Origin of the sequence: Nocardia sp. NPDC052566 (assembly GCF_044547285.1) — a bacterium.
Lineage (GTDB): Bacteria > Actinomycetota > Actinomycetes > Mycobacteriales > Mycobacteriaceae > Nocardia.
In genome coordinates this window covers 284,279-340,615 of sequence record NZ_JBIUAF010000009.1, presented here as the reverse complement: position 1 = coordinate 340,615, position 56,337 = coordinate 284,279, and the positions used below count along the sequence as shown (strand labels likewise).

Here is a 56,337-nt window from a genome sequence, read left to right as displayed (position 1 = left end):
ATGTCCAACCTCTACACACGGGGGTATGAGAGGCTAGAACCAATAAATAATTGGCACTGACATTCATCGACACACTATTGAGTTCTCAAAGAACAGGCGCACACGCAGCATCCCCAGTGTCTTACCGGATTGTCTGTGAGGCAACTTTTCCAGCCTAACCGGCCTCTCGGGCGAAGTCAAGTCCGCTCGATCGTCCTGGGTCATGCTGGGTGGCCAGGCGCTCCTCGTCCTACCTCGTTTCCCTGGCCTCTCGGCTCCGGGTCGGTGTCCGTGTCGCTCTGACCTGGAATAAGTTACGTGCCGGGAAACGCTACGTCAAATCGCCTGGACAGCGTGGCGTTTCCCGAGGTAGAGGGATCGGCGGCGGCCGCTCGGCGGGCTCGGATCACCGGAATGTGACCCGAGCCACCAAGATCTTTTATTCGCCCGCCCTGCGCACGCCGGCGAAATTGCGCTTACCGCGACGAAGCACCAGCCAGCTGCCGTGCAGGAAGTCGGCGTCGGCGGGCGTCCATTCCAGATCGGAGATCCGCTCGTTGTTCACCGACGCACCGCCCTCGTTCACCGCGCGCCGCGCCGCGGCCCGGCTTTCCGACAGCCCGGTCGCGACGAGCAGATCGACGATCGTGCTCTGCTCCCCCGGGCCGATCTGCGCGACCGCGCCGTCGACGGCGGCTTCGCGCAGCGCGGCGCCGAGCGTCGGCTCGTCCAGATCGCGCAGTTCACCGCGACCGAACAGCGCCTGACTGGCCAGCTGCACCGCGGCGGTGTTGGCCTCGCCGTGCACCAGGGTGGTCATCTCGGCGGCCAGGCGGCGCTGCGCCTCCCGCGCGTGCGGGCGCTCAACCGTCGCCTTTTCCAGCTCGTCGAGTTCCTCGCGGGTCAGGAAGGTGAACCAGCGCAGGTAGCGGACGACATCGGCGTCGGCGGTGTTCACGAAGTACTGGTACCAGGCGTAGGGGCTGGTCATCTCCGGGTCGAGCCACAGACTGCCGCCGCCGGTGGACTTGCCGAACTTCTTGCCGTCGGCCGAGGTCACCAGCGGAACGGTCAGTGCGTGCACCGATTCGCCGTCCACGCGCCGGTTGAGCTCGACGCCCGCGATGATGTTGCCCCACTGATCGGACCCGCCGACCTGCAGGCGGCAGCCGTAGTTGCGGCGCAGCTGCAGGTAGTCGTTGGCCTGCAGCAGCATGTAGCTGAACTCGGTGTAGGAGATGCCCTCACCGTCGAGGCGCCGCTTGATGGTGTCGCGGGCCAGCATGACGTTCACCGAGAAGTGCTTGCCGATATCGCGCAGGAAGTCCACGGTGGACAGCTGCCCGGTCCAGTCCATGTTGTTGGCGATCACCGCACCGGTGGGCGAATCGTCGAGATCGACGAACCGCTCCAGCTGTCCACGGATGCGCTGGGCCCACTCGGCGACAGTGTCGGTGGAATTCATCGAACGCTCGCCGACATCGCGCGGATCGCCGATGAGACCGGTCGCGCCGCCCGCGAGCACAACCGGCCGGTGGCCCGCGCGCTGGAAACGCCGCAGCGCGAGCAGCGGAACGAGGTGGCCCGCGTGCAGGCTCGCCGCGGTGGGATCGAATCCGGCATACAACGTCAGCGGCCCCTCGGCCACCGCGGCACGCAGGGCTTCCAGGTCGGTGGACTGCGCGATCAGTCCGCGCCAGGTCAGTTCGTCGATAATGTCGCCGGTCACGCTGCCTATCTTTCCGCACTGATGTTGATGGACGATGCGCGGCTCAGTGTGGCCGCCGCACCCGGCCGTGGTCGAGCGGTTTTCGGCGCCCGCACACCGAAACGACAGCGCGCCCGAAACGGGGTGCACGCCTTGAACGCCTGGTGCGCGAACCGACCGCGGCTACCGGCAACACCTCGGCGATCGACGGACCGCAGGCCGCCGATCGCCGAGGGACTATCGAGTTGTTTCAGCGAAGACGCAGCGAGGTGATGGTGTCGCGACGCTCGTAGGCGATCCAGGCGAAGACGACGGCCAGCGCCAGCGGGAACAAGGCTCCCACCGCCGCGGTATCGAGCAGGAACACCACCGTGGCGGCGGCAAGCACCATGGTGATCGCGAGCCCGGCTGCGGCCAGTCCGCTCAACCGCGGCACCATCAGGCCGATGCCGCCCGCGGTTTCCACCACGCCGGTGAAGTAGCGGAACCAGTCGCCCCAGCCGATCTCGTCGAAGATCCGCACGGCGTCTTCCTGACCGAACAGCTTCGGCAGGCCGGAGAAGATGATGAAGAACAGTCCGAGCAGGATCTGCAGGGTCCACAGCGCGATGTTGAGCTTCTTGCCGGGGCGGGCGGGGGTGGTGGCGGTCATGATGTCTTTCCTTCAGGGGCGGTGGCGCCGTCGGTAGCGCCTTCACCTGATAAGACGGTGCCGCCCCTGGTAACTCATCGCCGACGGCGAGAGGAGTTCGCTATCGATCCAGATCAGGCGGCCGGGCGCGGCGCACGCGGGCTGCGTTTGTAGGCCGAGACCGCGGGCGAGTCAGGCAGCCAGAACCGCCACGGCACCTCGACGGCGGTGCTGATCCCGACGCGCGGGCCGTGCGCGATCGCGCCGGCGGGCGCGGCGCCGTTCAGCTCCAGCCGGATCGGCGCGGACGGATCGAACAGCTCGGTTCCGTAGTCCGCCAACGTGATTCCCAGCGCGCTGCCGAGATTGCCCGGCCCCCTTGCCAAGTCGGCGTCGCTGCGCGCGGCGGGCCGCCGTGACCGCGCCACGTCCAGCCCGGCCACCACCTCACCGGAGCGGATCAGCACCGCACTCGCCGTACCGTCCGGCCCACTGGTCACGTTGACGCAGGTGTGCATGCCGTAGCTGAGGTACACGTACAGCACCCCGGCGGGCCCGAACATCACCGCGTTGCGCTTGGTCGGCCCGCGGCCGGAATGCGAGGCCGGGTCCGGCCACGGCCCGCTCGGATCGCCGCCGTAGGCCTCTACCTCGACGATCCGGACCGCCACCGGTCCGGACCACAGTGTCGCGCCGAGCAGGCGGCGGGCGGCGGCGGGCGGTTCTATCGCGAGTTCGTCGACGGGCACACGGCCATTGTTCCCGAGCCCGCTACTTCGTCCGCCGCGGCCGGATCAGCTGCGGCTGCGGCAGGTAGGCGCTGCGCTCGTCGGCGCGCAGCGCGGTGAGGTCGTCGATGATGACCGCCGCGTAGGCGAGCGCGACGAGCGCGGCGAGCTGACCCCACGCGACCCAGTACACCCCGATCGGGATGGTCGCGCTCACCGCGACGGCGGCGATCAGCCGCGACCACGGCCGCGGCAGCCGCAACGCGCGCCGGAAGAAGAACTGGCCGAGGAAATACAGGCTGACACCGCCGGACAGCGCCGCCGCCGTGGCGACCGAGGCCGCTTCGCTGCCGTGCGCGATGCTCATCTTGATGCCCGCCGCGGTCACGATGATGCCGATCAGCAGCGGATACAGCGCATAGTCGTAGCCGAGCACGGCGGGCGTCGACCGTTGCGGCCCAGGCAGCGCCGCGAGCGCGTGCTCGCCGCGCTCGTCGTCCATCCCGAAGTACGCCCACCACAGCACATAGGCCAGGGCGAGCCCGAGCGCGACATGGGCGACCAGCGGCACGGTGATCTTCTCCCCCGCCAGGCCGACGCCGATGGCCACGATGGATTCACCGAGCGCGACGATGATGACCAGACCGTGCCGCTCGCAGAAATGGCTGGCCCTGACGACGAATCCACCGGTGTCGATCAGATACGGGCTGATGATCTGCATCGCGAAAGCGCCACCCCAGCACACGTATTGGACCCATCCGTGGGTGAAGCCGCCCGCGAGCACCAGCGCGGCCGAGACCGCGTTGAACGGCGCGAGCCGTTTGACCGCCCGCGTCGCCGACTCCCCGCCGCTGACCGCGAACAACACCATGTGCACGATGTTCACCAGTACATACGCGAGACCGAAGGCCAGTCCGGTGCCGTGGAACGCGTCCGGGATGGCCAGTGCGAGCACGAAGAATCCGAACATGCCGATCAGCAGCAGGGTGCGCCTGCCCGAGCTGGTCGGCGCGACCTCGTTGGTCAGCCAGACATACCCGCTGTACATCCACCAGATCACCCCGAACAGCAGTGCGACCTGCCCGAACGACTCCCAGCCCGGATGGTGGGTGAAGACGTGCGTGAGCTGGGTGATGGTGAAGACGAAGACGAGGTCGAAGAACAGCTCCAGTGTCGAAGCCCGTACCTGTCCGCCGTCGGCGGAGGGTTCCGCGTTCTGCTTGGCCACGGCAGGAGCCTAGAGGCAGGAACCCGCACCACCCGCATACCGCCCAGTACTTTTCACCCGATCGAGTCGGTACCGATATACAAACCCCTGAGCTTGTTCGGGTTGACCTGAAAGCGCAGGTTCTGGATGCGGCCGTCGACGATGTCGTAGGTGAACGCGGCGCCGGGATTGCCGCCGATGAGCGCCAGCGCGCCGAGCTCGCCGTTGATGTACGCGGGTTCCAGGGTGAAGCCCGCCGAAACGGGTTTGGCCAGCACACCGAGGATCCACCGGGCGACATGGTCAGGGCTGTGCAGCGGGCGCCGGGCCGCGGTGACCACGCCGCCACCGTCGGACCAACAGGTGACGTCGGGTGCGAGCAGACCCATCAGCGCGTTGAGGTCACCGCCGGAGCACGCGGCCATGAATTGCGCGGTGACGTGCTCGCGTTCGGTCTTGTCGGTGTCGAAGCGCGGGCGCCGCGCCTGCACGTGCTGCTTGGCGCGGTGCGCGATCTGGCGGACGGTCGGCTCCGATTTGCCCAGGGTGTCGGCGATTTCGGCGTGGGTGTAGCCGAATACCTCGCGCAGCAGGAAGACCGCGCGTTCGACGGGGTTCAGTGTTTCCAGCACGACGAGCATCGCGGTGGAGACGGTGTCGGCCAACTCGGTCTCCTCGGCGATCGCGGGTGAGGTCAGCAGCGGCTCGGGAAGCCAAGGGCCGATATAGGTTTCGCGGGTCACCTTGGCGGAGGTGAGCCGGTTCAGCGAGAGGTTGGTGACGGTGCGCACTAGATAGGCCTTGGGATGCTCGACCTTGGTCTGGTCGGTGTCGTGCCACTTCAGCCAGGCGTCCTGGAGGATATCCTCGGCATCGGTGACGGTGCCCAGCATCCGATAGGCGGTCGCGAAGAGCAGCCGCCGGTGTTCCAGAAACGGATCTTGCGTGGGCTTTTCGTCGAGCATGGACACATGCTCCTCAATCGGGGAACGGATGGGAAATCAATTACCCACCCGCCCCTCCGGTCATTTCTCACCGAGGGGCGGGCGGGTGATCCGGCCCGGTCCTCACGCGGTGACGCGGGTCGCGCGGCCGCCCTTGGACAGCTGGGCCGAAACCGTCATCTTCTTGCTGAGCTTCATGCTCGGCACCGGGCTGCTGCTGACGGCCTGCTTGTACATGACCGCCGCGCGCCCGGTCAGGTAGAACCGGCCAGGGGTGTCGTCGGCCTTGGTGAACTGGATGACCGCATCCTTGCGGCCCAGGCTCACCGGCTGGTGGAAGTAGCCGAACCGGAACGGCTCGACCGCCTTGCCGCGCAGCTGCCGCGCGAGCGCGTCTGCGGTGTAGGCGGCGGTCGGCATGCCCGATTGGCAGGTGCCGTGGATCTGTCCCCAGGCCTGGCGCACCGCGGCGGCGTCGCCGATGGCGCGAATGCTGGGGTGCGACACCGACTTCAGCGTCGGGTCGACCACGATCAGCCCGCGCGCGTCGGTCTCGATGCCCGCCTGCGTGGCCAGCGGCGAGACGCGCACGCCGGTGGTCCACAGGGTCAGGTCGGCGGGCACTCGCTCGCCGGTGGCCAGTTCGACCGCGTCCGGCAGCACCTTGGTGATGGTCGCGCCGACCGTGCGGACGATGCCGAGCCGGTCCATCGCCTTGTTCAGGTAGGCGCGCGCCTTGTCGCCCATCATCGAACCGGGTTCGCCGCTGCTGATCAGGGTGACCGTCAATCCCGGGTGGCTCTCGGCGATCTCGGTCGCGGCCTCGATCCCGGTGAGGCCGCCGCCACAGACCGCGACGTTGCCGCCCTCGGCCGCGACCACCGCGAGCCGCTCGGCGAAGCGGTGTGCCTTGCGCGGGTCGTTGAGTGTCCAGGCGTGGTCGGCGGCGCCGGGCACGATGCTGGTGTCGGTGCCGCTGCCGAGCGCGTAGATCAGTTCGTCGTAGGCCAGCGCGGCGCCGCCGTCGAGGGTGACGATCCGCGCCTCCGGGTCGATGGCGGTGGCCGTGCCCTGGACGAATTCGACGCCCGAGCCGTCGAGGATTTCCGGGATCCGGTGGTCGGCCAGTTCCTGGCCCGCCGCGATCTGGTGCATGCGCAGCCGCTCGGTGAACCGGGCCGACGGGTTGACCAGCGTGATGTGGACGTCGAGCTTGCGGGTCCGCCGAGCGAGCCGGACCGCGGCGAGCATGCCGGTGTAGCCGGCGCCGAGGACGACGATGCGGGTGGTGTCCATGATCTTCTCCGATGGTCGGTATCACCGGGGTTGGTGATGTCCATGGGACAGACAGGCGCCACAGGACGTGACAGTCATGCGACGTGACGCCGATCACACCCCGGAACCTCGGTGATCGCGAGGACCGGCACCCTGAGACCGTCGGCGACTCGGCCAAGGGTGCCTATGACAACGAAAACATCCATGCCGACGGCGAATTCGACCGGTAACGGGCAACGTAGCCGCACTGGCGGCCGTTTTCCCTCGGGACGAACAACCGCGGACGTCGAACCCCCTGGGTGAACGACGCCGCGGAACCAGGGACCGAATGGGGATGCTCCCTGATGTGCCCAGGCAGCGGGCATTTCTACGGTCATGGCATGTCTTCGGTTTCCCGGCCGCACAAGTGGCGGCGGCGCCTGCTCATCGCGGTGCCCACATTTCTGGTCGTACTGATTCTCCTCATCGGCGGCTTGTTCACCTGGGCGTATGTCGGAGCGACCGTATCCACGGTCGGCAGTACGGAATTCACGAACCCGCTGGCCATCCCACCGCTGGCGGATTCGCAGGTGCGCCCGGACGGCACGCGGGTGTTCGAGCTCGATATGCGGGTGGGGCGCAAAGAGTTCCGGCCGGGACAGCAGACCGATACCTGGGGCTTCAACGGCGACTATCTCGGGCCGACGCTGCGCGCCAAACGCGGCGAGAAGGTGGAAGTCCTTGTGCGCAACGGCCTTCCGGAGGCATCGACGGTGCACTGGCACGGCATGCACCTGCCCGCGTCGCAGGACGGCGGGCCACATCAGATGGTCGCGGCGGGCGCGAGCTGGACGCCGCGGTGGACCATCGATCAACCCGCCGCCTCGCTCTGGTATCACCCGCATCCGCACGGGGTGACCGAGCAGCACGTGCGGCGCGGGCTGGCCGGTATGTTCCTGCTCGACGACGACGTGTCCGAATCACTGCCGCTACCGAAGAATTACGGCGTCGACGATCTACCGGTGATCGTGCAGGACGTGAAGTTCCGCGGCGGCCAGCTGGACAGCTCGCACGGAATCTTCCGTGACGTCGGCTTTCTCGGCGATCAGACGATGGTCAACGGTACGCTGTCGCCGTATCGCGAGGTCGGCGACGAACTGATCCGGCTGCGGTTGCTCAACGCCTCCACCGCGCGCACCTACACCTTCGGCTTCGCCGACGACCGCGCCTTCTCGTTGATCGCGACCGACGGCGGCTTCACCGAACGGCCCATCGCACTGAACCGTCTGCGCATGTCACCCGGCGAACGAGCCGAGATCGTGGTGCGCATGCGCGCGGGCGAGCGCACGGTGTTGCGCGGCTATCCGGTCGAGGCCGGGCTCGATTTCTGGAACCAGCGATTCAGCGGCGGCGACGACACATTCGACATCCTGCAGCTGCGCGCCGCCGAAAAGCTCCGTCCCGCAACCGAACTCCCTCCGACGCTGGCCACACCGGAGACGCCGGACGGCTCGGATTCGGTGAAGGAGCGGCGCTTCGAGCTGAATCTCAGTGGTATCAACGGGACTCCGATGAAGATGGACCGCATCGATATGACGGTGACCCGCGGCACCGCCGAAACCTGGGTGGTGCGCAACGACGACGGCATGCCGCACAACTTCCACGTCCACGACGTCCAGTTCCGCGTGCTCACGGTGGACGGCGCAGCACCGCCGCCCGAGCTGACCGGGCCGAAGGACACCGTATTCGTCCCGCCGAACGGCACGGTCACCCTCGCGATGCGCTTCACCGGCCCGGCCGATCCGAACTCGCCGTACATGTATCACTGCCACCTGCTCTGGCACGAGGACCAGGGCATGATGGGTCAGTTTGTGGTGGTGGAGCCGGGGCAGAGCGCGGGGCAGCCGCCGCCGAGCGAACCGGCACAGCACCGGAAGCACCACTGACAGCCAGCGAGTATCGCGGCGACACGCGGGCAGGGCTTGTCGACACGACCCGGTCGCGCTAAATTCATCACACAGTGAATTCAACACTCGATGAATTGAGGCGACCATGTCGCAACCCTCTCCCGCGGTCGATGTACGGCATCTGACCGTGCGCCGCGGCGGCCGTGAAGTACTGCACGACGTTTCGCTGACCATCCCGCGCGGTTCGATCACCGGCCTGCTCGGCCCGTCCGGCTGCGGCAAGACCACCCTGATGCGCAGCATCGTCGGCACCCAGATCGTGGCTTCCGGCGAAATCGACGCGCTCGGCCTGCCCGCGGGCAGCGCCGAGCTGCGCCGCCGCATCGGCTACGTCACCCAGGCGCCGAGCATCTACAACGACATCAGCATCCGCGAGAACGTCGCCTACTACGCCGCGCTCTACGGCCGCGACCACACCGCCACCGCGGAGGCCATCGCCGCGGTCGGCCTGCTCGACTACGCCACCCAGCGCGGCGACGAACTCTCCGGCGGCCAGAAGACCCGCGCCTCACTGGCCTGCGCCCTGGTCGCCCAGCCCGAGCTGCTCATCCTGGACGAGCCGACCGTCGGCCTCGATCCGGTACTGCGCGTTGACCTTTGGCGGCAATTCCGCCAGCTGGCCGCCGCCGGAACGACATTGGTGGTGTCCAGCCACGTAATGGACGAGGCCGAACACTGCGACCGGCTGCTGCTCATGCGCGACGGCCACCTGCTCGCCCAGCTCAGCCCCGACGAGCTGCGCGAAACCACCGGCGAGCAGAACCTCGAACACGCCTTCCTCGCCCTGATCACGTTGGGACACGCAGCATGACCACCACACTCGCCCCGCGTCGCGCCTTCACCCTGCGGCCCTATCTGGCGACCACCGGCCGCATCCTGCGCCAGCTGCGCAACGACCACCGCACCGTCGCCATGATCCTGGTGGTCCCCGCCCTGCTGATGGCGCTGCTCTACTTCATCTACAAGGACACACCGACCAATCCGCTCAACCCAGTATCGCTGTTCGACCGGGTCGGCATCACCATGCTCGGCATCCTGCCGTTCATCGTGATGTTCCTGATCACCGCCATCGCCATGCAGCGCGAGCGCACCTCGGGCACGCTGGAGCGCCTGCTCACCACCCCGCTGGCCAAACTCGATCTGCTCGCGGGCTACGGCACCGCCTTCTCGGTGGCCGCCGCCGCGCAGGCCGCGGTCGCCTGCCTGGTCGCCTTCGGGCTGCTCGGCCTGAACGCGGCGGGCAGTCCGGGCTGGGTGGTGCTGATCGCGATGATCGACGCGATCTGCGGTGTCGCGCTCGGGCTGCTGGCAAGCGCCTTCGCGCGCACCGAATTCCAGGCGGTGCAGTTCATGCCCGTGGTGGTCGCGCCGCAGATCTTCCTGTGCGGCTTGCTCGTTCCGCGTGGACAGCTGCCTGGCTGGCTGGAGGCGATCAGCAATGTGCTGCCGCTGAGCTACGCGGTCGAGGCGCTGGAACAGGTCTCGGTCCATCCCTCGCCGACCGGAACGATGTGGCGCGATCTGGCCGTGGTCGCCGGATTCGCTATCGTCGCATTGTGTCTCGGAGCGGCAACCCTACGACGGCGGACGCCGTGAACCCAGCGGAAGAGGACGATGCGGCCGATCGACCGGCGCGCACCGGACGCAGGCCCGGCCAGTCGAAAGCCCGCGAGGCAATCCTGGCCGCGGCCCGAATCCGGTTCGCCGAGAACGGATTCGACAAGACCTCCATCCGCGCCGTCGCCACCGACGCCAGCGTCGATCCGGCGCTGGTACATCACTACTTCGGCACCAAGCAGCAATTGTTCGCCGCGGTGGTCGAACTGCCGGTCGACCCGGATCTCACCCTCGGCCTGATCGACGCCGCACCGCTGGAGCGGCTCGGCGAGGCCATCGTGACCGCCGTTGTCGGCGTGTGGGATTCGCCCGCCGGGCCGGGCATCGTCGCGGCGGTGCGCACCATCATCGCCAGCGGCGACATGTCGCTGGCCCGCACCTTCCTGCTCGATGTCGTGCTGGAGCGGATACGGCAGCGGATCGCGACACCGCAGGACGACGGCAGGGTCAGGATAGGGCTGGTCGCCTCGCAGATGGCCGGACTTCTGGTGACCCGCATGATCATCGGCGTCGAACCGGTCGCGTCCATGCCGCTGCCCGAACTGGCCGCCGCGATCGGCCCGACGCTACAGCGCTATCTCACCGGCGAGATCGATCGACCGGCCTGATCAGGCCGGGTAGTTCAGGCCGAGGCGGTTCAGGCCCCTGCGGTGAACGCCGCGTGCTCGGCCTCGCCGACCTCGCGTGCGTCGTCGATCAGCAGCACCGGGATGCCGTTCTCGATCGGGTAGGCCCGGCGCAACCGCGGGTTGTAGAGCTCGCTGTTGCCCGCGCTGTCCACGACCAGCTGCAACGGCCCCTTGTCCTGCGGGCAGGCGAGCAGGCTCAGCAGCGTGGCGTCCAGAGTGGTTTCCGACATGGCCGATAACCTACCCGCTGCCTGCCCGCGCCTACCGCGCCGGGTTGCGCCGGAACGAGATGTGCCGATGCCCGAAGAAACTCGCGATCGCGACCAAGCCCATCACCACCACCGTGGCAGGCTTGTCCGGAAAGTGCCCGACCTTGACCGCCAGCTCGAGCAGCACGCTGTTCAGCAGCAGCCCAACGGAATTCACCGCGACGAAGCCGAGGAAATCGCGCAGCACGTGCCCGCGCACCCGGAACACCAGCGTGCGATGCAGGACGAACGCGATCGGGATGCTGACGCAGTAGGCGGCGACCACCGCGACCGCAGGCGACACCCGATCACCGAGCACCGTCAGCCAGCCGACGGTGAGCGCCATACCCAGCAGGGTGTTCAATCCGCCGACGACCGCGAACGCCAATTCCTGGCGCCGCACCAGCCGCAACAGCGGGCCGGGATCCTGCTGTCCCGCAGCGACGCTCGTCGACTCCACCGGCTCGGCGGCCGTCGGGTCATCGGCATTCGCGCTCACCGAGTTCGCCGCCCCCGCCGTCACCGGGTCGCGTCCGCCAGATCGGGCTGCGGCGTCGGGGTGTCCTCGTGTGCGGGTCCACCGGCCGGACCGCCGCCGCCGTCGTCGCGCCGCCGCGAGCGCAGGTATGCCCACTGCAACAGCCCGGCGCCCGCGATACCGGCGAGAATGGCCGCGCCACCGATCTTCCAGCCCGGCGGACGCCAGGTCAGCTCCAGCTCACCGTTCTTGGTGCCCGCCGGGATATCCACCGCGACAAAAGTTTTCGCGACCACCCTGAACGGGACCTCCCGGCCGTCGAGCGTCGCGCGGTAGCCGGGCCAGCCGAGCCGCGCGAACACCACGCGCCCGCCGCTGTCCGAATTCACCCGCACCGTGCTGGTCATATCGGATTCCGACAGCGAAGTAGCGGTGACCTCCCGCGTATCGGAGACCCGGCCGTTGCGCGCGGAGATCAGCCCGTCGGTGCGCTCCAGCACCCAGATGAACCTCTCGTGCCCCGGATAGTCCACCCACTTCCAGCCCTCGGGCGCGGGCTGATTACCCGCGTCCGGGTAGAGCGCGCGCTGCAGCACCACTCGGTCGACCTTCATCAGGTCCACGATGGTGCGCCCGGTACTCGGCTCGACGGCGAACGCCCGCCGGAACGCATCGGGGCAGACGCTGGTGTCCCAGCGCATGCACAGCATGTCGCCGAACCAGTAGTGCCCGTTGGGGGTATAGCCGCTGACGTAGGTCAGCTCGAGATCCTTGGCGTAGTTGCCGAAGACGAGCGAGCCGTACGCGCCGTCGAGGCTCTTGTCCTGCGGCTGGATCAGCGCCCGATCCGCGAGCTGCAGCGTGGTGCCCGCGAAGCGCGGGAACTTCGCCTTCATTTCCGCGCGATCGCCGGGTAGGTTCCAGCTCATCGGCGTCGGCTGCACCGCCTTCACCTGGAGGTAGGCGATCGGCACGATCGAGACGATCACCAGCGCACACGCGGCGGCGGTGCCCTTCATCCGGCCGAGGCGCACCATTTCGGCGGCGAGCACCGCGAGGCACAGCGCCGCGAGCACATGCCAGACCAGATCGCGCGGCGCCGCGGAATACGACCGCGCCAGCAGCAGTCCGATCAGCACCGCGCACGCGATCGCGCGGTGGCGCCAGTCGTCGAAGGTGCCGTATCGGCGACCGAGGGCACGCACCAGCAGCCGGGGTCCGAACGCCAGCCACGACAACGGCCCGGTCGGCTTGGCCAGCGGACCGACGACGCCGGGTCCGACGAGGCCACGCTCGCGCCACTGCGCGAAAATGCTGTAGCGGCCGAGCAATACGCACACGAGCACGAGCAGCCCGATCGCCACCATCGGCAGCACGCGAGCGGGCCAGCGCAGCGGACCGATGGTGCCCGGCCCGGCCGTCCACATCAGCCCCGCGATGGCGAACAGCGCGGGCGCGGTGAATTCCTGCCAGTTCTCCCGCGCCCTGCGCCAGTCGACGAAGGCGAGCGCCGGAATGAGGAACCAGGCGATGTAGACCACCGGCAGCGGCTGCACATACCCCCACCACGAACTGAACGCGGGCATGGTGCTCGGCAGGCTCGCGTTCAGCGATTCCGACCACGGCACGGTGAGGAATTGATCGTTGTTGATCTGCGCGGTACCGCGCCAGGTCACCTTCGCCGACAGCATGCTCGGCAGATAGGTGGCCGCGCCGGCGAGGGCCGCGAGGCCGGCGACGACGAGCAGCCGCAGCGAGGGCGCCCACTCCTTCTGGTAGACCAGCTCGCCGATCGCCACCGCGGCGATCATGATCCCGGATTCGACGGCCGGGAAGATGTACTGCACCGAGATGGCCAGATACAGGAAGACGAAGGTCGGAATCGGCCCGCTGCGCCCGCGGGCGTAGCGCACACCGGAGGCCCAGGCGTGCACCATCCACGCGGTGCCGGTGAACGCGGTCATCCAGCTGGCCTCGTCGAAGAACAGCAGCCAGCCGGTGAACGGGATGGCGACGCCGGCGACCGCGGCCCACGGCGCCTTGGCGCCGTACTCCAGGCAGATTCGGTAGACGCCGAGCCCGAGGATGATCGCGAAGATCAGCTTCACCACGGTGGCGTAGAGCACCAGGTTGTCGACCGAGGGCGCGATCAGATCGATCAGCAGCTGCGGCGGGTTGAGCAGCCCCGCCTCCTCGATCGCGTAATTGCCCGCCATCCAGTGCTCGGGAACCAGCGCGGGGACCTTGCCCTCGCGCAGGTATCGTCCGAGCATCACCCACAGCGGGGCATACTGCGACTCGGTGTCGTCGGTATAGAAATGCCGCACGTTGGCGAGCAGAACCGCGAGATAGCCCGCAACCACGCCGAGTGCGGTAACGATGCCCCACTTGTAGGTATCCCGCAGGCCGGGGGTTCTACTTTCCGCCACGAGTTCCAGACCCTACAGGGCTGCTGGAGGGATGGCACCGCCCGAGCCACGCGCTCAAAGCGGTCGCCGGTGCGTGTTAGAGTTCACGACGGCTAGGGCTCAGCCAATCAGCGACGAGTTCCGGCACATACCGTCATCGAAAGTCGATCTCGCTAATGCCGATTCCTTCCGCGCGCACGCCCCGGCACGTCCCGGGCGCGTCGAACGCGCACGCACAGTCCAACGGCTTCCACCACCGGGTGCATTCGGTCTCCGTGGTGGTCCCCGTCTATCGCGGCGAGCAGACGATCACCGCGCTCGTCGAGGAACTGGACCGGCTCGCCGGGCCGAACACCACGCCCGACGGGACGATGTTCGCCGTCGACGAGATCATCCTCGTGCACGACAACGGTCCCGACCGCTCCGATGTGGTGCTGCGCGAACTCGAGCGGCGCCACCCGCAGGTGCGCGCGGTGTGGCTCAGCCGCAACTTCGGCCAGGACGCCGCGACCATCGCGGGTATGGCGGCCGCGCGCGGCGAGTGGATCGTCACCATGGACGAGGACGGCCAGCACGATCCGGCCTTCATCGCGCACTTCCTGGACGCGGCGCTGAACGAGCGCGCCGACCTGGTCTACTCCAAGCCGAGCAACACCCGCCCGCACGGATTCCTGCGCAACCTCACCTCGCGCGGCGCGAAGCTGGTGCTCGCCACGCTGTTCGCCTTCCCGGATTCGACAAGGTTCGAAAGCTTCCGGCTGATCCGCGGCGATATCGGCCGCCAGCTCGCCGAGGTCGCGGCCAACGGCGCCTACCTCGACGTCGCGCTGACCTGGGTGGTCGGCAACACCATCTCGGTGCCGGTGGTGCTGCGCGCCGAGGGCCGCGACGAATCCGGCTACAACTACCGGCGGCTGTTCTCGCTGTTCTGGAAGATGGTGCTGTGCAGCGGAACCCGCGGCCTGCGGGTGGTGAGCCTGCTCGGCGTGAGCCTCGCGCTCGGCGGCCTGATCATGGCCGCGGTGATCATCTACCAGAAGCTGGCGGGTCACAACAACGATCCAGAGGGCTGGGCCTCCATGATCGTCGTGCTGCTGCTCTGCTCCGGCGCGACGCTGTTCTCACTCGGCCTGATCGCCGAGTATCTCGGTGTGGCGCTGCACATTCTGGTCGGCAAGCCGCTGTACCTCACGGTGGATTCGCCGACGCCGCGGCCGGATAACATCGAGGCGCCGGAACATTCCGATCCGATCAGCGCCGCGGTACCGGCAACCGCGGCCGAGAAGGGGCAGCGAGCATGAGCGGTCAAGCGCGGAGGAGGCAGCGCAGCGTAACCACGCAGCGCTGCGCTCATGCTCGAAGGGAAACAGTGTGACCACCGCCGAGCGCATCATCTTCAGCCGTCCGTTCCGCGCGAGCCGGGAACTGACGAACCTGGCGGCCGTGCTGGAATCCGACCACAGCCACGGCGACGGGCGGTTCACCGCCGCGGCGACGGGCAAGCTGAAGCAGATCACCGGCGCGCCGCACGCGCTGCTGACCACCTCGTGCACCCACGCACTCGAACTCGGCGCGCTGCTGCTCGAACTCGGCCCCGACGACGAGGTGATCCTGCCGAGCTTCGCGTTCACCTCGGCGGCCACCTCGATTGCTCTGCGCGGCGCCACCTGTGTTTTCGTCGATATCGACGAGAGCACCGGCAATATCGACCCGGCCGCGGTCGCCGACGCGATCACCCCGCGCACCAAAGCCGTGCTCGTCATGCACTACGGCGGCGTGGCCGCCGACATGGAACCGCTGCTCGCGCTGGCGCATCGGCACGGCCTCGCGCTCATCGAGGACAACGCGCACGGCCTCGGCGGCACCTGGCGCGGACGGCAGCTCGGCACCATCGGCACGCTCGGCACGCAGAGCTTCCACGACACCAAGAACGTGCACTGCGGTGAGGGCGGCGCGCTGCTGCTCGCCGACGAGATCCTGATGGACCGCGCGGAGATCATGCGGGAGAAGGGCACCAACCGGGCCCGCTTCCTGCGCGGGCAGGTCGACAAGTACTCCTGGCAGGACATCGGCTCCAGCTACCTGCCCAGCGAGCTCAACGCCGCCGTGCTCGACGCGCAGCTCGACGAGTTCGAGTCGATCCAGAAGGACCGGCACCGGGTGTGGGACACCTACGCCGCACTGCTGCCGGAGTGGGCGCGGCGCAAGGACGTCCGCCTGATGCACGTGCCCGCCGACCGCGAGCACACCGCGCACCTGTTCTACCTGCGGATGCCGACCGAGGAGAGCCGCGACGGCATGATCCGCCACCTCGGGCAGCATGGCATCGTCGCACCGTTCCACTATGTCCCGCTGGATTCCAGCCCGGCCGGGTTGAAGTACGGCCGCACGCCGGTGCCGTGCGTGCGCAGCGCGCATTTCTCCTCGACGATGCTGCGGCTTCCGCTGTACCCGATGCTCACCGAGCAGCAGTTGCACCGCGTGGTCGACGCGGTCACCGCGTACAGCTTCTGATCGTCTGATCGAAAAGACGCCGCCGGAAACCGTTCCGGCGGCGTCTTTTTCAACTCGTTCAGGCGCCGAGGAGCTCTCGCGCCTCGGCCTCGGGCACCACCTCGTACGTCTCGGTCTCCGGCCGGTAGAACCAGGTGCTTTCCCCCGGCTTCGGGCCACCCGCCGCCCGCACCGCGCTGGTCGACGGGCGGTAGGACGCGCTGCGCGGAATGTAGTCGACGACGTAGACGACATCGGGCCGCTTATCGGAGTCGAGCGCGCGCAGCGCCTCGGTGACGTCCTTGGGCGCCAACCGGAAGCCCTTGCGCACGCTCACCGCCGCCACCACGAGGCAGCGGTCGCCGACCGGCATGCCGTAGGCGACCTCCATGTCGACCGCGGTGATGTCGTTGAGCACGTCGACGATCGGCTGGGTGTACACCGGCCCGTGCGGCGTCAGCGTGACCGTGTCCTTGCGGTCGATCAGCCAGTAGTCGCCGTCGCTGTCGCGGCGGAACAGGTTCTCCGTCGGCATCCACGAATCGCCCGCGGTGAACACCCCGCGCAGGCCGCCGTCGGAGATGTCGACGCCGTCGGAGGCCTTGCCGATGAGCAGGCCCACTTCGTTGTCGGCGCAGCGGCGCGCGAAACCCGCGCTGTCGGTGCCGATCCGGCCGGTGACCGGATCGTAGGCGACGAGTTCGACCTTCGCGGTGCCCGGCACCGGCCTGCCCTTGCAGCCCGCCTTCACACCGGTCACGTTGGCCAGCACCACATCACCCTCGATGGAGGCGTAGAACTCCAGCACCCTGGCCGGCGCGAACTGCTCGGTGGTGCGCCGCCACAGGCCGGCGGGCATGCCGGAGCCGATGAACAGCCGGATCGGATGACGGTGCGGCGCAGGGAAAACGTCGGCGTCGAGGATATCGCGCAGCATGGTCCAGGTGTAGGTCACCACGGTGACGCCATAGCGGTGCACCTCCTCGCCGAAGCGCGTCGGGTCGAGCGAGCGGGCCAGCGCGATCCGGCTGCCGCCCGCGATCGCGCCGCCGAGGCTCACCAGCAGACCGGACGAATGATGCAGCGGCGCAAGGCAGTACACCGTGTCCCTGCGGTCGAGGTCGGCGCTCGTCGCGGTGCCGAAGGCGGACAGTGCCCAGCGGTGATTGGTGATGTACTTGGCCTCCAGCCGATCACCGGTGCCGCTCACCAGGACGAAGGCCAGCTCGCGCGCCAGACCCGGATCCGGCCGGTACCACGCGGGCAGCCGCACCGACGCCGGGTCGATCTGCTCGAGGTCGATCACCTTGTCGCCCAGGGGGATATCGAGATCGCGGGCGTCACCGCCACCGAGGACGAGCACCCTGGTGCTGGTCTCCGCGACCTGGCGCACATTTTCCGGATCGGCCACCACCGTTGTCACGCCGGTGAGTTCGATGGCGCGGTCCAGTTCACTGCCCGGTGCGAGCAACACCGCCACCGCGCCGAGGCGCGACAGCGCGGCCACCGTGGCCAGCGCGCTCGGCCTGGTCTCCATCACCACGCCGACCCGGGTGGCGGGGCGGATGCCGACCGAGATGAGCCCGCGCACCACGTTATCGATGCGGACGTTCACCGCGGCATTGGTGTGCACCCGGTCGTCGAACAGGAACAGATCGCGCAGCGGCGCGCGGCGCGCCTGCTCGGTGAGCAGCCTGCCGAGCGAGATCCGGGTATGCGGCTGGATCATGCCGAGCCTGGTCAGCCGGGGCAGCGCGCGGGCCGCCTCGCCGACAAGCTCGACCGAGCCGCGCATCGTATTGCTCGCGATGCCCTCGATGGCCTTGCCCATGCCCGCGCCCGCCTCGGCCAGGCTCGCGGCGGTGTGCACCACCCTGGTCGCCGCCGTGCGCGGCCGGTTCGCGGCGACATGTTCGGCCATCGGCACGATGCCGGCGGGCAGCGTCTTGTCACGGTCGAGCCAATCGATCCAGTCGCGCACCAACGGCCAGGTGTGGTTGGTCGCCATGCTGCCCGCGACGAGCCCGAAGTGGCCCGCCACCAGGCTGGCCTCGTAGACCTCGGCATTCGGCGCGGCGCGCACGATGCCGCGCACCGCGGCGGGCTGGCCGATATCGTCGACCTCGCCGACGAAGGCGAGGATCGGGCACTTCAGCTCGGCCAGCGAGACCGGCTGATCGCGGATCACGAAGCCGCCGAGCATCATCCGGTTGTGCGCCACGAACTGCTTGAGCAGATCCGCTGCCGCCGGGCCCGCGTAGCCGACCCAGCCGTCGTTGTTGAGGAAGCGACGCTGACGTTCCTTGGGCAGCAGCGCTTCCCGGTCGTGCAGCTGGCGCAGGAAGTCGATGCGCGCCTTGGCGGTTTTCACCGGATCGAGCATCTGGAAGCCGATGCGGACCATCGAATCGGTGATGGGCAGTCTGGTCACCACGTGATCGGCCAAGAAGTCCGCGACATCGGAGACCATGCCGTAGGGCAGGCCGAACGGCATGCCCGCGACGGCGTCGACCGGGCTGCCGAAGGTCACGATGGATTCGACACCCTTGCCGTAGCGGTAGGCGGTGGTCTGGTAGGCGAACATGCCGCCCTGCGAATAGCCCATCAGATGCACGCTCACACCGGTCGCCTCGGCCACCGTGTCGATGGCGCTGCTCACCGCGAGCACGTGGTCGGCGAGGTCGCGCTCCCAGCCGCCCTCCTCGCTCGCGGGCGAGCCGAAATCGACTACCCAGCAATCGATTCCGCCGCGATGCAGGATGCCGACGGCGCCGTCCTCGGCGTTCACGTCCCAGATGTCGGCGTTCACCATCAGCGGCGGCACCAGCAGCGCGACGGGGCGGTTTCCATGGCGGCCTTCCCGGGGCCCTTCGTGGTTACGCGAGCTGCCGCCTCCGGGCCCGTCGCTCAGGCCGCGGTCGGGTGTCGCGTCGTCCGGGAAGTAGTGCCGCAGCCGATACATCCGCCTGCGCTCGACGATCTCGTAGGGCGACGATTCGACATCGTGGGTCAACCCGCCGAAACGGATCACCTCAAGGCCGTTCTGCGCGGTCGCCATCAACCGCTGCATCGACCCGACGACATCTTTAGCACTGAATTTCACGATCGCTCCTGGCCCTACCCTGAACGTGACCCATGTCATATCCGCGTATACAGCCGAAGGCACGGCCTTCCGGCCCCCAACATGTACACCGGATCTGCTGAGACGAGCTTCCCATACGGTGTGTCCGTTATGTGTCGGCTGTGACAGGTTCCATGGTCCAGTATCCGTCTCCGCGATCCGTCAGCGCCCCCTGACCGGTCGCGGCCCCGCGGCGCGGCGCGGCGCGGGGCTACCGGTCAGCGACTGGACGGTCCGGCTCGGTTTCATCCCAGGATGTCACCGCACGTTCCGGGAATCGAGCGCATGTCGTGACCATCCGAACGAACGGTTGACATCTTCGGAAAACGGCTGCGCACAACAGGATTACCGACTTATCATCGTTTCGTCTGGAACGCACTGTCGCGCAAGCCAATTCGCTCGGTTTAGAAAATCCCGCAGGCCTCAGCCGCCTGCCGCTTCGCTATGTAAACCGCAAGATCTCGGTGACCATCTCCAGGTGAGGACCACGCATGACCATCGAAATGCCAGTCCAAGCAGAAACCAACGGCCGAAAGAGCCTGAGCACCAGCGCCGCTCATCAACTGGCGCACACCACCAAATCCGAACCACAGATGCAGGGCATCACGTCCCGCTGGCTGACCCGCACGCTGCCGTGGACTCAGGTCAACGGCGGCGTCTATCGCGTGAACCGCCGTCTGACCCACACCGTCGGCAACGGCGAGGTGGAATTCGTCGTCGACGGGTCGCAGGCCAGGGTGATTCCCCTGGAATTGCAGGAACTCCCGCAATTGCGCGGATTCGACGACGAAGAAGTGCTGCGCGCGCTCGCACAGCGATTCGAACAACGCGATCTCGACCCCGGCACAGTGGTCGCCGAATTCGGCAATCCGATGAATCAGGTCATGCTGATCGTGCACGGCAAGCTCAGCAAGATCGGCTCCGGCGAATACGGCGAGCACACCATGCTCGGCATGCTCGGCGGCGGCGATTTCTACGGCGACCAAACGCTCACCGACGCCGACGCGATCTGGCCGGTCACCGTCAAGACCGTCACCAAGACGACAATGCTGGTGCTCCCCCGGCAAACGCTCGAGGAATTGCTCGAGAACATCCCGGCACTGCGCGAGCAACTGTCCAGGGTGGCCGCCGCGCCCGCCGCTCCGCAGAACACCAAGGGCGAGGCCGATATCGAGATCGCCTCGGGCCACGCCGGTGAACCACTGCTCGAGGGCACCTTCGTCGACCTCGACGCGGCGCCGCGCGAATACGAACTGAGCCTGGCGCAGAGCGTGCTTCGCGTGCACACGCGCGTCGCCGACCTGTTCAACGATCCGATGAACCAGGTGCAGCAGCAGTTGCGGCTGACCATCGAGGCGCTCTACGAACGCCGCGAATCCGATCTGGTCAACAATGCCGACTTCGGCCTGCTGCACAACTGCGATCTCAAGCAGCGCATCTACTCCGAGTCCGGCGCGCCGACACCGGACGACATGGACGACCTGCTGAGCATGCGGCGCAGCACGAAACTGTTTCTGGCACACCCGAAGGCGATCGCCGCGTTCGGCCGCGAGTGCAGCAAGCGCGGACTGTATCCGGATCCTGTCGAGGTGGACGGACACCGGGTGTTCGGGTGGCGCGGCGTGCCGATCTACCCGTGCAGCAAGATTCCGGTCAGCGAGAACCAGACCACCTCGATCCTCGCCATGCGCACCGGGGAAAAGGATCAGGGCGTTATCGGGTTGCACCAGACCGGAATTCCCGACGAGTACGAGCCGAGCCTCAACGTCCGGTTCAAGGGCATCGATGATCAGTCGATCATCTCCTACCTGGTCAGCTGTTACTACTCGGCGGCCGTGCTGGTGCCGGATGCGCTCGGAATTCTCGACAATGTCCTGGTCGCCCGGCAAACGGACTGACTGGGGTGATGGACGATGTCGGTGCTCTCCCGCGCCGCGGCGCCCGCGGCCACGCACGACGTGGCCGCCGCCGTCGCCGCGCTGCTGGCTGATCTCACCACCACCGCGCCCGCCGATCTGTTCGCGGCGGCGGGCGCACACCTGGAAACGGAAGTAGCACAGGACGATACGGAGCCTTCAGGTGCGCGGCACACCCCCGCGCACCTGCTCGGCCCGGTCGGGCTCGGCGCGCCCGCATTGCGGCTGGCATCGATGAACGGCGCGGGGGTCACCCCCGCCGTCGGTATCGCGACCGCACTGATCGCACCGGTGGTACCGGTCGCATTGGTGGCAGCCGATGTCGCACCGGCGACACCGGACGAACCCGTTGTCGTCGCCGACGTCGACACGGTCGAGCCGGTGACCGAATGCGAAATACCTTGCCGCCCCACCGGTTTGGGTACCGGATCGGCCGATCCACGGCAGCTCCCGGTATCGGCGCCCGGCCCCGCCGATACCGCCCAGGTATCGCGGATCGCGTCCGGCCCTACCGGATTGGGCACGGCCTCGGCGTACCCGGTTCGGACGCCGAGCGCACGGATTCCACCGCTGTACTGTCCGCCGCCGGTACGCGACGATCCGGCACTCGCCGAGCTCGTCAACGAGGGGTTGATCGCCTGGGCCGAGGAGATCGGCTTGTACGCCGGGCGGTTGGACGAGCTCAGGGCTGCCGATTTCGGCAGGCTGATCATGCTCGCCCACCCGGACAGCGACGACGCCGACCGGCTGCTCGCCGCCGCGAAGTGCGCGGTGACCGAATGGTCGGTCGACGACTACTACTGCGAGGAGGACGCCGACAGCAGAGCGCCGGACGGCACCCCGTCCAGCGCCGAGGCCGAACTCGGGCCGCGGCTCGAATTGGCCGCCGCGGCAATGGATCCGGCGCACCTGCCGGTCCGATACGCCGCGGAGCTCGAGCGAGCCATGCAGGCGGATCCGATCCTGCGTGCCTTCCGCACGTCCTTCGAGCACATCTCGCACTACGCGACCCCGGCGCAGGTGGCCAGGCTGCGTACCGAAATCGCGGGCTGGTTCATCGCTTTGGGCGCGGAGGCGGGCTGGCGGGGTGCCAAGCGGATGCCACCGGTGTGGGAATACCTCACCAACAGGCAGCCGCACAGTTTTCTGCCGTGCATGGCGCCGATCGATGTGGTCGGCGGCTACGAGCTCCAGGCCGCCGAATACACCGATCCGCTGGTGCGCAGGGTGACCACCACGGCGGCGCTGGCCGCCCAGATGGTCAACGACCTGTATTCCATGGCGCGCGAGGATCTTTCGAACGGCCGGGAGTTCAACCTGCCGACGGTGCTCGCCGCCGAGGAGCACTGCTCCCGGCGCGAGGCGGTGCAGCGCACGGCCGACGTCCACGACGAGTTGGTGCACCGGTTCGAGCGCGAGGCGGCGCCGCTGGCCGCCGCGGGTTCGCCCGAACTCCGCCGTTTCCTCGGCGGGCTGTGGGCCTGGATGGGCGGCAACCGCGCCTGGCATGCCCGCAGCAGACGCTACAACGACTCGAAATAGGCAGTACGCAAACGAGAGGATGACCTGGTATGACCATGCTCAACCCCGATACGGGTGCCGTGCTGCGCACCAGCTATCAGAAGTCGGTCGCCGAATATTGGAACAACAATCCGAACGACGATCGGGTCAACACCAAACTCGGTGAGGTCGACGGGCTGTACCACCATCACTACGGCATCGGCGATCCCGACCTGTCGGTGCTCGACGGACCGGAGGACACCCGGCAGGAGCGCCTGGTCAAGGAATTGCACCGGCTGGAGACCGCGCAGGCCGATCTGCTGCTGGACCATCTCGGCGACGTACGCCCCGGTGACCGGCTGATGGACGGCGGATCCGGCCGGGGCGGTACGAGTTTCATGGCCAACCAGCGGTTCGGCTGCCAGGTCGACGGCGTGACGATCTCCGAGTACCAGGTCGGCTTCGCCAATGAGCAGGCCGCACAGCGCGGGGTGGCCGACAAGGTGCGGTTCCACTTCCGCAATATGCTCGACACCGGCTTCGACACCGGCGCGCTGCGCGGCATCTGGACCAACGAAACCACCATGTACGTCGACCTTTTCGAGCTGTTCCGGGAATTCTCCCGGCTGCTCGAGCCCGGCGGGCGCTACGTGTGCATCACCGGCTGCTCCAACGATGTGACCGGCGGGCGCTCGTCCTCGGTCAGCTGGATCGACGCGCACTACGGCTGCATGATCCATCCGCGCAGCGAGTACTTCCGCGCGATGGCCGACAACAACCTGGTGCCGATCGACGTCGTCGACCTGACCGCGGCGACCATCCCCTACTGGGAGCTGCGCACGAAATCCGAACTCGCGACCGGCGTGGAAAAGCCGTTCCTTACCGCATATAAGGAGGGCAGTTTCCAGTACCTCATGATCGCCGCCGATAAAGTAGGAAGGTGACCGAAATGCTTGGCCCGACGTCCGACCGCGAGGCGCTGCCCGTCGAACTCGTCGACGAGACCGGCCGCGCGGTCGGCGCCTGCCCGGTGTCGCAGGCCCACACCGCCCCCGGCCAGCTGCACCGCGCGTTCTCGGTGCTGCTGTTCGACGACGCGGGACGGGTACTGCTCCAGCAGCGCGCGGCCGTGAAGACCCGCTTCCCCAATCTCTGGACCAACACCTGTTGCGGGCATCCCGCACCCGGTGAAGCGGTCACCGCCGCGGCGGCGGTGCGCCTGGCCGAGGAGATGAGACTGGCTACCGAGCTGCGTGAGGTCGGCGTCTATCAGTATCAGGCGACCGACGCGGCCACCGGGCGAGTCGAATACGAATACGACCACGTCCTGGTCGGGATGCTCCTCGAAGGAGCACCCGACCCGGATCCGGACGAGGTCGCCGACTACGCCTGGATCCAGCCCGACGCGTTGCGCGACGCGCTCGCCTCGGATCCGGCGAGCTACACCCCGTGGCTGGCCGGCGTGCTGAGCGTCGCCGACGAGGCGCGCGACGTCACTGGAACGTCGTCCCGCTGACCCGGCCGGTTCCGGTGCGCAATCCGGGACCGAAGCAGCCACCGATCATCTCGGGCGTCATCATCTCGTATTCGGCGACAATCTCGGCGTGATACCCACGGCCGAGACCGTCGATCACCTCCAGCGGTCCCACCGTCGGCTGGACCATGGTTACCGGCCATGGTCCGGTCAGGGTGCTCCTCTCCCCATTGGACCAGGTGATGTTCACCGTGATCGGCCCGTCCGCCGGATGCATGCAATCCGACCAGGCGATATGCGTCCCGGTAAAGGTGCCGCTCGTGATTTCCGGCGGCCCGCCGACGCAATCTCGGAGCACCCCGACCGAGGTGAACGTCAGCAGCTGTGGCTGCATGCCGATCAATCCGTTGATCGCGGTCCAGCGGAACTCACCACCCGCGCAACTGCCCGCGGGCGGTAAAGCCGTCGCCTGCCCCGCGCCCAACGGCGCGGCGGCGGCCGAAAGTATCGCCGCCATAGCGGCCTTCGCAAGCATCGACACGTCACACCCCTTCTCGTCGGCCGGTTTCGTCTCGGCGACCTTCGACGGTCGCCAGCGGGTGTACCAGCGGAAACGGTGGAGCACGAGCAGGCTGAGCATCCCACACCACTCTTTGCCGGTCTTTGGTCGGCCACCCTCGGCGTGTCTTCGCCGCCTTCAGCGCGCACACATCTGTAGATGCGCATATCTACGTAAAGTCATGGTTTCTGTCGATCAGGCCGCCGACAGGATCTACCGTGCGCGAGGTCGCGAGCCGCGGGTGCATGAGCGCCTGCGGAATGGTCTAGCGCTGCGGCTCGAGGGTGAAGGCGTGCAGGAGCCCGGTGTAGGGCTTGGGCGGCGGGGGCGCGTACTCCCCTCGCCCCGACTTACGCAGCCCGAGGGTGAGCAGCGATTGGACGGTGAGCGTCGCGGCCGCCACCCCGTCGACCACCGGGACACCGATCTCGTCGCGAAGATGCGCGCACAGCTCCGCCATCCCCGCGCAGCCGAGGACGATCGCATCCGAACCGTCGGCCTCGACCGCGGCGCGGCAGGCCTCGGTGACGATCTTCCGCGCGTCCGGATCGGTATCCAGCGCGAGCACGGGCAGCTCGCAGGTGTGGATGCCGCGGCAGAACCGTTGCATCCCATAGCGTTCCGCGAGATCACCGGCGCGCCCGATGGTCCGGCCCAGTGTGGTGACGACGCTGAAGCCACGGCCGAGGTGACTTGCCGTATGCATGGCCGCCTCGGCGATCCCGATCACCGGTCCCGCGGCCAGTTCCCGGGCGGCATCGAGGCCGGGATCGCCGAAGCAGGCCAGCACGTAGCCGTCGACACCGTCCGCTTCGCCCTGCCTGATCGCGGCGAGAATGCCTGGGACGCTGAGGGCTTCGTCGTAGTGGCTTTCGATGGAGGCGGGCCCCGTCGGGTTGGCGACCGCGTCGAGCACGGTGCCGGGGCCCGCGACAGCCCTGGCACACCGCTCGATCGCGTCGGTCATCGCCCGCGTCGTATTCGGGTTGACCACCCGGATGCGCATCAGGCGGGCACTCCCCGCACGGCCCATCGCGTTCGGGTCGCCAGCAGGTGGTACAGCGCGAAACCCACTCCGCAGCCGATGAACCAGCTGTACTGGGCGGCCGTGTACATCCCCGGCGTCCCCTTGGCCAGCACCGGAACCACCGCGACGACGGCGCCGACCGCGGTCGCGATGACCGCAGCGGGGTTGTATCCCTTGCGGTACCAGTAGCTTCCGGTCTCCGACATGGTGAACAGGTCGTCCACCGCGACCAGCTGCTTGCGCACCAGGTAGTAGTCGGCGATGAGCACACCGAACAGCGGTCCGATGAACGCGCCGAGCACTTCCAGCGTGTAGTGGATGACCTCCGGATTGCTGTACAGGTTCCACGGCGTGATCAGCACCGAGCCGACCGCGGCGATCATGCCGCCCGCGCGCCAGCTGATCCGCTGCGGGCTCACGTGCGAGAAGTCGAACGCGGGCGAGATGAAGTTGGCGACGATATTGATGCCGATGGTGGCGACGGTGAAGGTCAACGCGCCCAAGACGATCGCGAAGGTGCTGTCGATACGGGCCACCGTCGCGACCGGGTCGGTGATGAGTTCGCCGTACACCGGCACCGTCAGCGACGCGGTGATCACCACGAGCAGCGAGAACAGCAGGAAGTTGACCGGAAGCCCGAGCAGGTTGCCGCGCTTGACCGCGGCGAAAGTCTTTCCATACCTGGAGAAGTCACCGAAGTTCAGCATCGGCCCGGAGAAATAGGACACCACGAGCGCGATGGCGCCGAGCATCACCGGCACCGAGGCCCATCCGGTATAGGTCACCTCGCCGAGGTTCAGGTCGATCGCGCTCCAGCCCGCCTCGGCGATGAGATATCCGGCCAGCGCGAACATCACGACGTAGACGGCGGGACCGCAGAAGTCGATGAACTTGCGGATGGATTCCATACCCCGCCAGAACACGCACGCCTGCACCACCCACAGCAACAGATAGCTGCCCCAGCCCAGCAGCGAAAGCCCCAGGAAACCATAGTCTTCCACCACCGCGTACGGCGCGAGACCCGGAAACAGTTTCACCAGAACGACGTCGAGCGCCGCCGAGGCCAGAAAGGTCTGGATCCCGTACCAGGCCACCGCGATCAGGCCGCGGATGACGGCGGGGATATTCGCGCCGCGCACACCGAACGCGCTGCGGCACATCACCGGATACGGCACACCGGTGACCTGGCTCGGCTTGGCGACCAGATTGCAGAAGAAGTAGACGATGGTGATGCCGATCAACAGCGCGGCAAGCACCTGCCAACCGGCGAGACCGAGCGCGAAGAGGCTGCCCGCGGTGACGTAGCCGCCGACGCTGTGCACGTCCGACATCCAGAACGCGACGATGTTGTACGAACCCCAGGTCTGCTTGCGCAGCGGCGCCAGGTCCGCGTTGGTGAGCCGCGGGTCGTAGCCGGGCGCCACCGGTGCGGTGGGCGCCACGGTGGCGAGTGTTTCGGTCATGATCTGTCCGATCCGAAGGTGGAACTTGTCCTTACGAGCGACCTGCGAGCAGTCGCAGGTGGCCGATCGAATCGACAGTAGAAACGGCGCATTGCCCGTCCGTTGCCTGGTTATTGCACCGCTATTGCGCGGCAGATATATCTTCCGGCGCGAGTAGCCCGGTATCGGTGGGCAGTGTCGCGATCACCGATTCCAGGCGGCGATGATGCCCCTCCGCGACCAGCAGTAAGCGCGGCACGTCGCGGGCGAGGAAGGCGTCGAGCATCAGCGCGTGGTCGGTATGCAGCCGCACCCGGTCGGCGCGGCCGATATGGACCATCGACTGGACCGGTTCGGTGACGTTCCATGCCGATTCGAGCATGTGCAGTAGCCGGAACATACGTGACGGTTTGGTCAGCGCGACATGGAAATTGCGCGATTGGCGATGATAGGCGGCCGGATCGTCGTCCCGAATCGCCTGCTCCAGAAGGGAATTCACATCCAGCAGCGCGGCGCGGTCGGCGGCGGTCGCGTTGGTTGCCGCGGCGGCCAGCGAGGCGGTCTCCAATGTTTCCCGCACGATATACATTTCGCGCAGCTCGTTCGGGGTCAGCTGAGCCACCGCGTAGCCGCCGTGCGGGCGGTGCGTCACCAACCCCTCGCCGAGCAACGTCTTGAGCGCCTCACGCACCGGAATGTGGCTGACTCCGAACAACTCCGCCACCTCACGCAGCGGTATCCCGGTGCACGGCGGTACGGCACCGTCCAGGATCACGCGGCGCAGCTCGCCGAGGATCACCTGCGGACGACCGGGTTCGTCCACGACCAACCTCGCGAGCAGCGCCGAACGTCTTCTCGGTGGCATGGGCCCACGCTAGGCGCGTCGTGTTGCGGACAGGGTCATGTGTGTGACACCCGGGAAAACGTTCACCGTACCGACCGGTCGCATGGCGAGTGGGCCGCGAAGGCGGACTGCCTGGCCGACCGTGTGCCGGTCGCGGACGCGGCCACCCGAGTGTCGGAGCGGGCGTGTCCGCCATGCAATGCTGTCTGAGCGGACTGCCTCGCCTTCACTCGTCCGGCGCGGAGGTTCGGCCCGGCTGCGCACGACGCTCGAGAACAGAGGCTATCGATGACGGTTTCTCCGCCGACCCAGTTCGTCGATCGGCGCTTCGTGGGCCTGGTCGCCGAGTTCGACCGCTTGTTCCGGCGGCCGGAGGACGGTGGCGGGGCATTGACCGTGTACCAGCACGGCGAGCCGGTCGTCGACGTATGGGCCGGGTACGCGCGACCGGACGAGCCGTGGCAGCACGATACGGTCGCGATGGCGTATTCCACCGGCAAAGGTGTCGCCTCGACGCTGCTCCACGTGCTCGCCGAGCGCGGGCAGCTCGACTACGACGAGCGAGTGGTGACCTACTGGCCCGAATTCGGTTCCGCCGGTAAGGAACACATCACCGTCCGCGAACTGCTCACCCATCGCGCCGGCCTGCACCGGCTTCGGGATCTCCTCCCCGGACCTACCGACAGCTTCTTCGACGACGCGGCGATCACCGCCGCGCTCGCCGCCGCTCCCCCGGATCCGCGCCACCGCCGGACCAGCGGGTATCACGGAATCTCCTACGGCCACTTGGTCGCCGAGCTGATCCATCGCGTCAGCGGCAAGGAGTTCACCGAGGCGCTGCGTACCGAGATCGCCGAACCCCTTGGCGCCGAGGAACTCTGGTTCCGTGTGCCGCACAATCAGCGCGCCCGCATCGCGACCAACTTCCCCCGGCTCACCGTGGCGGGCATGAGCTGGGAGAACAGCTCGCGGATGCTGGCGAAGACCAGGTTCGCGGCCGCCATGGAAACCACGCCACTCGGCTTCGCCGACCTGGTTTCCGATCCGCGCCTGCACGATTCGGTGATCCCCGGCGTGAACGGCGTCTTCTCCGCCCGCGCACTGGCCCGCATGTACGGCGCACTCGCCAACGACGGCCTGCTCGACGGCGTCCAGCTCCTGACACCGGCGACCATCGCGACGATCACCCGCCGCCAGGTCTTCACCCCCGACTACGTACTCGCCTTCCGCATCCCCTGGGCCCTCGGCTATCACGGCGTCCCGATGAAACCCTCCAAATCCGACCCCATCTCCGCGTTCGGCCACTTCGGCCTCGGCGGCTCCGGCGGTTTCGCCGACCCGGCCACCGGCATGTCCCTCGCCTTCGTCACCAACCGCCTGGGCGGCAAACTCACCCCACTCGGCGACGCCCGCCTGGCCCGCCTCGGCGCCCTGGCCCACCACTACGCCAAACGCTGACTCTCCCCGGTGGCGGGTTGGCAATGTGCGCGCGAAGGGCGGAGATAGTGAGCATGTTGCTCCACACAGTGCGCAGATGACGTCGATGTGAGCGACATCTCCCTGGGCAGCTGGCAGGATCGGCGGCATGGAGTTGATCGGGCTCGATCAGATCGAGGCGGCGGCGAAGTTGCTGGAGCCGGTGATCCGGCGGACGCCGCTGGTGGCGTCGCGGGTGCTGGCCGATATCGCGGGGGCCGATGTGTGGCTCAAATGCGAGAACCTGCAGCGGACCGGGTCGTTCAAGCCGCGCGGCGCCTACAACCGGATCGCGAATCTTCCGCCCGCCGAACGGGTGAAGGGTGTGGTGGCGGCGAGCGCGGGCAATCACGCGCAGGGCGTGGCGTGGGCGGCCTCCTCGCTCGGCATCGCCTCGACGGTGTTCATGCCGGTCGGCGCCTCACTGCCGAAGCTGGTGGCCACCAAGGCCTATGGCGCGCAGGTGCAGCAGGTGGGCGAGACCGTCGACGACGCGCTGGCCGCGGCGGTCGACTTCGCCGAGCACACCGGCGCGACGCTGATCCACCCGTTCGACCATCCCGACATCGTGGCCGGGCAGGCGACTGTCGCGCTGGAAATGCTTGCACAGCAACCGGATATCGGCACAGTCCTGGTACCGACCGGCGGCGGTGGACTGCTGGCGGGTGTCGCGATCGCCATGCGGCACCTGGCACCACACGTGCGGGTGGTCGGCGTCCAAGCGGCGGGCGCCGCCGCCTGGCCGGAATCGCTTGCGGCGGGCAGGCCGGTACGGGCGAACAGGTTGTCCACCATGGCCGACGGTATCGCGGTCGGTGTACCGGGCGCGGTGCCGTTCGCCCACGTCACCGCGTGCGTCGACGAAATGCTCACCGTCGATGAGGAAGCGCTGTCGAAAGCACTGCTGCTCTGCCTGGAGCGCGCGAAACTGATCGTCGAGCCCGCGGGCGCGGCGGGCGTTGCCGCGCTGATGAGCTGCGCGGCAACCGAACTCGACCTCAAAGGCCAAGTCGCCGTTCTCCTTTCGGGCGGCAACATCGATCCACTGCTGCTCACCCGAGTCATCGGCCACGGCCTCAGCGCCGCGGGCCGCTACCTCGCACTGCGGGTGACGGTCACGGACCGCCCCGGCGCGCTGAGCGGGCTGCTCGCCGTCGTCGGCAAAACCGGCGCCAGCGTCGTCGACGTCTCGCACTCCCGCACCGGCGCCTGGCTCGCGGTAGACGAAGTCGAGGTCTCCCTCACCCTCGAAACCCGCGGCCCCACCCACCGCGACGACGTCCTGCACGCCCTGGAGAACGCGGGCTTCGCTGTCCGCGTGGAAGATTAGCCCTCGCCCCGATCGATCGTCCACGATCACGTCGGCAGGACACCGCAACCGTTCGACTGTGCTCGGCCAACTCGGGAGATCGAGCGCGGTCGAATGGCCGTGGGTTGCGGCGTGTCGTGCGGCCGTTCGACTGCGCCCGGCGGCCCAGCGGACCGTGGGTGGTTACTTGCGGTCGGCTGGGCCTTTGCCTTGTGGGGCTTATTCTTTCAGCACTTGCGCTTGTAGAAGTACTTGGAGTTGGCGTCCATGTCGGCCTGGGTGATGGCGACCATGTCGGTTTGGATGGTGCGGGTAACCGGCTTGCCCTCCAAGGCGGCGGCGGCCTCGTCGACGCCCTTGGCGCCGATACCGCCCGGGTCCTGGGCGATCAGCGCTTGCACCGTACCGGCTTTCAGGTCTTCGACCTGCTTCGGGCTGGCGTCGAAGCCGACGAGTTTGACCTGGCCGAGTTTGCCCGCGTTGCGCAGGCCGGTGGCGGCGCCCTCGGCGGAGCTCAGGTTGGTGGCGAAGATGCCGGCGAGGTCGGGATGCGCGGCGAGGGTCGCGGTGACGATCGACGCGGCCTGCGCGGCCTCGTTGTTGTTGTATTGCACACCGAGGGAGGACATTTCGGGGTAGGCCTTCAGCGCTTCCTCGAATCCCTGTGCGCGGGCGTCGGTGGTGGAGGTGCCCGCCTTGGTGTTGATCACCAGCACGGGGCCCTTGCTGCCGACCAGCTTCGCCAGCGTCTGCGCGGCGAGCTGGCCGCCCTTCTTGTTGTCCGACGCGATCGAGGACAGCGCGATCGAGGTGTCCTCGAGCGCGGTATCCACCTCGATGATCTTGATGCCCGCATCCTTGGCCTGTTTGATCGGCACGGCCATCGCGGTGGCGTGGGTCGGCGCGATCAGGATGCCGCCCGGCTTGTTGGCCACCACGCCGGTGAGCACGGGCGTCTGCGCGCCCGCGTCGAACTTCGTCGGCGCCTGGGTGGTCAGCTTGTAACCGAGCTTGGCCGCCTCCGCCTCCGCCCCGCACTGCATCGAGATGTAGAACGGTTCGTCCGCCACCCCCGGGATCAGCACCAGCTTCTTCGCGTCGGTGCCGCCGGAGTCACCACCGACCTTGCCGCCACAGCCGGCCAGCAGTGCGCCCGCTGTCACCATGACACCGAGCACCACCGCGGTTCGCTTCGCCACCTTCACCGCACCGTCACCTCCAGACGCAACTCCCCTTGCGTCACGGTAAACCTGCTGACAACAGCTCGATACTGGTATCCACGAGCCAGGTCTTGCCCACTCATCTGGCTTCCTCCGCTTTTCCTTAGTTGTCACAACACGACGTTGTGTTCCGAACCCCTTATGCCCGGTCCCGCGCCGCTCGGCGACGCTGATCGAACCAGACCGCGGCCACCAGGACCACGCTCACCGCGATCGGCTGCCAGAACACCGGCACCTCCGCGATGATGAAACCCTTGCGCAGCACCGAGGGGATGAACACCCCGATCACGGTGCCGACCACCGAGCCGATGCCGCCGAAAAGACTGGTGCCGCCGATGACCACGCCAGCGATGGCGTCCAGGTTGTCGGTGGCGTGGCCGCTGATCGTCGTGGTGCCGAAGTAGGCCAGGTTCATGAACCCGGCCAGCCCCGCGAGCAGTCCGGTCATCAGGTACACCAGCATCAGATGCCGGGTGACGGGGATACCTGAGCGCCGCGCCGCCTCCGCGTTGGAGCCGATGGCGTAGGTGTATCGGCCGAAGCGGGTGGCGTGCAGCGCCCAGGCGCCGAGCACCGTGACCACGGCGGCGACCAGGACGAGGTTCGGCACACCACCGAGCGAGGTGCCGAAACCCAGTGAGTCGCGCAGCTTTTCGGGCACATACCGGACGTCGACGCCGCCGGTGATCAGCTGGGCCGAGCCGAGCGCGGCGCCGAGCGAACCGAGCGTGACGATCAGCGGCGGAATCTTGGCCTTGGCCACCAGGAATCCGTTCAGCAGGCCCCACAGCCCGCCGCCGACCACGGCGACGAGCAGGCCGACGCCGATGATGCCCCAGCCCGCGCCGCTCGGATTCTGGTCGGGGCTCAGCCATTCCATGGCCTTGGCGCCCGCGACACCGGAGAAGATCAGCACCATGCCGACCGACAGATCGATGCCGGAGGTGATGATTACGTAGGTCATCCCGACCGAAAGCACAAGTAGCACCGAGGTTTCGATCAACAGCGTCTGCAGCGTGGTCACGGTGGGGAACGCGTTCGGGCGCACGATGCTGAACGCGATGCACATGCCGACGAGCACCACGCCGATCCACAGCGTGCTCGCGCCCATCACGCGTTGCAGCACAGTGCGTTCGGGCACGTCGGTGCCCCCATTGCCGTCGACGGTGACGGTTTCGGTATTACTCATGCGGCATCCTCGTGCGACAACGCCCCAGTCATCGCACCCACCAACTGTTCGAGGGTGGCGTCGGCGGCGACGAATCTGGCCACCCGCCTACCGAGTCGCAGCACCTCGATCCGGTCGGCCACGGCGAGCACTTCGGGCATGTTATGACTGATCAACACCACCGCGATGCCCTGATCGCGGACCCGGCGGATCACGTCGAGCACCCGCTCGCGCTGCACGACGCCGAGCGCGGCGGTCGGCTCGTCCATGAAAACCACCTTGCTCGCCCACATCACCGCGCGCGCCACCGCGACGCTCTGGCGTTGCCCGCCCGACAGCGACCCGATCGGCACATCGATGCTCTGCAGCGTCACGCCCAGGCGCCGGAAATGCTCGACCGCTTGGGTTTTCATCGCCGACTTGTCCAGCATGCCGAGTTTGCCGAGCAGTCCGCCGCGGGTGAGTTCGCGCCCGAGGAACAGATTCGCGGCGGGATCGAGATCGGGGGCGACCGCGAGATCCTGATACACGGTCTCCACCCCCAGTTTTCGCGCGGCCGTCGGCGTACTGAGCACCACCGGTGTGCCGTCGAGCCGGATCGTCCCCGCATCCGGCTGCTCGGCGCCCGAAAGGCATTTCACCAGAGTCGATTTCCCCGCGCCGTTGTCCCCGATCAGCGCGACCACCTCACCGGCGCGAACCTGAAAATTGGCGCCGCGCAACGCCTCCACACTCCCGTACCGCTTGACCAGCCCCTCGGCCTCCAATGCGACATCATCGCCCGAGGTCATGCGGCACATCCACGCGGACTCGGCTGAGCAAACGTCCAGTCCATCGGCCGATAGTACGATCGGCCCTCCGTGCGCCGGGACGTAATCGGCAAAATGCGCAGGGCGCAACGGACTGGGTACGAAACCGTTGCCTGAGAACGGAAAACAACGCACTAAAGACCCCAATCGGTCGTCGGCGTAGTAGGTCGCTGAAACATTGCGGAACTTGCCGGGATTCATGGGAACCGGGGCGGAGCGTGTCGCGTCATAGATAGACGACATAACCGTATCGACGCGCGGAGAAACCGCATGACGACCATCAACCACAGCCGAGGCAGGCCGCCAGGATGACCACATCTCAGCTACCCCAGCAACTGGTGGACAACCCGGCGACCGAATCCGACGAACCCCGCTACGCTGGGGTTATGAGCCACATGGACGCCGACGTGAGCCTCGCGGAGTTCGAGTTACTGGAACACGCAGCCTCGGAAGAGGTGCGCGTCGAGCTCATCAACGGGAGGATCTACGTGGTTCCGGCCCCGGACGGCCAACACGATGGCTATGCCATGCGCATCAGTGACCAGATTCGAACTCATCTCCCTGAGCTACGGATGTTTCAGGCACGAGGTCTGGCGATCCCGGCCCATCGAACAGGCCGTGCGATGCCGGATGGAGTAGTCGCACCGCTGGAGTACTTCGATGACCAGCCACCCTGGTCAGATCCGGCAGGCGTCGTGTTGCTGCTGGAAATCACCTCCGGCCGGGAACGCGATGCCGATGTCGACCTTATCGAGAAGCGGGACGCTTACGCGCAGGCGGCTATTCCGGTGTATCTGCTGGTGGATCGACATCGAGCAACCACGACTGTGCACTGGGACCCGGTCGACGGCTGCTACGAGCGTGCGCATTCAGCCAAGTTCGGTGTACCGCTTCCTCTCCCGTCTCCGCTCGACTTCAATGTGGATACGAGCCACTTTTCCCGCTGACCCGGAGTGGCTACACGGCGATGCCGGGGCGCTTCTGACCGGCATCACCGAGATCAGTGCGTTCCGCCCAACTCCAAGGCGAGCACACCCAAGATCACCAAAGCGATGCCCCCCACCTGGATCAGGGTCAGGCGCTCGTCCAGGAAGAGCACGCCGATGATCGCGATGGCGGCGACGCCCACCGCCGACCAGATGCCGTAGGCCACGCCGATCGCCATACCGCGTTTGAGCGCCTGGGACAGGAAGAAGAAGGCCGCGCCGTAGCCGATGACCACCACGATCGACGGCACCAGCTTGCTGAAACCGTCGGAGAGTTTGAGCGAGACGGTCGCGGTTACCTCGGAGGCGATGGCCGATGCGAGCAGGAGCAAGGTCATCATCGCAGCGTAGCCACCGCGCGGACGCCGTTCGCACACCGCCGCACCCGCCTCGGGAGGGCTAACCCGAGAAGTTCGGGCAGACGTGTGAACGGCGTTGGGGCAGAATGGCATTGGTCGCGCCTGGGCAGGGCGCGCGGGGATGATCGAGATGGTTGACGCGAGTGTGTGGTTGCCGCTGGTCGGCGCGTTCGTCGTGGGTGCGTTGGCGCTCGGGGTGATCTATCTGCGTGAGGAACGGCAGCGCGTGCAGTCGCTGCAGGATTGGGCGGCGAAGAACGGGTGGCGCTATACCAAGGGCGGACCCCTCGCATGGCGATCCAGGCTGCCGAGCGGCACCATCATCGGCGCGACGCTGACCGGCACGGTCGATGGCCGCCCGGTGACGATCGCCGAATTCCGCTACTCGTCCGGTGCGAAGGATTCGGCCACCAACCACGCCGTCGCCGTACTGGTGCTGATCGACGGCCGACATCCGCCGGTGGACGTCGACCGCCGCGGCATGTTCTCGAAACTGGGCCGCTCGCTGCTCGGCGACCGCCCCACCGCGACCGGCAACGAGGCCTTCGACGCCGAATTCCGGATCAGCGCCGCCGATCCGAACTACGCCCGCCTACTCGTCGGACCACCGCTCATGGCCGCACACCTGGACGGCAGCGTCCCCTGGTGGAGCGTCGACGGCAACGGCCTGCTCACCTGGCATCACGGCCGCGTGAAAGACCCCGGCACCGTCCCCACCGTCGCCGCCCCCTTGATACGAGTGGCCGAACTGCTCGGCCGTCGCGAGGCATAGCCGGTGCGGGTCACCGGAGCCAGGCGCGGGCTCCGGTGACCTGTGCGCGAATCTCGGTGAGCTGCACCGCGACCTGCGAGCCCGCGGTACCGCCTCGCGCGTTGCGGGAAGCGATGGAGCCCTCGACGGTGAGTACCTCGCGAACCTGCGGAGTCAGCGCGGGGTCGATGGCGGCGAATTCCTCGTCGGTGAGCTCGTCCAGGCCGACGCCGCGGGATTCGGCGGCGCGCACGCAGGCGCCCGCTGCCTCGTGTGCGACACGGAACGGAACACCCTGGCGGACAAGCCATTCCGCGATATCGGTGGCGAGGGTGAAACCGGCGGGGGCGAGTTCGGCCATCCGGTCGGTGTGGAAGGTCAGGGTGGAGACCAGGCCCGCGATGGCCGGGAGCAGCAGTTCCAGCTGTGCGACCGAGTCGAACAGCGGTTCCTTATCCTCCTGCAGGTCACGGTTGTAGGCCAGCGGCTGCGCCTTCAGGGTGGCGAGCAGCCCGGTCAGGTTGCCGATGAGCCTGCCCGCCTTGCCGCGGGTGAGTTCGGAGACGTCCGGGTTCTTCTTCTGCGGCATGATCGACGAGCCGGTGGACCAGGCGTCGGCCAGCGTGACGTAGCCGAATTCCGGTGTGCTCCAGATGATCACCTCTTCGGCCATCCGGCTGAGGTCGACGCCGATCATGGCGAGCACGAACGCGGCCTCGGCGGCGAAATCGCGCGAGGAGGTGGCATCGATCGAATTGGCCGCCGCCGCATCGAAATCCAGTTCGGCGGCGATGGCTTCCGGATCGAGCCCGAGCGAGGAACCGGCGAGCGCGCCGGAACCGTACGGCGATACCGCGGCCCGCTTGTCGAAATCGCGCAGCCGGTCGATATCGCGCAGCAGCGGATGCGCGTGCGCCAGCAGGTGATGCGCGAGCAGCACCGGCTGCGCGGCCTGCAGGTGGGTCTTGCCCGGCATCACCGCATCGGGATGCGCGGCGGCCTGCGCGACCAGCGCGTCGACCACCTCCAGCACGCCGAAGGACACCCGGCGCACCGCGTCGCGCAACCACATCCGGAACAGCGTGGCCACCTGGTCGTTGCGCGAACGTCCCGCGCGCAGCCTGCCGCCGAGTTCGGCGCCGACCCGTTCGATCAGCCCGCGCTCCAGCGCGCCGTGCACGTCCTCATCGGATTCGGCGGGCCCGAACGCGCCCGAATCCACGTCCGCCGCAAGCTGTTCCAGCCCGGCGAGCATGCCGGACAGGTCGGCCTCGGAGAGCAGGCCCGCCTTGTGCAGCACCTTGGCGTGCGCCTTGGAGGCGCGAATGTCGTAGGGGGCAAGCGCCCAGTCGAAATGCGTCGACTTGCTCAGCGCGGCCATGGCCGCCGCCGGACCGGAGGCGAACCGTCCGCCCCACAGTGCGCCTTCGTTGGTGTTGCCGCCGTCGGTCATCGTGCGCTGTCTCCTCTGTAGTGATCGGCACCGTTCACGGCCCCTTCGTATCGCCGCGAGCTGTCGCCTGCCTGCTCGAGCTCCCGCCGCGATGTTCGATCGGTGATGGTCACGGGCTCACGTCGGGTCGTATCGCGGTCATCAGCCGGTGCTTGCTCATTACAGCCGCCGCCTGCTCGCTCACCTCGCGCCCGCGCGCGGTGAGCACGGCCGCCGGATTGGTGTGACTCACCGACCAGCCGCGCTCGGTGAACCATTCGACGACATCGCTGCGCCCCTCCTCCGGATACCAGAGGTCGCTCATATCGACCCCGACGCCGACGCCGACCCCGGCGTCGTCGGATGGGTCGGCGTCGGCCAAGACCTGCAAGGCGGGCTGGGCGCCGCCCGCCAGATTGGCCGCGACCCGGCTGCCCGGTGCGCTCAGCGCGACGACATTGTCGAAGAGCCGGTCCTGCGCATCGGCGGGCAGGTAGCGCAGGAGGCCTTCGGCCAGCCAGGCGGTCGGTGCGGTCGCGTCGAATCCGTTGTCCCGCAGGGCCGTCGGCCAATCCCGGCGCAGGTCTACCGGCACTTCGCGCCGGTCAACGGACGGCTTGACGCCGTGCGCGGCGAGCGCGTCGGCCTTGAACTCCAGCACCTTCGGCTGATCCAGCTCGAACACCGTTGTCCCCGATGGCCATTCGAGCCGGTAGGCCCTCGCGTCGAGTCCGGCGGCCAGGATGACGATCTGCCGGATGCCGTCGGCGGCCGCCGTCTCGAAATAGTCGTCGAGATAGCAGGTCCTCGCGATGAGCAGGCCGCTGAGCGGACCGTAGGCGGCACGCTCCGCGTCCTGGACGTCACCGCGGCCGAGCCGGATCCACTCCGGCGTGCCGACCGCGCTCACCAGCAGTTCCGCGTACGGATCGCGAAACAGCGCATCCGGGCGCCGGGTTTCCTCGGCCCGCATGGCGGCCACCCCGAGCGCGGTCGCGCCGACGCTCGAGGCGATATCCCAGCTGTCATCCTCGGTCCGCACAGCAATGCCTCCTCAGATGGCGCATCCGTATGAACGAGTCGACGCCGCACAGAGCACCGACCCGTTCGAGCCTAATCGGCCGCCGGACCCGGTCCGCCCGCAGCATGCACCGGCCGAGCACCGGTGCCGCCGCCTACTTCTGGTTCAGGTCCCGCCGCGCAGCGACCTTCGAGGACAGGCCGTGGATCTGCACGAAGCCCTTGGCCAGCGACTGGTCGAAGGTGTCGCCCTCGTCGTAGGTGGCCAGGTTGAAGTCGTACAGCGACTGCTCGCTGCGGCGGCCGTTGACCACGACGCTGCCGCCGTGCAGCACCATCCGGATATCGCCGGACACGTGCTGCTGGGTATCGCCGATGAAGGCGTCCAGCGCGCGCTTGAGCGGGGAGAACCACAGGCCGTCGTAGGCCAGCTCGCCCCAGCGCTGCTCGACCTGCCGCTTGTACCGGCCGAGCTCGCGCTCGATGGTGACGTTCTCCAGGGCCTGGTGCGCGGTGATCAGCGCGATGGCGCCCGGCGCCTCGTAGATCTCGCGGCTCTTGATGCCGACGAGCCGGTCCTCGACCATGTCGAGGCGGCCGACGCCCTGGCGGCCCGCCCGGTTGTTCAGCTCGACGATGGCCTCGAGCACGGTGACCTGGCGGCCGTCGATGGCGACCGGGACACCCTTGTCGAAGGTGATGATGAGCTCGTCGGGCGCCTCGAAGTTGACCGTCGGGTCGGAGGTGTAGTCGTAGACGTCCTTGGTCGGCGCGTTCCACAGGTCCTCGAGGAACCCGGTCTCGACGGCGCGGCCCCACACGTTCTGGTCGATGGAGAACGGCGACTTCTTGGTGACGTTGATCGGCAGCGAGTTCTCCTCGGCGAAGGCGATGGCCTTCTCCCTGGTCCACGCGTAGTCGCGGACCGGGGCGATCACGTTCAGGTCGGGCGCGAGCGCGCCGATGCCGACCTCGAAGCGGACCTGGTCGTTGCCCTTGCCGGTGCAGCCGTGCGCGACGGTGCTCGCGCCGTGGAACTTGGCGGCCTCGACCAGATGCTTGACGATGAGCGGACGGCTGATCGCCGAGACCAGCGGGTACTGGCCCATGTACATGGCGTTGGCCTGGATGGTGGGCAGGCAGTAGTCGTCGGCGAACTCGTCGCGCGCGTCGACCACGATGGCCTCGACGGCGCCGCAGTCCAGTGCGCGCTGGCGCACCACGTTCATGTCCTCGCCGCCCTGGCCCAGGTCGATGGCGACGGCCACCACCTCGGCGCCGGTCTCCTTGCCGATCCAGCTGATCGCGACGGAGGTGTCAAGCCCACCGGAGTAGGCGAGTACGACGCGCTCGGACATGTCTATGTGCTCCTCGGTTTCGTGCTTGTCAGGTCTGTGGCCGGTGCGGGCGGGGCGCTGTTCGAGTCGCGCCGCGGCGGCCCGCGCTGCCGTCACAAATGATTATGCACGATGATGCAAGCCCATTCACAGCGGGTCCGGTTTCGGGCGTGCACGAGCCCGACCGGCGGTGCGCCGATCGGGCTCGTTGACCAATGATCGTGGCGTGGCTCTCGGACCTACTCCTCCTCGGCGGGCCGCACGAACTCCAAGGTGAACGTCTCCTGGAATTCAGGCTTGGGCTGGGTGAGCTGGATCTGCGCACCGCGGTACCCAGCGCGCCAGGCGAGACCCTTGTCCGAGATGATCTTGACGCCGCCGATGACCCCTTCGAAGGTGAACTTCGCCCACTCGCCACGTGGAACGCCGTTGACCCACAGCCGGTCGCTGTGGACCACCAACCCCGCCGCCTCGTGCATGGCCAAATGCACGTAATAGGGCGCTCCGGGCAGCGGTTCGACGGGAGCGATGGCCCATTCCTGTTCGATCGGCATCGGATTCATGCGGTCGGTAATCACGGGCGCGCCGTGCTCGACCGCATGCTCCGTAGCCGTCACCAATGAAGACGGACCGATGATGTGAGCATGGATTCTGTAGATACCCGGCCTGATCGGAATAACAGGCATGTGCTGGACTTCCTCTCTCATATACGCGGTTCCCTCGCTGCTGACGATCGTCAGAGCAGCGGTACAACGGTGTGCCGCGTCGTCGTGAATGCACGACAAGAGAATTGGAGACAACGGTCGGTTATCCGGCGTCACCGGGGAGCGAATACTTCAATCGAACCATGACGTCGAGCTGAACCGGTCACCAAATCGAAAGAACCGCTTAGGGTTTCGCATTACCCGGACCATTGTCCAATCGAATTATCCGCACTGTCAAGACCACACGACCGGGCGATGCGAATTCGGGCCGAGTCGACCGAGAACCGTAAACACGTTCCGCCGCAACGCGGTACAGTGAGATCCACGTATGACCCTGCCATCTGGAATATATCCGGGGCGCGGGGTGCTGATCGCCGCCGCAATGATGCCGTGGCATGAAACTCATTGCGCGAGAACGATTCATATATCGACCGGTCGGTACCCATGCATTTGCGTACCGAAGAATTGGTGTGTGCGGTATTCGCAATGCCGTCGATCGGAGGAATATTCGCACGGGACGCCGTCACCGAAAACAGGCGGGTAACCGCGCTACTCGAATGCGCGACGTTCGAGCAGCCGGACATGCCGCGGCTCGAGTTCCTCGATCGCGCCGACGCCGAGCAGTTTCATGGTGCGCACGATCTGGGTACGCAGGATCTCGATCGTCCGGTCCACCCCGGCCTCGCCGCCCGCCATCAGCCCGTAGAGGTAGGCCCGGCCGATCAGGGTGAATCGCGCGCCGAGCGCGACGGCCGCGACGATATCGGCGCCGTGCATGATCCCGGTGTCCAGGTGCACCTCCAGGTCGGACCCGACCTCACGCACCACCGACGGCAACAGATGCAGCGGCACCGGCGCGCGATCCAGTTGCCGCCCACCGTGATTGGACAGCACGATGCCGTCGACGCCGAGTTCGGCGAGCCGTTTCGCGTCCTCGACCGTCTGCACGCCCTTCACCAGCACCTTGCCCGGCCAGTTGGCGCGAATGAAGGCCAGATCGTCGAAGCCGACCGTCGGGTCGAACATCGCGTCGAGCAGTTCCGCGACCGTCCCCGACCAGCGGTCCATCGCGGCGAAGGCCAGCGGCTCGGTGGTCAGGAAGTCGAACCACCAGCGCGGTTTGCGCACGGCGTCGAGCGCGCCGGCGAGGGTGATCGACGGCGGCACCGTCATGCCGTTGCGCGCGTCGCGCAATCGATGGCCCGCCACCGGCACGTCGACGGTCACCACCAGGGTGTCGACGCCGGCCCGCGCGGCGCGCTCGACCAGCGCGAGCGAGCGGTCGCGGTCGGTCCACATGTAGAGCTGGAACCAGTTGCGCGCACCGGGCCCGGTGGCGGCGGCGAGTTCCTCGATGCCGGTGGTGCCGAGCGTGGACAGGGTGAACGGGATACCCGCGCGTTCAGCCGCGCGGGCGCCCGCCACTTCCCCCGCGGTGTGCATCATCCGGGTGAAGCCGGTGGGCGCGATACCGAAGGGCAGCGCGACGGTCTTGCCGAGGACCGTGGTGGTGGTATCGGTCTTCGCGACGTCACGCAGGATGGCGGGCCGGAACTCCAAGTCGGCGAACGCCTCCCGCGCCCGGTTCATGCTGATCTCATAGTCGGCGGCACCGTCGGTGTAGTCGAAGGCGACCCGCGGCGTGCGCTTGCGGGCCAGCTCGCGTAGATCCCAGATGGTTTGGGCGCGTTCGAGTCTGCGCAATGCGCCGCCGAACGGCCGCTCGAATTTCACCAGCGGCGCGAGCTCGCTCGGGCGCGGCAGCCTGCGCGCGGTCATCGGGTCACCCCGGCAGGTGCGCGCAGCCGCAGCGAATGCATGCCGCCGTCCACCTCGAGCATGGTCGCCGTGGTGGAACCGGCGGCCGGACCGGCGAGATACGCGACGGCGGCCGCCACCTCGGCCGCGGTGACCAGCCTGCCGTGTGGCTGACGGGCTTGCAGCGCAGCGAGTTCCGCGCTCGGATCATCGCTGGCCGCGAGCAGCCGCTGCACCCATGGGGTGTCGACGGTCCCGGGATTGACACAGTTCACGCGGATGCCTTCGCTCAGATGGTCGGCGGCCATCGCGCGGGTGAGCGCGAGCACCGCCCCTTTACTGGCACTGTAGATGGCCCGGTTCGGCAGTCCGGTCGTCGCGGCGATCGAGCAGATGTTGACAATGGCCGCGGCGGCCGAGTCGCACAACCACGGCAGCGCCGCGCGCGACACGCGGACCGCACCGAACACGTTGACCTCGAACACCTTCCGCCACTCGTCGTCGGCGTGGTCGGCGATGGTGCCCTGTGCGCCGATACCCGCGCAGTTGACGACGATATCGATACCGCCCAGTGCCTCGGCGGTCCGCGCCACCGCCGCGCGCACCGCGGCATCGTCGGCGACGTCGCAGCGCAGCGCGATGCCACGCGCCGGCGCCTCGGGCGGCTCGAGGTCGAGCACCGCCACCACGGCGCCCTGCGCGACGAAGGTCTCGGTGACGGCTTTGCCGATCCCGGACGCCCCGCCCGTGACGACCGCGGCCAGCCCGTCCAGCAGCTGCGACGACATGACGATCACCTTCCGATCCTGAGAAGATCCGATGTTTAACCCCGTCGACACTAACAGCTTCGCGGCATTGCGGTGCGAATAGTGCACTCCGGTACCAATTTTCACCAATTCCGCCGAACCACTTGCCCTGCAAGACATCCGATGTATAGTCGTGATCCGGATCACTCTCCCGAGATGAGGCCCCCTCCGATGCCACATATCACCGCGCTGGACACGCTCGACGTCCGGTTTCCGACGTCACGCGAGCTGGACGGCTCGGATGCGATGAACCCGGATCCCGACTACTCGGCCGCGTACGTCGTCCTGCGCACCGACGATCCGGACGGCCTGGCGGGCCATGGCTTCGCGTTCACCATCGGCCGCGGCAACGATGTGCAGCGCGCCGCCATCCAGTCTCTCGATCACCTGGTGGTCGGGCGGTCGGTCGCCGAGATCACCGGCGCTCTCGGCGACTTCGCCCGCACGCTCACCGATGATTCACAGCTGCGCTGGCTCGGCCCGGAGAAGGGCGTCGTGCACATGGCGGCCGGCGCGGTGATCAACGCCGCGTGGGATCTGGCCGCCAAGCGCGCCGGAAAGCCGGTGTGGCAGTTGGTCTCCGAGATGCCGCCCGAGCAGATCGTGGACCTGATCGACTTCCGCTATCTCACCGACGCGCTCACCAGGCAGGAGGCACTGGATATCCTGCGCGCCGCGGCGCCGGGACGCGCCGAACGCACCGAATACCTACTGACACAGGGATATCCGGCCTACACCACCTCCCCCGGCTGGCTCGGTTACTCCGACGACAAGCTGGCCAGGCTGGCGAGGCAGGCGGTCGCCGACGGCTTCGGCACCATCAAGATCAAGGTCGGCCGCGATGTCGACGAGGACGTGCGCCGGGTCCAGATCGCCAGGGCGGCAATCGGTCCCGATATCGGCCTGGCGGTGGACGCGAATCAGCGCTGGGATGTCGACGCGGCCGTCGACTGGATCTCCCGGCTCGCCCCGGCGGACCTGGCCTGGGTCGAGGAGCCGACCAGCCCGGACGACATCCTCGGGCACGCCGAGATCCGGCGCAGGGTGGCGCCGGTGCCGATCTCCACCGGCGAGCACGGGCAGAACCGGATCCTGTTCAAACAGCTCTTGCAGGCGGGTGCGGTCGACCTGCTGCAGATCGATGCGGCGCGGGTCGGCGGCGTCAACGAGAACCTGGCGATCCTGTTGCTCGCGGCCAAGTTCGGCGTGCCCGTGGTGCCGCACGCCGGTGGTGTCGGGCTGTGCGAACTGGTGCAGCACCTCGCGATGATCGACTACGTCGCGGTATCGGGGACCATGCGCGATCGGGCCATCGAATTCGTCGACCACCTGCACGAGCACTTCCGCGACCCGGTCCGCGTCCGCGACGGACGCTATCTACCCCCGCGCGCACCGGGTTTCAGCGCCGAGATGCTGCCCGCAACCCTCGCCGCCTATTCCTACCCTGCCGGAACCGCCTGGCACGCCGGCCTCACCGAGGACGGCACGACGAATTACCCACCGGCAGCGGATCTCTCGACTAAGGAGTACGAGATCTCATGAAAACCGCCAGGATCGCCGTGCTCGCGCTCGGCGCCGCGCTCGCCGTCACCGCGGGCGCCTGTTCCAGGGAATCCGTCGGCACCGGTACCCAGCCCGCCAGCGTGGGCAAGGGCGCCGAGAACGGCGTGCTGGTCGGGGCCGATCAGCCGCGCTCGGATTCCGACTTCTGGAGCGCCTACGCCGGATATCTGGGTCCGAAAGCCGCCGCGGCGGGGGTGAAATTGGAGAACACCTCCTCCGACAACGACGCCAACCGGCTCAAATCCAATATCGACACGCTGCTGTCCAAGAGCGTCAAGGCGATCATCATGGCGCCGCAGGACACCGCGGCGGTCAAACCGGCGATCGCCGCCGCGACCGCGAAGAGCGTGCCGGTGGTGAGCGTCGACACCAGGCCCGACAGCGGCGGCGCGTACATGGTCGTCCGCGCCGACAATCGCGCCTACGGCACCAAATCCTGTGTCTACCTGGGTGAAACGCTCAAGGGCGCGGGCAAGGTCGTGGAATTCCAGGGCGACCTCAGCTCGATCAACGGCCGCGACCGCTCCGAGGCGTTCGCCGAATGCATGAAGACCCGCTACCCCGGCATCAAGGTGATCGAGATCCCCACCGACTGGAAGGGCGATCGCGCCGCCTCCGGCCTGCAGGACAAGCTGCTCACCGACCCCGACATCAACGGCATCTACATGCAGGCGGGCGGCGTCTTCCTGCAGCCGACGCTGGCACTGCTCAAGCGCAGCGGCAAACTGGTGAAAGCCGGTGCGCCCGGCCATATCACGATCGTCTCCAACGACGGCATCAAGGCCGAGCTGGACGCCATCACCGCGGGCGATATCGACGCGACCGTCTCCCAGCCCGCCGACCTGTACGCGCAATACGCCGCGTTCTACGCGAAAGCCGCGACGGAGGGCCGCAAGTTCACGCCGGGACCGACCGACCACGGTTCGACCATCATCGAAACCGGCAGTGGACAGCTGGAGGATCAGCTGCCCGCACCCGTGGTCACCAAGGCGGGCGGCAAGGTCGGCGAACTCGATACGCTCGCCCCGACCGCGCCCGGCCTGTGGGGACACGGCGGCTGATGACGAATTCGACCGTCGACGACCAGTTTCCGATCGCCGAGGCGATCGCCGTCTCGAAGCGCTTCGGCCGCACCGTCGCACTGGACCGGGTCGAGCTGCGGGTCACCGCGGGCCGCACGCACGCGCTGGTCGGCCGCAACGGTGCGGGTAAATCGACGCTGGTGTCGATCCTGACCGGGCTCGCGGCGCCTGATGCGGGGCAGGTGCGATTCCATGGCGAACCGGCGCCCGCGCCCGCCGACCGGGACGACTGGCGGGCCAGGGTGGCGTGCGTCTACCAGAAGTCGACGATCATCCCCGAGCTGTCGGTGGCCGAGAATCTGTTCCTCGGCAGGCAGCGGCTCGACGGCCGGATCATCAACTGGCGCAGGCTCCGTGGCCGGGCGCGGGAACTGCTCGACACCTGGTCGGTGCCGGTGGCCGTGGACACCGTGGCCCGCGATCTCTCGGTCGAGCACCGTCAGCTGGTGGAGATCGCGCGTTCGCTGTCCCACGGTGCGCGATTCATCATCCTGGACGAGCCGACGGCGCAGCTGGACGGACCGGCCATCAAGCGGCTGTTCGCCCGGATCGGTGACCTGCAGGCGCAGGGGGTGACCTTTCTGTTCATCTCGCACCACCTCGACGAGACCTACGAAATATGCCGGGACATCACGGTTTTCCGGGATGCCAAGCATGTGCTGACCGCGCCCGCCGCCGAACTCGGCAAGCAGGACCTGATCGCCGCGATGACCGGTGACACAGCCGCGCTGGACACCTCGGGCCCTCGGGCCGCGCTGGACACCTCGGCCGCACCCGCGCTGGAAGTCGGCGAACTCACGCGGACAGGCGAATTCGCGGACATCGGGTTCGCGGTCCGGCCCGGCGAGATCGTCGGACTGGCCGGTGGCGGCAGCAGCGGGCGCACCGAGGTCGCCGAGACCATCGTCGGATTGCGCAGGGCGAGCGCCGGTTCCGTGGTCGTCGGGGGCACACCGTTGCGGCGCAGCGGTGTCGCCGCCGCGCTGCGGGCCGGTATCGGCTTCGTACCGCGCGACCGGCACGAGGAAGGACTGGTACCGCTGATGAGCGTGGCCGACAATGCCACGCTGACCGTGCCCCGTCGGCTCGGGCGGTTCGGCCTGCTGTCCCGGAATCGACGGACCATGCTGGTGGACAGGGCAATTCACGAGCTCGATATCAAGGCCGACGGACCCGACCAGGGCGTCGACGAGCTGTCCGGCGGCAATCAGCAGAAGGTGGTGTTCGCTCGCGCGCTCGCCACCGAGCCCTCGGTACTGGTCCTGATCACGCCGACGGCCGGTGTCGACGTCCGATCGAAAGACACACTGCGCGCGGTATTGCGCGCCGCCGCCGGGCGCGGCACCGCCGTACTCGTGGTGTCGGACGAACTCGACGATCTGCGCGACTGCGATCGCGTGCTGGTGCTGCGCCTCGGCGGACTCACGGCGGAATTCGAGAAGGGCTGGGACGACAGGGAACTCGTCGCTGCCATGGAAGGACTGTCATGACCGAGCGCAGCGGCGAAATCGGTGACACAGCCCGGACTTCGGGTATCACGGCCCAGACCGTCAGCGAGGAGGTCATGACAAGGACCGCCGAGCCCGCGACCGGCGTTCCCGCCGCGCGCGGCGGGGCGCGACCCGCGGTGCGCTGGGGCGCGCTGCGCGACTTCCTGCTCGTGCCACCGATTCTGCTGGTACTGGTGGTCGGGTATTTCATCAACCACAGCTTCGTCTCGCCGACCAACCTCACCAATGTGCTGACCACCATGAGCGGAATCTCGCTGCTGGTGCTCGCCGAAGTGCTCGTGCTGGTGGTCGGGCGGATGGATCTGTCGCTGGAATCGACCTTCGGGCTCGCGCCGGGCGTCGCGATCTGGGCGACCATGGGCACCGCCAAAGTCGGCGCGTTCACCTGGACTTCGCCGTGGATGGCCATCCCGATCGCACTGCTGGTCGGCTTGGCGGTCGGCGCGCTCAACGGCGTGCTGATCGTGCGGTTCGGGCTCAACGGATTCATCGTGACGCTGGCCATGCTGATCGCGCTGCGCGGGCTGCTCACCTTCCTCACCGAGGGCTTCACCCTCACCAAGATCCCCACATCCATCGACTGGCTGGGCAACACAAGGGTTTTCGGCATTCCGGTCGATGTGGTGGTGTGCCTGGTGCTGTTCGCCGCCGGCTATTTCGTGCTCACCTATACGACCGCGGGGCGGGCGCTGTACGCGGTGGGCGGTAACGAGGCCGCGGCACGGGCCGCCGGTATCCGCACCGACACCGTGGTGCTGACGGTGCTGATCGTCGCGGGGGCGCTTGCCGCGGTCGGCGGGCTGATCTACTCGGGACAGTTCGCCAGCGTGCAGGTCAGCCAGGGCGACGGGATGATCTTCCAGGTGTTCGCCGCCTGCGTGATCGGCGGCGTCGCGCTCAACGGCGGGCGCGGCTCGGTGCTCGGCGCGTTCTTCGGCGTGCTGATCCTCACCCTGATCCAGAAGCTGCTGTCCTACGGCGGCGTCAGCGCCGACTCACTGAAGTTCATCAACGGCGCGCTGATCCTGGTCGCCCTGGTGATCACCCGCATCGCCAGCGGCCGCAGACAGGAGTGACATGCGAATCGCCTTGCACACCAAGCTGAAACCGGGCGCGGAAGCCGACTACGAAGCCGCCCACCGCGCCGTACCCACCGAACTCGTCGCCGCCATCCGCCGCGCCGGCGCCACCTCGTGGACCATCTGGCGCAGCGGTACCGACCTCTTCCACGTCATCGACTGCACCGCCTACGACCGACTCCTCACCGAACTATCCACCCTCCCGGCCAATATCGCCTGGCAACACCGAATGGACGAATACCTTGCCACCGCCCACGACTATTCGGCCGACGGCTCATCGGCAACGCTGCCTGTCATGTGGGACCTGGAAACCGCGAGCGAGTGATGCGGTCATCCGAACCGCCACGGCGACGACACACCGACCACGCACCCGGATGCCACTGGGCGGTGCGCGAGAGCAGTGCGGTGCGGTGGGTGGATGAGCTGGCCGGGATTTCGACGTGGCGGGCTGGAAATGCGGGATGGGGCATGGCGATACGCGCGAACGCTGCCGCTGCAGGGTGGGCGTTGCGCGGCACAGCAGGTGCGGTCGATGCGTGATATGGCGGACATCGTTCTCGGTGGTGCCGGATATGCGGGGCTGTTCCGGGCGGTTGACGAGAATGATGCGCAGGCGACGCTGGCGGCGGCCTGGGATGCGGGGATTCGGGCGTTCGATACCGCGCCGCATTATGGGGCCGGGTCGAGCGAAGAGCGGCTCGGGCGGTTTCTGCGGGCTCGGTCGCGTCGGGACTACACGGTCTCGACCAAGGTGGGGCGGGTGCTGTATGACGATCCGGATGCCGGCGACGGGGTCGACGACTTCTACGGCACGCCGAAAAAGTCACGGCGGTGGGACTTTTCGGCGGCGGGGGTGCGGGAGTCGGTGGCGGGTTCGCTGAATCGGCTCGGGCTGGCGCGGGTCGACACGTTGCTGATTCACGATCCGGATGATCATCAGGGGCAAGCGCTGGACGAGGCCCGTGCCCGAACTGTTGCGGATGCGCGCCGAAGGTGTGTGCACGCGGATCGGGGTCGGAGTGAATCACGTCGACGTGGCGCTGCGTTTCGTGCGTGCGGCGCCGATCGACGAGGTGCTGATCGCCGGGCGGTACACCCTGCTCGATCGGCGTGCGGAGACCGAGCTGCTGCCCGAGTGCGCGCGTCGCGGGGTTCGGGTGCTGGCGGCCGGGGTGTTGAACAGTGGGATCCTGGCGGACCCGGAGGGGCAGGCGCTGTTCGACTATCGGCGGGCGTCCAGCGAGATCGTCGAACTGGCGCGGGCGATGGCACGGCTGTGTGCGAAATACGACGTGCCGTTGCGTGCGGCCGCGCTGCAGTTTCCGGGGAGGCGGCCGGTGTCGACCGTGATCGGCGCGGGCACCGCGGAGCAGGTCGCGGACACCGTCGCCATGTTGAACGTCCCTGTGCCGGAGGAGCTCTGGGACGAGTTGGATCGGTGCGTATGAGAGCGGACCGCGGTACCCGCTCAACCGGCCGCGCGCTGCAACCACTCCATCACCCCGGCGACGTGCGTGAGCGCGCGGGCGTGGGCCAGTTCCGGGTCGCGGGCGGCGATGGCGTCGCAGATGCCGCGGTGCTCGGCGACGGTGCGCTCGAAGGCGCCCTCCTCGGTGATGCCGCGCCAGATGCGGGCGCGGGTGGTCGGCATCGACAGCGAATCCAGCAGCGAGGCAAGCACTTTGTTGCCGGACGCGGCGGCGATGGCGGCGTGGAAGTTCAGGTCGAGCGCGACCAGGTCGGTGACCGAGTGTTGCGCCGGTTCGACCAGCGTGCGCAGGTGCGCGATCTCCTCGTCGGTCATCTGCCCGGCCGCGAGCGCGGTCGCCGCCGGTTCCAGGATGCGGCGCACACCGAGTATGTCGAGCACCGAATCGTCCTGGTGGAATTCGAGCAGGAAGCTCATCGCGTCGAGCAGCGAATTCGGTTCCAGGCTGGCCACATACGTACCGTCGCCCTGCCGCACATCCAGGATGCGGACCAGCGAGAGCGCGCGCACCGCCTCGCGCAGCGAATTGCGCGATACGCCGAGCTCCGCGGCCAGATCCGCCTCGCGCGGCAACCGCGAGCCGGGCTTCAGATCGCCGGAGACGATCATCGCCTTGATCTTCGCTATCGCATCGTCGGTAACCGACACCTGTTTCCTTCTGTCGAGGATGTGACGCTATGCCTCCGATGACTGTAGACGCTCACGTTCACGTGTGGGCCGTCGACGGTGGAAAGTTCCGCGTCGAATACGATTGGCTGACAAATACATCGGATGTCTTATTCCGAACATACACCCTGGACGACGCCGAGCCGGAATTCGCCGAGCACGGCGTCGGCGGCGTCGTGCTGGTGCAGGCCGCCGATTCGCTCGCCGAGAACCACGCACTGCTCGCCGCCGCTGCCGCCACACCGCGCCCGGCCGCGGTGGTCGGCTGGCTACCGCTGCACCGGCCGGACCTGGTCGCCGCCGAACTGCCGTCGCTGCGCGCACATCCGGCGTTCGCCGGCGTGCGGCATATGATCCACCGCGATCCCGACCCGAAATGGCTACTGCGGCCTGAGGTTTCCGACGGCCTGGGCCAACTCGCCGATGCCGGGCTGGTTTTCGACGCGGTGGCCGAGCGGCCGGAGCTGCTCGCCCAGGTGCCCGCGATCGCCCACGCGCATCCCGGGCTCACGATCGTGCTCGACCACCTGGGCAAACCGCCGATCGCCACGCGGCAATGGCAGCCGTGGGCCGATCTGCTCACCGCCGCGGCGGCCGAACCCAATGTCGTGGCCAAGATTTCCGGGCTCGCCACCGCCTCGTCTCCTGGCTTCACCGCCGCGGACTGGCAACCGTACGTGGATCACGCACTGGCGGTGTTCGGCCCGAATCGTCTGATGGTCGGCGGGGATTGGCCGTTCACGCTGACCGCCGCGTCCTATCGCACGGTGTGGCACACCACGCTGGACACCTTGGCGCACTTGACCGTCGAGGATCGCGACCAGATTCTCTCGACGGTGCCACGGCGGGTCTATCGACTGCCGGGCGCCGCATCCACTACTCGAACCGAAGGAGAATATGCATGAAGTTCCAGCGCATCGGCGAGCACGGGGCTGAGCGACCGATCGTCGTCGACGGCGAAATCGCCTACGATCTGGCCCCGCTCACCGGTGATATCGACGGCGACTTCCTCGCCTCCGGCGGCATCGAGGCGACCGCGCTCGCGCTGGCACGGAAACGCCTGTCCCCCATCACCATCGAGGGGCTGCGCGTCGGCGCTCCCATCGCTCGCCCGCAGGCCGTGTGGTGTGTCGGCCTGAATTACGCGGCGCACGCGAAAGAATCGGGTGCGCCGCTGCCGGACGCGCCCGTCCTCTTCTTCAAGACGCCCAATACCGTGATCGGTCCATTCGACGATGTGCTGATTCCGCGCGGGTCCGCCAAGACCGACTGGGAGGTCGAGCTCGCCGTGGTCATCGGCCGCCGCGCCCGCTACCTCGACTCCGTCGACGAGGCGATGGATCATATTGCCGGATATACGATCTCGAACGATGTCTCGGAGCGGGCCTTTCAGCTGGAGCAGTCGGGCGGCCAGTGGTCCAAGGGCAAATGCTGCGAAACCTTCAACCCGCTCGGGCCCGCGCTGGTACCCCGCGACGAGCTGGATCCGGGCAATCTGCGACTGCGCTCGTTCGTCAACGGTGAATCGCGCCAGGACTCCAGCACCGCCGACCTGATCTTCGATGTCGCCTACGTGGTCTGGCATCTGTCGCAGTACGCGGTGCTCGAACCCGGCGACGTCGTCAACACCGGTACCCCTGAGGGCGTCGCCCTTTCCGGCCGATTCCCCTATCTGCGGGCGGGCGATGTCGTCGAACTCGAGATCGAAGGAATCGGCAGCATCCGCCAAACCTGCCGAAACGCTGGGTAGCCAGGGGAATTGGCGCTCTTGGCGACCGGGTTCCGATATGCCAACCTTGAGACGGGGGCACACGGGGGGCACGCGGAAGGGCAGTCGGATGCTCGAGATGTTCACCCAGAACGTCGGCATCATCGGCCAGGACCTGCTGGCGATGGGCCACAGCGCAATACATTTCGTCGAATCCCTGATCGGCGCCAACCTCCCGAGATCAGGGTCCGCGGCCGCCCCCTACCCCTGCACCGGCGGCGGCTGCGCGACCTACACTCTCACCACCGGCCTCGACCTCCCCTTCGCAGGCACCGGCAGCGCATCACAGTTCCCGCATATCGGCGGCGCGCAGTACCCGGATGTCGGCAGCGGCTACACCGCACAATTCCCGAACGTCGGTAGCGCCGCACAATTCCCGAACGTAGGCGGCGGCCACGGCGCCCAGTATCCGAACGTCGGCAGCGGCCACGGCGCGCAATTCCCCAACGTCGGCAGCGCCGCCCAGTATCCAGACGTCGGCAGTAGCCATGGCGCACAATTCCCAGATGTCGGCAGCGGCCACGGCGCACAGTTCCCGAACGTCGGTAGCGGCGCACAATTCCCAGACGTCGGCAGCGGCCACGGCGCACAGTTCCCCAATGTCGGCGGCGGCGCACAGTTCCCAGACGTCGGCAGCGGCCACGGCGCGCAATTTCCGAACGTCGGGAGCGGCGCTCAATATCCCGATGTCGGTGGTGGCCACGGCGGGCAGTACCCGAACGTCGGTGGCGGCAGCCAATATCCGGACGCGGGCACCGGCGGCGGGCAGTTCCCGTTCTAGGGCGGTGGCAGGATGCCAGCACTTGCCCCGTCAGTGAGAGAGGCATCGACCGACGCGCCAAGTCCGGATCCTATGACGAGTCAGTGGATTCGGGCTAGGCGCGATACTCGATCGTGTACCGGCCTGGCAACCCTGCCGGGATGGGACCCCACGTCTCGTCACGCTTCCCGACATAGGTACTGCGCCAGTCACCGGTCCACAGCAGTGTGTTGTCGGCACCGACCACCACCGCACGTGCCTCTTGACCCAATTCGGAACTGAATATCTCATCGTGGTAGCTGACGTACATGCCGTCGGCCTGCTCCGTGACGGTCACGCCTCGAGCACCTTCCGGCGCAAAGCCACCGCTCCCCGGCGATTCCGCAACAGCAGCACCCGCGGTCAGCACCAGCGCCGCGATCAGCGCTCCGAGGACCAGGAATAGTCGAAGTGTCCGTGGCGCCAACGCGTTCATGCTGATCTCCCTATGCGGTCGGAATGCTCCGAACATCGGTAGAAACTGGTCGATAGCTGGCATTCACCAAGCTAGCAACACTTCATGAGCAAACGCTGAGCAGCAGCCTTCGGGGTCAGGCCAGTTGCTCGATCTTGGCGGCCAATTCGGCGCCGGTCAGCGGTTCGCGGGCGATAACGGCGATGGTGTCGTCGCCCGCGATGGTGCCGACGATGAAGGGCAGCGCCGCGCGGTCGAGCGCGCTGGCCAGGTAGTGCGCCGCCCCCGGCGGCGTGCGCAGCACCGCGATGTTGCCACTGGCGTCGGTGGAGACCAGGAGGTCGCCGAGCAGTTTGGCGAGGCGGTCGGTGCCGCCGGTGACGCCGCGTACCGGGCTGCCGTCCTCGGGCACCACGTAGACGCCCGCGCCACCGTCGGCGGCGCGGAGCTTGACCGCGCCGAGTTCGTCGAGGTCACGCGACAGGGTCGCCTGAGTGGTCTCGATGCCCTCGGCGGACAGCAGCGCGGCCAGCTCGGTCTGGCTGCGGACCGCGTGCGCGGTCAGCAGTTCCACGATCCGCGACTGGCGGCCCGCACGGGTGCGGGTGATGGCGCGCGCCGAATCCGGCTGCGGCGTACTCACGCTCGTGCTCGGCGCACCAGCAGCCACACCAGCAGCGCCTTCTGCGCGTGCAGCCGATTCTCCGCCTCGTCCCAGACCACGCTGTGCGGGCCGTCGAGCACCTCGTCGGTGATCTCCTCTCCGCGGTGCGCCGGAAGGCAGTGCAGCACAACGGCATCGGGCTGGGCGTTGGCGAGCAGGTCACCGTTGAGCTGGAACGGGCGGAAGGGGCCGACGCGATCGAGGCCGTCGTTCTCCTGACCCATCGAGGTCCAGGCGTCGGTGACCAGCGCGTCCGCGCCCTTGGCCCCGGCGACCGGGTCGTTGGTGACCGTGATGGTCGCGCCGGTCTCGGCCGCGCGCGCCTCGGCGGCCTCGATGATCCACGGCAGCGGCTCGAAACCCGGTGGCGCGGCGATGGTTATGTTGATGCCCGCGGTGACGCCGCCGAGCAGCAGCGAATGCGCCATATTGTTGGCGCCGTCGCCGAAGTAGGTGAGGTTGCGGCCATGCAGCGCGCCGAGACGTTCCTTCAGCGTCATCAGATCCGCGAGCACCTGGCACGGATGGAACTCGTTGGACAGCGCGTTCACCACCGGAACCGATGCCTCGGCGGCCATTTCGTCCAGTCGTACCTGTTCGAAAGTACGCCACACGATCGCGTCGACGTAGCGCGAGAGCACCCGGCCGGTATCGCCGAGCGTCTCCTCCCTGCCGAGCTGGGTGGTGCGCCCGTCCACCACGACGGCGTGCCCGCCGAGCTGGGCGATGGCCATCTCGAACGAGAAACGCGTACGGGTGGAATTCTTTTCGAAGATGACCCCGATCCCGCGCGGACCCTCGAGCGGGCGCTGCGCGAACGGCTGCTTCTTCACTTCGGCGGCGAGCGCGAGTACTTCGGCCTGTTCGGCCGGGCTCAGATCGTCGTCGCGTAGAAAATGCCGCAGATTGTCAGAGGTCATTGGTTCGCTCCCTTGGCATCCGCCGCCGCGGCGTCCAGAATCCCCGGCAGGTCGTCGACGAAGGTGTCGACCTGGGTCTCGGTCAGCACCAATGGCGGTGCGAGCCGAATGACGTTGGGCTTCGGCGCGTTCAGCAGGTAGCCCGCCTCCCGCGCACGCACCTCGACCTCGGCCGAGGCGTCGGCGGTCAGCACGATGCCGAGTAGCAGGCCCGCGCCGCGCACGTGATCGACCAGCGGATGCCGGAGCAGTTCGATGCCGTCGCTGAGCCGCTTGCCGACCGATTCGACATGCGCGAGCAGGCCCTGCTCGTCGATGGTCCGCAGCACCGCGAGCGCGGCGGCCGCGCACACCGGGTTACCGCCGAAGGTGGTGCCGTGCAGGCCGGGGGTGAGCAGTTCGGCGGCCGGGCCGTGCGCGAGCACCGCACCGATCGGCAGTCCGCCGCCGAGCCCCTTGGCCAGCGTGATCACGTCCGGGCTGATGCCGAATGCCTGGTGCGCGTAGAACTTTCCGGTGCGGCCGATACCGGTCTGCACCTCGTCGAGTACGAGCAGCGCACCGTGCCGCGCGGTGATCTCCCGCGCCTTGACCAGGTAGTCGATCGGCGGCACCACGACACCGCTCTCGCCGAGCATCGGCTCGAGGAAGACCGCGGCCGTATCCTCGTCGACGATCTTCTCCAGCGCCTCGGCATCACCGAAGGGCACGTGCACGACACCCGCGGGCATCGGCTCGAACGGCGCACGCTTGGCGGGCTGACCGGTGAGCGCGAGCGCGCCCATGGTGCGGCCGTGGAACGCCTCCTCGCAGGCGACGATCTTGCGCCGCCCGGTGAGCCTGGCGATCTTGAACGCGGCCTCGTTGGCCTCGGTACCGGAGTTGCAGAAGAACGCGCGGCCCTGGTTGTCGCCGTGGCCGTCGCCGAACTGCGCGAGCAGCCGCTCGGCCAGCTCGATCACCGGCTCGGTGGCGACGAAGTTCGAGACGTGCCCGAGCGTGCCGAGCTGATTGGTGACCGCCTCCAGAATCGCCGGATGCGCGTGGCCGAGGCTGTTGACCGCGATGCCGC

Annotated in this window: 52 protein-coding genes and 1 pseudogene (1 of these 53 running past the window's edge); 24 read left to right on the top strand and 29 right to left on the bottom strand. The window is 67.8% G+C overall.

What is annotated here, in order from left to right; translation table 11 throughout:
- Positions 1-418: 418 nt before the first annotated feature.
- From tyrS to ACIG5A_RS42215, 6 genes are all read right to left on the bottom strand, one after another.
- Positions 419-1,708, bottom strand: coding sequence for a tyrosine--tRNA ligase (gene tyrS, locus ACIG5A_RS42240; RefSeq protein WP_397250959.1), 1,290 nt, complete (start codon positions 1,706-1,708; stop codon positions 419-421).
- Between the two features lie 229 nt (positions 1,709-1,937).
- A complete protein-coding gene (locus ACIG5A_RS42235; RefSeq protein WP_397250957.1) occupies positions 1,938-2,339 on the bottom strand; it encodes a DoxX family protein in 402 nt (133 codons plus the stop codon).
- 113 nt (positions 2,340-2,452) lie between these two features.
- On the bottom strand, positions 2,453-3,067 hold the full coding sequence (locus tag ACIG5A_RS42230; protein ID WP_397250955.1) for a DNA-3-methyladenine glycosylase: 615 nt from the start codon (positions 3,065-3,067) through the stop codon (positions 2,453-2,455).
- Positions 3,068-3,089: 22 nt separating this feature from the next.
- Entirely contained in the window at positions 3,090-4,274 is a 1,185-nt protein-coding gene (locus ACIG5A_RS42225) for a low temperature requirement protein A (RefSeq protein WP_397250953.1), read from the bottom strand.
- Positions 4,275-4,327: 53 nt separating this feature from the next.
- A complete protein-coding gene (locus ACIG5A_RS42220) occupies positions 4,328-5,218 on the bottom strand; it encodes an RNA polymerase sigma-70 factor (protein ID WP_397250951.1) in 891 nt (296 codons plus the stop codon).
- A gap of 102 nt (positions 5,219-5,320) precedes the next feature.
- Positions 5,321-6,493 carry an NAD(P)/FAD-dependent oxidoreductase gene (locus ACIG5A_RS42215; RefSeq protein ID WP_397250949.1) on the bottom strand — a complete coding sequence of 391 codons (1,173 nt, stop codon included), beginning with the start codon at positions 6,491-6,493 and terminating at the stop codon, positions 5,321-5,323.
- Between the two features lie 359 nt (positions 6,494-6,852).
- On the opposite strand from ACIG5A_RS42215, the gene ACIG5A_RS42210 reads away from it, so the two are divergent.
- From ACIG5A_RS42210 to ACIG5A_RS42195, 4 genes are all read left to right on the top strand, one after another.
- Positions 6,853-8,397, top strand: a complete 1,545-nt coding sequence (locus tag ACIG5A_RS42210) for a multicopper oxidase family protein (RefSeq protein WP_397250947.1) — start codon at positions 6,853-6,855, stop codon at positions 8,395-8,397.
- 106 nt (positions 8,398-8,503) lie between these two features.
- A complete protein-coding gene (locus ACIG5A_RS42205; RefSeq protein WP_397250945.1) occupies positions 8,504-9,229 on the top strand; it encodes an ABC transporter ATP-binding protein in 726 nt (241 codons plus the stop codon).
- Complete coding sequence (locus ACIG5A_RS42200) at positions 9,226-10,014, top strand: ABC transporter permease (protein ID WP_397250943.1); 789 nt, start codon at positions 9,226-9,228, stop codon at positions 10,012-10,014. The genes ACIG5A_RS42205 and ACIG5A_RS42200 overlap by 4 nt, the downstream gene beginning before the upstream one ends.
- The gene (locus ACIG5A_RS42195) at positions 10,011-10,643 is read left to right on the top strand and encodes a TetR family transcriptional regulator (RefSeq protein WP_397250941.1); all 633 of its coding nucleotides are present in this window, start codon (positions 10,011-10,013) and stop codon (positions 10,641-10,643) included. Before ACIG5A_RS42200 ends, ACIG5A_RS42195 begins: the two co-directional genes overlap by 4 nt.
- Before the next feature lie 29 nt (positions 10,644-10,672).
- Here ACIG5A_RS42195 and ACIG5A_RS42190 read toward each other — a convergent pair whose 3' ends face one another.
- From ACIG5A_RS42190 to ACIG5A_RS42180, 3 genes are read right to left on the bottom strand one after another with little or no spacing between them, the layout of a single operon-like run.
- Complete coding sequence (locus ACIG5A_RS42190; protein ID WP_397250939.1) at positions 10,673-10,894, bottom strand: Trm112 family protein; 222 nt, start codon at positions 10,892-10,894, stop codon at positions 10,673-10,675.
- Between the two features lie 31 nt (positions 10,895-10,925).
- Positions 10,926-11,435, bottom strand: a complete 510-nt coding sequence (locus ACIG5A_RS42185; RefSeq protein WP_397250937.1) for a GtrA family protein — start codon at positions 11,433-11,435, stop codon at positions 10,926-10,928.
- Positions 11,432-13,819, bottom strand: coding sequence for a hypothetical protein (locus tag ACIG5A_RS42180; protein ID WP_397250935.1), 2,388 nt, complete (start codon positions 13,817-13,819; stop codon positions 11,432-11,434). The genes ACIG5A_RS42185 and ACIG5A_RS42180 overlap by 4 nt, the downstream gene beginning before the upstream one ends.
- A gap of 239 nt (positions 13,820-14,058) precedes the next feature.
- On the opposite strand from ACIG5A_RS42180, the gene ACIG5A_RS42175 reads away from it, so the two are divergent.
- Positions 14,059-15,099, top strand: a complete 1,041-nt coding sequence (locus ACIG5A_RS42175) for a glycosyltransferase (protein ID WP_397251006.1) — start codon at positions 14,059-14,061, stop codon at positions 15,097-15,099.
- A 70-nt stretch (positions 15,100-15,169) separates the two neighbouring features.
- A complete protein-coding gene (rffA, locus tag ACIG5A_RS42170) occupies positions 15,170-16,312 on the top strand; it encodes a dTDP-4-amino-4,6-dideoxygalactose transaminase (RefSeq protein WP_397250933.1) in 1,143 nt (380 codons plus the stop codon).
- Between the two features lie 58 nt (positions 16,313-16,370).
- Here the strand turns inward: rffA and ACIG5A_RS42165 are convergent, their stop codons facing one another.
- Positions 16,371-19,433 carry an acyl-CoA synthetase gene (locus tag ACIG5A_RS42165; protein ID WP_397250931.1) on the bottom strand — a complete coding sequence of 1,021 codons (3,063 nt, stop codon included), beginning with the start codon at positions 19,431-19,433 and terminating at the stop codon, positions 16,371-16,373.
- Positions 19,434-19,903: 470 nt separating this feature from the next.
- On the opposite strand from ACIG5A_RS42165, the gene ACIG5A_RS42160 reads away from it, so the two are divergent.
- From ACIG5A_RS42160 to idi, 4 genes are read left to right on the top strand one after another with little or no spacing between them, the layout of a single operon-like run.
- Positions 19,904-21,310: a family 2B encapsulin nanocompartment shell protein gene (locus ACIG5A_RS42160; protein ID WP_397250929.1), complete on the top strand. Its 1,407-nt coding sequence runs from the start codon at positions 19,904-19,906 to the stop codon at positions 21,308-21,310.
- Between the two features lie 15 nt (positions 21,311-21,325).
- The gene (locus tag ACIG5A_RS42155) at positions 21,326-22,870 is read left to right on the top strand and encodes a family 2 encapsulin nanocompartment cargo protein terpene cyclase (protein ID WP_397250927.1); all 1,545 of its coding nucleotides are present in this window, start codon (positions 21,326-21,328) and stop codon (positions 22,868-22,870) included.
- A gap of 29 nt (positions 22,871-22,899) precedes the next feature.
- Complete coding sequence (locus ACIG5A_RS42150; protein WP_397250925.1) at positions 22,900-23,772, top strand: geranyl diphosphate 2-C-methyltransferase; 873 nt, start codon at positions 22,900-22,902, stop codon at positions 23,770-23,772.
- 5 nt (positions 23,773-23,777) lie between these two features.
- Complete coding sequence (gene idi, locus ACIG5A_RS42145) at positions 23,778-24,344, top strand: isopentenyl-diphosphate Delta-isomerase (RefSeq protein WP_397251004.1); 567 nt, start codon at positions 23,778-23,780, stop codon at positions 24,342-24,344.
- Here the strand turns inward: idi and ACIG5A_RS42140 are convergent.
- The 4 genes from ACIG5A_RS42140 to ACIG5A_RS42125 form a co-directional block, all read right to left on the bottom strand.
- Positions 24,322-24,942, bottom strand: a complete 621-nt coding sequence (locus tag ACIG5A_RS42140) for a hypothetical protein (RefSeq protein ID WP_397250923.1) — start codon at positions 24,940-24,942, stop codon at positions 24,322-24,324. The genes idi and ACIG5A_RS42140 overlap by 23 nt on opposite strands.
- 184 nt (positions 24,943-25,126) lie before the next feature.
- The gene (locus ACIG5A_RS42135) at positions 25,127-25,867 is read right to left on the bottom strand and encodes an aspartate/glutamate racemase family protein (RefSeq protein WP_397250921.1); all 741 of its coding nucleotides are present in this window, start codon (positions 25,865-25,867) and stop codon (positions 25,127-25,129) included.
- On the bottom strand, positions 25,867-27,351 hold the full coding sequence (locus ACIG5A_RS42130) for an NCS1 family nucleobase:cation symporter-1 (protein WP_397250919.1): 1,485 nt from the start codon (positions 27,349-27,351) through the stop codon (positions 25,867-25,869). The genes ACIG5A_RS42135 and ACIG5A_RS42130 overlap by 1 nt, the downstream gene beginning before the upstream one ends.
- Before the next feature lie 121 nt (positions 27,352-27,472).
- Complete coding sequence (locus ACIG5A_RS42125) at positions 27,473-28,195, bottom strand: GntR family transcriptional regulator (protein ID WP_397250917.1); 723 nt, start codon at positions 28,193-28,195, stop codon at positions 27,473-27,475.
- Positions 28,196-28,462: 267 nt separating this feature from the next.
- On the opposite strand from ACIG5A_RS42125, the gene ACIG5A_RS42120 reads away from it, so the two are divergent.
- Together ACIG5A_RS42120 and ilvA are read left to right on the top strand one after the other, a co-directional pair.
- On the top strand, positions 28,463-29,632 hold the full coding sequence (locus tag ACIG5A_RS42120; protein WP_397250915.1) for a serine hydrolase domain-containing protein: 1,170 nt from the start codon (positions 28,463-28,465) through the stop codon (positions 29,630-29,632).
- A gap of 127 nt (positions 29,633-29,759) precedes the next feature.
- Entirely contained in the window at positions 29,760-30,980 is a 1,221-nt protein-coding gene (gene ilvA / locus ACIG5A_RS42115) for a threonine ammonia-lyase (RefSeq protein ID WP_397250913.1), read from the top strand.
- A gap of 206 nt (positions 30,981-31,186) precedes the next feature.
- On the opposite strand, the gene ACIG5A_RS42110 is transcribed toward ilvA, so the two are convergent.
- The 3 genes from ACIG5A_RS42110 to ACIG5A_RS42100 form a co-directional block, all read right to left on the bottom strand.
- Positions 31,187-32,158 (bottom strand): ABC transporter substrate-binding protein, encoded by a 972-nt coding sequence (locus ACIG5A_RS42110; RefSeq protein ID WP_397250911.1) that lies wholly within the window; start codon positions 32,156-32,158, stop codon positions 31,187-31,189.
- Between the two features lie 160 nt (positions 32,159-32,318).
- Positions 32,319-33,368 carry an ABC transporter permease gene (locus tag ACIG5A_RS42105; protein ID WP_397250909.1) on the bottom strand — a complete coding sequence of 350 codons (1,050 nt, stop codon included), beginning with the start codon at positions 33,366-33,368 and terminating at the stop codon, positions 32,319-32,321.
- Complete coding sequence (locus ACIG5A_RS42100) at positions 33,365-34,138, bottom strand: ATP-binding cassette domain-containing protein (RefSeq protein ID WP_397251002.1); 774 nt, start codon at positions 34,136-34,138, stop codon at positions 33,365-33,367. The genes ACIG5A_RS42105 and ACIG5A_RS42100 overlap by 4 nt, the downstream gene beginning before the upstream one ends.
- Positions 34,139-34,542: 404 nt before the next feature.
- Between ACIG5A_RS42100 and ACIG5A_RS42095 the strand changes: the two genes are divergently transcribed.
- Positions 34,543-35,103, top strand: a complete 561-nt coding sequence (locus ACIG5A_RS42095) for a Uma2 family endonuclease (protein WP_397250907.1) — start codon at positions 34,543-34,545, stop codon at positions 35,101-35,103.
- A 53-nt stretch (positions 35,104-35,156) separates the two neighbouring features.
- Here the strand turns inward: ACIG5A_RS42095 and ACIG5A_RS42090 are convergent, their stop codons facing one another.
- A complete protein-coding gene (locus ACIG5A_RS42090) occupies positions 35,157-35,483 on the bottom strand; it encodes a DMT family transporter (protein WP_397250905.1) in 327 nt (108 codons plus the stop codon).
- A 139-nt stretch (positions 35,484-35,622) separates the two neighbouring features.
- Between ACIG5A_RS42090 and ACIG5A_RS42085 the strand changes: the two genes are divergently transcribed.
- Positions 35,623-36,273 (top strand): hypothetical protein, encoded by a 651-nt coding sequence (locus ACIG5A_RS42085; RefSeq protein WP_397250903.1) that lies wholly within the window; start codon positions 35,623-35,625, stop codon positions 36,271-36,273.
- 10 nt (positions 36,274-36,283) lie between these two features.
- Here ACIG5A_RS42085 and argH read toward each other — a convergent pair whose 3' ends face one another.
- The 6 genes from argH to ACIG5A_RS42055 form a co-directional block, all read right to left on the bottom strand.
- Positions 36,284-37,705 carry an argininosuccinate lyase gene (argH, locus tag ACIG5A_RS42080; protein WP_397250901.1) on the bottom strand — a complete coding sequence of 474 codons (1,422 nt, stop codon included), beginning with the start codon at positions 37,703-37,705 and terminating at the stop codon, positions 36,284-36,286.
- Positions 37,706-37,814: 109 nt separating this feature from the next.
- Entirely contained in the window at positions 37,815-38,726 is a 912-nt protein-coding gene (locus ACIG5A_RS42075; protein ID WP_397250899.1) for a class I SAM-dependent methyltransferase, read from the bottom strand.
- Positions 38,727-38,859: 133 nt separating this feature from the next.
- Positions 38,860-40,062: an argininosuccinate synthase gene (locus ACIG5A_RS42070; RefSeq protein ID WP_397250897.1), complete on the bottom strand. Its 1,203-nt coding sequence runs from the start codon at positions 40,060-40,062 to the stop codon at positions 38,860-38,862.
- 218 nt (positions 40,063-40,280) lie between these two features.
- Entirely contained in the window at positions 40,281-40,862 is a 582-nt protein-coding gene (locus ACIG5A_RS42065; RefSeq protein ID WP_397250895.1) for a hypothetical protein, read from the bottom strand.
- Positions 40,863-41,294: 432 nt separating this feature from the next.
- Complete coding sequence (locus tag ACIG5A_RS42060; protein ID WP_397250893.1) at positions 41,295-42,524, bottom strand: alpha-hydroxy acid oxidase; 1,230 nt, start codon at positions 42,522-42,524, stop codon at positions 41,295-41,297.
- A complete protein-coding gene (locus tag ACIG5A_RS42055; protein WP_397250891.1) occupies positions 42,521-43,291 on the bottom strand; it encodes an SDR family NAD(P)-dependent oxidoreductase in 771 nt (256 codons plus the stop codon). Before ACIG5A_RS42055 ends, ACIG5A_RS42060 begins: the two co-directional genes overlap by 4 nt.
- A 189-nt stretch (positions 43,292-43,480) precedes the next feature.
- Between ACIG5A_RS42055 and ACIG5A_RS42050 the strand changes: the two genes are divergently transcribed.
- The 7 genes and pseudogenes from ACIG5A_RS42050 to ACIG5A_RS42020 all read left to right on the top strand — a co-directional run bounded on the left by ACIG5A_RS42050 (position 43,481) and on the right by ACIG5A_RS42020 (position 49,992).
- Positions 43,481-44,851 carry an L-fuconate dehydratase gene (locus ACIG5A_RS42050; RefSeq protein WP_397250889.1) on the top strand — a complete coding sequence of 457 codons (1,371 nt, stop codon included), beginning with the start codon at positions 43,481-43,483 and terminating at the stop codon, positions 44,849-44,851.
- On the top strand, positions 44,848-45,933 hold the full coding sequence (locus tag ACIG5A_RS42045) for a sugar ABC transporter substrate-binding protein (protein WP_397250887.1): 1,086 nt from the start codon (positions 44,848-44,850) through the stop codon (positions 45,931-45,933). The genes ACIG5A_RS42050 and ACIG5A_RS42045 overlap by 4 nt, the downstream gene beginning before the upstream one ends.
- Positions 45,933-47,444, top strand: coding sequence for a sugar ABC transporter ATP-binding protein (locus ACIG5A_RS42040; RefSeq protein WP_397250885.1), 1,512 nt, complete (start codon positions 45,933-45,935; stop codon positions 47,442-47,444). Before ACIG5A_RS42045 ends, ACIG5A_RS42040 begins: the two co-directional genes overlap by 1 nt.
- Positions 47,441-48,541 carry an ABC transporter permease gene (locus ACIG5A_RS42035; RefSeq protein WP_397250883.1) on the top strand — a complete coding sequence of 367 codons (1,101 nt, stop codon included), beginning with the start codon at positions 47,441-47,443 and terminating at the stop codon, positions 48,539-48,541. Before ACIG5A_RS42040 ends, ACIG5A_RS42035 begins: the two co-directional genes overlap by 4 nt.
- Position 48,542: 1 nt before the next feature.
- The gene (locus tag ACIG5A_RS42030; protein WP_397250881.1) at positions 48,543-48,869 is read left to right on the top strand and encodes an L-rhamnose mutarotase; all 327 of its coding nucleotides are present in this window, start codon (positions 48,543-48,545) and stop codon (positions 48,867-48,869) included.
- Positions 48,870-48,962: 93 nt separating this feature from the next.
- A pseudogene (locus ACIG5A_RS42025) lies at positions 48,963-49,415 on the top strand (aldo/keto reductase); the annotation flags it as partial.
- Positions 49,416-49,473: 58 nt separating this feature from the next.
- Positions 49,474-49,992, top strand: coding sequence for an aldo/keto reductase (locus ACIG5A_RS42020; RefSeq protein ID WP_397250879.1), 519 nt, complete (start codon positions 49,474-49,476; stop codon positions 49,990-49,992).
- 20 nt (positions 49,993-50,012) lie between these two features.
- Here ACIG5A_RS42020 and ACIG5A_RS42015 read toward each other — a convergent pair whose 3' ends face one another.
- Positions 50,013-50,681 carry a FadR/GntR family transcriptional regulator gene (locus ACIG5A_RS42015; protein ID WP_397250877.1) on the bottom strand — a complete coding sequence of 223 codons (669 nt, stop codon included), beginning with the start codon at positions 50,679-50,681 and terminating at the stop codon, positions 50,013-50,015.
- 38 nt (positions 50,682-50,719) lie between these two features.
- Here ACIG5A_RS42015 and ACIG5A_RS42010 point away from each other — a divergent pair, with 38 nt between their 5' ends.
- From ACIG5A_RS42010 to ACIG5A_RS42000, 3 genes are all read left to right on the top strand, one after another.
- Complete coding sequence (locus ACIG5A_RS42010; protein ID WP_397250875.1) at positions 50,720-51,604, top strand: amidohydrolase family protein; 885 nt, start codon at positions 50,720-50,722, stop codon at positions 51,602-51,604.
- Positions 51,601-52,449 carry a fumarylacetoacetate hydrolase family protein gene (locus ACIG5A_RS42005; protein ID WP_397250873.1) on the top strand — a complete coding sequence of 283 codons (849 nt, stop codon included), beginning with the start codon at positions 51,601-51,603 and terminating at the stop codon, positions 52,447-52,449. The genes ACIG5A_RS42010 and ACIG5A_RS42005 overlap by 4 nt, the downstream gene beginning before the upstream one ends.
- Before the next feature lie 88 nt (positions 52,450-52,537).
- Entirely contained in the window at positions 52,538-53,248 is a 711-nt protein-coding gene (locus ACIG5A_RS42000) for a hypothetical protein (RefSeq protein ID WP_397250871.1), read from the top strand.
- 94 nt (positions 53,249-53,342) lie between these two features.
- Here the strand turns inward: ACIG5A_RS42000 and ACIG5A_RS41995 are convergent, their stop codons facing one another.
- The 4 genes from ACIG5A_RS41995 to ACIG5A_RS41980 form a co-directional block, all read right to left on the bottom strand.
- The gene (locus ACIG5A_RS41995; protein WP_397250869.1) at positions 53,343-53,702 is read right to left on the bottom strand and encodes a hypothetical protein; all 360 of its coding nucleotides are present in this window, start codon (positions 53,700-53,702) and stop codon (positions 53,343-53,345) included.
- 115 nt (positions 53,703-53,817) lie between these two features.
- Positions 53,818-54,324: an arginine repressor gene (locus tag ACIG5A_RS41990; RefSeq protein WP_397250867.1), complete on the bottom strand. Its 507-nt coding sequence runs from the start codon at positions 54,322-54,324 to the stop codon at positions 53,818-53,820.
- Complete coding sequence (argF, locus tag ACIG5A_RS41985) at positions 54,321-55,265, bottom strand: ornithine carbamoyltransferase (RefSeq protein WP_397250865.1); 945 nt, start codon at positions 55,263-55,265, stop codon at positions 54,321-54,323. The genes ACIG5A_RS41990 and argF overlap by 4 nt, the downstream gene beginning before the upstream one ends.
- On the bottom strand, positions 55,262-56,337 hold the 3' portion of the coding sequence (locus ACIG5A_RS41980; RefSeq protein WP_397250863.1) for an acetylornithine transaminase. Its footprint extends 139 nt past the window's final position; 1,076 of the gene's 1,215 nt are visible here — the last part of the coding sequence; its start codon lies off the right edge, out of view — the gene reads right to left on this strand; the stop codon is at positions 55,262-55,264. The genes argF and ACIG5A_RS41980 overlap by 4 nt, the downstream gene beginning before the upstream one ends.

Bases quoted from the DNA above. Each gene is read 5' to 3' on its own strand.
- ACIG5A_RS42235 (WP_397250957.1), bottom strand. From the start codon at position 2,339: ATGACCGCCACCACCCCCGCCCGCCCCGGCAAGAAGCTCAACATCGCG.
- ACIG5A_RS42220 (WP_397250951.1), bottom strand. From the start codon at position 5,218: ATGCTCGACGAAAAGCCCACGCAAGATCCGTTTCTGGAACACCGGCGG.
- ACIG5A_RS42215 (WP_397250949.1), bottom strand. From the start codon at position 6,493: ATGGACACCACCCGCATCGTCGTCCTCGGCGCCGGCTACACCGGCATG.
- ACIG5A_RS42210 (WP_397250947.1), top strand. From the start codon at position 6,853: ATGTCTTCGGTTTCCCGGCCGCACAAGTGGCGGCGGCGCCTGCTCATC.
- ACIG5A_RS42205 (WP_397250945.1), top strand. From the start codon at position 8,504: ATGTCGCAACCCTCTCCCGCGGTCGATGTACGGCATCTGACCGTGCGC.
- ACIG5A_RS42200 (WP_397250943.1), top strand. From the start codon at position 9,226: ATGACCACCACACTCGCCCCGCGTCGCGCCTTCACCCTGCGGCCCTAT.
- ACIG5A_RS42190 (WP_397250939.1), bottom strand. From the start codon at position 10,894: ATGTCGGAAACCACTCTGGACGCCACGCTGCTGAGCCTGCTCGCCTGC.
- ACIG5A_RS42165 (WP_397250931.1), bottom strand. From the start codon at position 19,433: ATGACATGGGTCACGTTCAGGGTAGGGCCAGGAGCGATCGTGAAATTC.
- ACIG5A_RS42160 (WP_397250929.1), top strand. From the start codon at position 19,904: ATGACCATCGAAATGCCAGTCCAAGCAGAAACCAACGGCCGAAAGAGC.
- ACIG5A_RS42155 (WP_397250927.1), top strand. From the start codon at position 21,326: ATGTCGGTGCTCTCCCGCGCCGCGGCGCCCGCGGCCACGCACGACGTG.
- ACIG5A_RS42150 (WP_397250925.1), top strand. From the start codon at position 22,900: ATGACCATGCTCAACCCCGATACGGGTGCCGTGCTGCGCACCAGCTAT.
- idi (WP_397251004.1), top strand. From the start codon at position 23,778: ATGCTTGGCCCGACGTCCGACCGCGAGGCGCTGCCCGTCGAACTCGTC.
- ACIG5A_RS42140 (WP_397250923.1), bottom strand. From the start codon at position 24,942: ATGCTCAGCCTGCTCGTGCTCCACCGTTTCCGCTGGTACACCCGCTGG.
- ACIG5A_RS42135 (WP_397250921.1), bottom strand. From the start codon at position 25,867: ATGCGCATCCGGGTGGTCAACCCGAATACGACGCGGGCGATGACCGAC.
- ACIG5A_RS42130 (WP_397250919.1), bottom strand. From the start codon at position 27,351: ATGACCGAAACACTCGCCACCGTGGCGCCCACCGCACCGGTGGCGCCC.
- ACIG5A_RS42125 (WP_397250917.1), bottom strand. From the start codon at position 28,195: ATGCCACCGAGAAGACGTTCGGCGCTGCTCGCGAGGTTGGTCGTGGAC.
- ACIG5A_RS42120 (WP_397250915.1), top strand. From the start codon at position 28,463: ATGACGGTTTCTCCGCCGACCCAGTTCGTCGATCGGCGCTTCGTGGGC.
- ilvA (WP_397250913.1), top strand. From the start codon at position 29,760: ATGGAGTTGATCGGGCTCGATCAGATCGAGGCGGCGGCGAAGTTGCTG.
- ACIG5A_RS42105 (WP_397250909.1), bottom strand. From the start codon at position 33,368: ATGAGTAATACCGAAACCGTCACCGTCGACGGCAATGGGGGCACCGAC.
- ACIG5A_RS42100 (WP_397251002.1), bottom strand. From the start codon at position 34,138: ATGACCTCGGGCGATGATGTCGCATTGGAGGCCGAGGGGCTGGTCAAG.
- ACIG5A_RS42095 (WP_397250907.1), top strand. From the start codon at position 34,543: ATGAGCCACATGGACGCCGACGTGAGCCTCGCGGAGTTCGAGTTACTG.
- ACIG5A_RS42090 (WP_397250905.1), bottom strand. From the start codon at position 35,483: ATGATGACCTTGCTCCTGCTCGCATCGGCCATCGCCTCCGAGGTAACC.
- ACIG5A_RS42085 (WP_397250903.1), top strand. From the start codon at position 35,623: ATGATCGAGATGGTTGACGCGAGTGTGTGGTTGCCGCTGGTCGGCGCG.
- argH (WP_397250901.1), bottom strand. From the start codon at position 37,705: ATGACCGACGGCGGCAACACCAACGAAGGCGCACTGTGGGGCGGACGG.
- ACIG5A_RS42070 (WP_397250897.1), bottom strand. From the start codon at position 40,062: ATGTCCGAGCGCGTCGTACTCGCCTACTCCGGTGGGCTTGACACCTCC.
- ACIG5A_RS42060 (WP_397250893.1), bottom strand. From the start codon at position 42,524: ATGACCGCGCGCAGGCTGCCGCGCCCGAGCGAGCTCGCGCCGCTGGTG.
- ACIG5A_RS42055 (WP_397250891.1), bottom strand. From the start codon at position 43,291: ATGTCGTCGCAGCTGCTGGACGGGCTGGCCGCGGTCGTCACGGGCGGG.
- ACIG5A_RS42050 (WP_397250889.1), top strand. From the start codon at position 43,481: ATGCCACATATCACCGCGCTGGACACGCTCGACGTCCGGTTTCCGACG.
- ACIG5A_RS42045 (WP_397250887.1), top strand. From the start codon at position 44,848: ATGAAAACCGCCAGGATCGCCGTGCTCGCGCTCGGCGCCGCGCTCGCC.
- ACIG5A_RS42040 (WP_397250885.1), top strand. From the start codon at position 45,933: ATGACGAATTCGACCGTCGACGACCAGTTTCCGATCGCCGAGGCGATC.
- ACIG5A_RS42035 (WP_397250883.1), top strand. From the start codon at position 47,441: ATGACCGAGCGCAGCGGCGAAATCGGTGACACAGCCCGGACTTCGGGT.
- ACIG5A_RS42030 (WP_397250881.1), top strand. From the start codon at position 48,543: ATGCGAATCGCCTTGCACACCAAGCTGAAACCGGGCGCGGAAGCCGAC.
- ACIG5A_RS42020 (WP_397250879.1), top strand. From the start codon at position 49,474: ATGATCATCAGGGGCAAGCGCTGGACGAGGCCCGTGCCCGAACTGTTG.
- ACIG5A_RS42010 (WP_397250875.1), top strand. From the start codon at position 50,720: ATGACTGTAGACGCTCACGTTCACGTGTGGGCCGTCGACGGTGGAAAG.
- ACIG5A_RS42005 (WP_397250873.1), top strand. From the start codon at position 51,601: ATGAAGTTCCAGCGCATCGGCGAGCACGGGGCTGAGCGACCGATCGTC.
- ACIG5A_RS42000 (WP_397250871.1), top strand. From the start codon at position 52,538: ATGCTCGAGATGTTCACCCAGAACGTCGGCATCATCGGCCAGGACCTG.
- ACIG5A_RS41995 (WP_397250869.1), bottom strand. From the start codon at position 53,702: ATGAACGCGTTGGCGCCACGGACACTTCGACTATTCCTGGTCCTCGGA.
- argF (WP_397250865.1), bottom strand. From the start codon at position 55,265: ATGACCTCTGACAATCTGCGGCATTTTCTACGCGACGACGATCTGAGC.